General features: G+C 55.2%; 59 protein-coding genes and 1 riboswitch (1 of these 60 only partly in view). Of the genes, 30 read left to right on the top strand and 29 right to left on the bottom strand.

From position 1 onward, the window contains the following. From L2731_RS13255 to L2731_RS13245, 3 genes are all read left to right on the top strand, one after another. Positions 1-365: the 3' portion of a PfkB family carbohydrate kinase gene (locus L2731_RS13255; RefSeq protein WP_249253569.1), read on the top strand. The gene continues 493 nt to the left of window position 1, outside the view; 365 of the gene's 858 nt are visible here — the last part of the coding sequence; the start codon falls outside the window, past its left edge; its stop codon occupies positions 363-365. A gap of 666 nt (positions 366-1031) precedes the next feature. Further along, positions 1032-1724 carry an MOSC domain-containing protein gene (locus L2731_RS13250; RefSeq protein ID WP_249253567.1) on the top strand — a complete coding sequence of 231 codons (693 nt, stop codon included), beginning with the start codon at positions 1032-1034 and terminating at the stop codon, positions 1722-1724. A gap of 80 nt (positions 1725-1804) precedes the next feature. After that, on the top strand, positions 1805-2125 hold the full coding sequence (locus L2731_RS13245; protein WP_249253695.1) for a DUF4870 domain-containing protein: 321 nt from the start codon (positions 1805-1807) through the stop codon (positions 2123-2125). Positions 2126-2199: 74 nt separating this feature from the next. On the opposite strand, the gene L2731_RS13240 is transcribed toward L2731_RS13245, so the two are convergent. After that, on the bottom strand, positions 2200-4116 hold the full coding sequence (locus L2731_RS13240; RefSeq protein WP_239853904.1) for a methyl-accepting chemotaxis protein: 1917 nt from the start codon (positions 4114-4116) through the stop codon (positions 2200-2202). Positions 4117-4377: 261 nt separating this feature from the next. Next, a complete protein-coding gene (locus L2731_RS13235) occupies positions 4378-6027 on the bottom strand; it encodes an electron transfer flavoprotein-ubiquinone oxidoreductase (RefSeq protein WP_249253564.1) in 1650 nt (549 codons plus the stop codon). A 226-nt stretch (positions 6028-6253) separates the two neighbouring features. After that, positions 6254-6388: riboswitch (molybdenum cofactor riboswitch) on the top strand. Between L2731_RS13235 and moaA the strand changes: the two genes are divergently transcribed. From moaA to gltS, 17 genes are all read left to right on the top strand, one after another. Next, a complete protein-coding gene (moaA, locus tag L2731_RS13230) occupies positions 6376-7356 on the top strand; it encodes a GTP 3',8-cyclase MoaA (protein ID WP_249253562.1) in 981 nt (326 codons plus the stop codon). Its footprint overlaps the riboswitch before it by 13 nt. 112 nt (positions 7357-7468) lie before the next feature. Next, positions 7469-7999, top strand: a complete 531-nt coding sequence (gene moaB / locus L2731_RS13225; RefSeq protein WP_249253560.1) for a molybdenum cofactor biosynthesis protein B — start codon at positions 7469-7471, stop codon at positions 7997-7999. After that, positions 7992-8468 carry a cyclic pyranopterin monophosphate synthase MoaC gene (gene moaC / locus L2731_RS13220; protein WP_041509675.1) on the top strand — a complete coding sequence of 159 codons (477 nt, stop codon included), beginning with the start codon at positions 7992-7994 and terminating at the stop codon, positions 8466-8468. Before moaB ends, moaC begins: the two co-directional genes overlap by 8 nt. Positions 8469-8495: 27 nt before the next feature. After that, positions 8496-8747, top strand: coding sequence for a molybdopterin synthase sulfur carrier subunit (moaD, locus tag L2731_RS13215; protein WP_239853910.1), 252 nt, complete (start codon positions 8496-8498; stop codon positions 8745-8747). Between the two features lies 1 nt (position 8748). Next, positions 8749-9216, top strand: a complete 468-nt coding sequence (moaE, locus tag L2731_RS13210) for a molybdopterin synthase catalytic subunit MoaE (RefSeq protein ID WP_249253558.1) — start codon at positions 8749-8751, stop codon at positions 9214-9216. Positions 9217-9249: 33 nt separating this feature from the next. Next, on the top strand, positions 9250-10074 hold the full coding sequence (modA, locus tag L2731_RS13205) for a molybdate ABC transporter substrate-binding protein (protein WP_249253556.1): 825 nt from the start codon (positions 9250-9252) through the stop codon (positions 10072-10074). Continuing rightward, on the top strand, positions 10074-10754 hold the full coding sequence (gene modB, locus L2731_RS13200) for a molybdate ABC transporter permease subunit (protein WP_249253554.1): 681 nt from the start codon (positions 10074-10076) through the stop codon (positions 10752-10754). The genes modA and modB overlap by 1 nt, the downstream gene beginning before the upstream one ends. Beyond that, positions 10735-11844, top strand: a complete 1110-nt coding sequence (locus L2731_RS13195; RefSeq protein WP_249253552.1) for an ABC transporter ATP-binding protein — start codon at positions 10735-10737, stop codon at positions 11842-11844. Before modB ends, L2731_RS13195 begins: the two co-directional genes overlap by 20 nt. A gap of 124 nt (positions 11845-11968) precedes the next feature. After that, positions 11969-12325, top strand: coding sequence for a NirD/YgiW/YdeI family stress tolerance protein (locus L2731_RS13190; protein ID WP_249253550.1), 357 nt, complete (start codon positions 11969-11971; stop codon positions 12323-12325). 150 nt (positions 12326-12475) lie between these two features. Continuing rightward, positions 12476-13012: a PepSY domain-containing protein gene (locus tag L2731_RS13185; protein WP_041509682.1), complete on the top strand. Its 537-nt coding sequence runs from the start codon at positions 12476-12478 to the stop codon at positions 13010-13012. Between the two features lie 3 nt (positions 13013-13015). Then, positions 13016-13693 (top strand): response regulator transcription factor, encoded by a 678-nt coding sequence (locus L2731_RS13180; protein WP_249253548.1) that lies wholly within the window; start codon positions 13016-13018, stop codon positions 13691-13693. 49 nt (positions 13694-13742) lie between these two features. Further along, positions 13743-15002, top strand: a complete 1260-nt coding sequence (locus L2731_RS13175) for a sensor histidine kinase (protein WP_041509738.1) — start codon at positions 13743-13745, stop codon at positions 15000-15002. 12 nt (positions 15003-15014) lie between these two features. Continuing rightward, positions 15015-15689, top strand: a complete 675-nt coding sequence (locus L2731_RS13170; RefSeq protein WP_239882643.1) for a TIGR01621 family pseudouridine synthase — start codon at positions 15015-15017, stop codon at positions 15687-15689. Between the two features lie 21 nt (positions 15690-15710). Beyond that, the gene (locus L2731_RS13165) at positions 15711-15878 is read left to right on the top strand and encodes a YqaE/Pmp3 family membrane protein (protein WP_011863909.1); all 168 of its coding nucleotides are present in this window, start codon (positions 15711-15713) and stop codon (positions 15876-15878) included. A gap of 196 nt (positions 15879-16074) precedes the next feature. Further along, on the top strand, positions 16075-16476 hold the full coding sequence (locus L2731_RS13160; RefSeq protein ID WP_249253546.1) for a RidA family protein: 402 nt from the start codon (positions 16075-16077) through the stop codon (positions 16474-16476). A gap of 101 nt (positions 16477-16577) precedes the next feature. Next, positions 16578-16733 (top strand): DUF2986 domain-containing protein, encoded by a 156-nt coding sequence (locus tag L2731_RS13155; RefSeq protein WP_239853918.1) that lies wholly within the window; start codon positions 16578-16580, stop codon positions 16731-16733. A gap of 212 nt (positions 16734-16945) precedes the next feature. Next, entirely contained in the window at positions 16946-18169 is a 1224-nt protein-coding gene (gene gltS / locus L2731_RS13150; protein WP_249253544.1) for a sodium/glutamate symporter, read from the top strand. A 45-nt stretch (positions 18170-18214) separates the two neighbouring features. Here gltS and L2731_RS13145 read toward each other — a convergent pair whose 3' ends face one another. Beyond that, positions 18215-18466: a putative hemolysin gene (locus tag L2731_RS13145; protein WP_249253542.1), complete on the bottom strand. Its 252-nt coding sequence runs from the start codon at positions 18464-18466 to the stop codon at positions 18215-18217. Between the two features lie 75 nt (positions 18467-18541). Beyond that, complete coding sequence (locus L2731_RS13140; protein ID WP_249253540.1) at positions 18542-21079, bottom strand: M14 family zinc carboxypeptidase; 2538 nt, start codon at positions 21077-21079, stop codon at positions 18542-18544. A 206-nt stretch (positions 21080-21285) separates the two neighbouring features. On the opposite strand from L2731_RS13140, the gene nfuA reads away from it, so the two are divergent. After that, the gene (nfuA, locus tag L2731_RS13135) at positions 21286-21864 is read left to right on the top strand and encodes a Fe-S biogenesis protein NfuA (RefSeq protein ID WP_011863915.1); all 579 of its coding nucleotides are present in this window, start codon (positions 21286-21288) and stop codon (positions 21862-21864) included. A gap of 195 nt (positions 21865-22059) precedes the next feature. Here the strand turns inward: nfuA and L2731_RS13130 are convergent, their stop codons facing one another. Beyond that, complete coding sequence (locus L2731_RS13130) at positions 22060-23406, bottom strand: MATE family efflux transporter (RefSeq protein WP_249253538.1); 1347 nt, start codon at positions 23404-23406, stop codon at positions 22060-22062. Positions 23407-23428: 22 nt separating this feature from the next. On the opposite strand from L2731_RS13130, the gene L2731_RS13125 reads away from it, so the two are divergent. Continuing rightward, positions 23429-24475: a polysaccharide deacetylase family protein gene (locus tag L2731_RS13125; protein WP_249253536.1), complete on the top strand. Its 1047-nt coding sequence runs from the start codon at positions 23429-23431 to the stop codon at positions 24473-24475. Positions 24476-24481: 6 nt separating this feature from the next. On the opposite strand, the gene L2731_RS13120 is transcribed toward L2731_RS13125, so the two are convergent. The 12 genes from L2731_RS13120 to L2731_RS13065 form a co-directional block, all read right to left on the bottom strand. Continuing rightward, positions 24482-25528 (bottom strand): protein-glutamate methylesterase/protein-glutamine glutaminase, encoded by a 1047-nt coding sequence (locus L2731_RS13120; protein WP_249253534.1) that lies wholly within the window; start codon positions 25526-25528, stop codon positions 24482-24484. Positions 25529-25556: 28 nt separating this feature from the next. After that, positions 25557-26387, bottom strand: coding sequence for a CheR family methyltransferase (locus tag L2731_RS13115; protein WP_239853928.1), 831 nt, complete (start codon positions 26385-26387; stop codon positions 25557-25559). 158 nt (positions 26388-26545) lie between these two features. After that, the gene (locus L2731_RS13110; RefSeq protein ID WP_239853929.1) at positions 26546-29140 is read right to left on the bottom strand and encodes a methyl-accepting chemotaxis protein; all 2595 of its coding nucleotides are present in this window, start codon (positions 29138-29140) and stop codon (positions 26546-26548) included. A gap of 22 nt (positions 29141-29162) precedes the next feature. After that, on the bottom strand, positions 29163-29720 hold the full coding sequence (locus L2731_RS13105) for a chemotaxis protein CheW (protein WP_249253532.1): 558 nt from the start codon (positions 29718-29720) through the stop codon (positions 29163-29165). 28 nt (positions 29721-29748) lie between these two features. Then, positions 29749-31767 carry a chemotaxis protein CheA gene (locus L2731_RS13100; protein WP_249253530.1) on the bottom strand — a complete coding sequence of 673 codons (2019 nt, stop codon included), beginning with the start codon at positions 31765-31767 and terminating at the stop codon, positions 29749-29751. 19 nt (positions 31768-31786) lie between these two features. Beyond that, on the bottom strand, positions 31787-32149 hold the full coding sequence (locus L2731_RS13095) for a response regulator (protein ID WP_041509694.1): 363 nt from the start codon (positions 32147-32149) through the stop codon (positions 31787-31789). Then, positions 32146-32445, bottom strand: coding sequence for an STAS domain-containing protein (locus L2731_RS13090; RefSeq protein WP_041509695.1), 300 nt, complete (start codon positions 32443-32445; stop codon positions 32146-32148). Before L2731_RS13090 ends, L2731_RS13095 begins: the two co-directional genes overlap by 4 nt. 139 nt (positions 32446-32584) lie before the next feature. Beyond that, the gene (locus L2731_RS13085) at positions 32585-33220 is read right to left on the bottom strand and encodes an SCO family protein (protein WP_249253528.1); all 636 of its coding nucleotides are present in this window, start codon (positions 33218-33220) and stop codon (positions 32585-32587) included. A 2-nt stretch (positions 33221-33222) separates the two neighbouring features. After that, positions 33223-34125: a heme o synthase gene (gene cyoE / locus L2731_RS13080; protein ID WP_041509697.1), complete on the bottom strand. Its 903-nt coding sequence runs from the start codon at positions 34123-34125 to the stop codon at positions 33223-33225. A 12-nt stretch (positions 34126-34137) separates the two neighbouring features. Then, complete coding sequence (locus L2731_RS13075; RefSeq protein ID WP_249253526.1) at positions 34138-35121, bottom strand: COX15/CtaA family protein; 984 nt, start codon at positions 35119-35121, stop codon at positions 34138-34140. Beyond that, the gene (locus L2731_RS13070) at positions 35121-35672 is read right to left on the bottom strand and encodes a hypothetical protein (protein ID WP_239853935.1); all 552 of its coding nucleotides are present in this window, start codon (positions 35670-35672) and stop codon (positions 35121-35123) included. Before L2731_RS13070 ends, L2731_RS13075 begins: the two co-directional genes overlap by 1 nt. Positions 35673-35844: 172 nt before the next feature. Next, the gene (locus tag L2731_RS13065) at positions 35845-36588 is read right to left on the bottom strand and encodes an SURF1 family protein (RefSeq protein WP_249253524.1); all 744 of its coding nucleotides are present in this window, start codon (positions 36586-36588) and stop codon (positions 35845-35847) included. Between L2731_RS13065 and L2731_RS13060 the strand changes: the two genes are divergently transcribed. Then, complete coding sequence (locus tag L2731_RS13060; RefSeq protein ID WP_249253522.1) at positions 36587-36805, top strand: DUF2909 domain-containing protein; 219 nt, start codon at positions 36587-36589, stop codon at positions 36803-36805. The genes L2731_RS13065 and L2731_RS13060 overlap by 2 nt on opposite strands. A gap of 19 nt (positions 36806-36824) precedes the next feature. Here the strand turns inward: L2731_RS13060 and L2731_RS13055 are convergent, their stop codons facing one another. The 7 genes from L2731_RS13055 to yrfG form a co-directional block, all read right to left on the bottom strand. Beyond that, positions 36825-37700: a cytochrome c oxidase subunit 3 gene (locus L2731_RS13055; RefSeq protein WP_239882625.1), complete on the bottom strand. Its 876-nt coding sequence runs from the start codon at positions 37698-37700 to the stop codon at positions 36825-36827. Beyond that, positions 37697-38266, bottom strand: coding sequence for a cytochrome c oxidase assembly protein (locus L2731_RS13050; RefSeq protein WP_249253520.1), 570 nt, complete (start codon positions 38264-38266; stop codon positions 37697-37699). The genes L2731_RS13055 and L2731_RS13050 overlap by 4 nt, the downstream gene beginning before the upstream one ends. Position 38267: 1 nt before the next feature. Further along, positions 38268-39878 (bottom strand): cytochrome c oxidase subunit I, encoded by a 1611-nt coding sequence (ctaD, locus tag L2731_RS13045; RefSeq protein ID WP_415837033.1) that lies wholly within the window; start codon positions 39876-39878, stop codon positions 38268-38270. A 9-nt stretch (positions 39879-39887) separates the two neighbouring features. Further along, positions 39888-41453, bottom strand: coding sequence for a cytochrome c oxidase subunit II (coxB, locus tag L2731_RS13040; RefSeq protein WP_249253518.1), 1566 nt, complete (start codon positions 41451-41453; stop codon positions 39888-39890). A 398-nt stretch (positions 41454-41851) separates the two neighbouring features. Beyond that, positions 41852-42361, bottom strand: coding sequence for a cell division inhibitor SulA (locus L2731_RS13035; protein ID WP_239853943.1), 510 nt, complete (start codon positions 42359-42361; stop codon positions 41852-41854). Further along, the gene (gene lexA, locus L2731_RS13030; protein WP_041509707.1) at positions 42358-42975 is read right to left on the bottom strand and encodes a transcriptional repressor LexA; all 618 of its coding nucleotides are present in this window, start codon (positions 42973-42975) and stop codon (positions 42358-42360) included. Before lexA ends, L2731_RS13035 begins: the two co-directional genes overlap by 4 nt. A gap of 118 nt (positions 42976-43093) precedes the next feature. Further along, positions 43094-43768, bottom strand: a complete 675-nt coding sequence (yrfG, locus tag L2731_RS13025; protein ID WP_239853945.1) for a GMP/IMP nucleotidase — start codon at positions 43766-43768, stop codon at positions 43094-43096. 95 nt (positions 43769-43863) lie between these two features. Here yrfG and nudE point away from each other — a divergent pair, with 95 nt between their 5' ends. The 5 genes from nudE (at position 43864) to L2731_RS13000 (ending at position 48304) form a co-directional block, all read left to right on the top strand. Then, positions 43864-44409: an ADP compounds hydrolase NudE gene (nudE, locus tag L2731_RS13020; protein WP_239853947.1), complete on the top strand. Its 546-nt coding sequence runs from the start codon at positions 43864-43866 to the stop codon at positions 44407-44409. Positions 44410-44462: 53 nt separating this feature from the next. Next, entirely contained in the window at positions 44463-45275 is an 813-nt protein-coding gene (gene cysQ, locus L2731_RS13015; RefSeq protein ID WP_041509710.1) for a 3'(2'),5'-bisphosphate nucleotidase CysQ, read from the top strand. Continuing rightward, a complete protein-coding gene (locus tag L2731_RS13010; RefSeq protein WP_160795784.1) occupies positions 45268-45723 on the top strand; it encodes a GNAT family N-acetyltransferase in 456 nt (151 codons plus the stop codon). The genes cysQ and L2731_RS13010 overlap by 8 nt, the downstream gene beginning before the upstream one ends. 107 nt (positions 45724-45830) lie before the next feature. Continuing rightward, positions 45831-46451: a TetR/AcrR family transcriptional regulator gene (locus tag L2731_RS13005; RefSeq protein ID WP_160795786.1), complete on the top strand. Its 621-nt coding sequence runs from the start codon at positions 45831-45833 to the stop codon at positions 46449-46451. After that, the gene (locus L2731_RS13000) at positions 46442-48304 is read left to right on the top strand and encodes an MFS transporter (protein WP_160795788.1); all 1863 of its coding nucleotides are present in this window, start codon (positions 46442-46444) and stop codon (positions 48302-48304) included. Before L2731_RS13005 ends, L2731_RS13000 begins: the two co-directional genes overlap by 10 nt. Positions 48305-48397: 93 nt before the next feature. Here L2731_RS13000 and mnmH read toward each other — a convergent pair whose 3' ends face one another. The 3 genes from mnmH to L2731_RS12985 form a co-directional block, all read right to left on the bottom strand. Then, positions 48398-49513 (bottom strand): tRNA 2-selenouridine(34) synthase MnmH, encoded by a 1116-nt coding sequence (gene mnmH / locus L2731_RS12995; RefSeq protein ID WP_160795790.1) that lies wholly within the window; start codon positions 49511-49513, stop codon positions 48398-48400. Further along, positions 49513-50556, bottom strand: coding sequence for a selenide, water dikinase SelD (selD, locus tag L2731_RS12990; protein ID WP_249253515.1), 1044 nt, complete (start codon positions 50554-50556; stop codon positions 49513-49515). The genes mnmH and selD overlap by 1 nt, the downstream gene beginning before the upstream one ends. A 332-nt stretch (positions 50557-50888) precedes the next feature. Continuing rightward, positions 50889-51995, bottom strand: a complete 1107-nt coding sequence (locus tag L2731_RS12985) for a fatty acid desaturase (RefSeq protein WP_249253513.1) — start codon at positions 51993-51995, stop codon at positions 50889-50891. Between the two features lie 144 nt (positions 51996-52139). Between L2731_RS12985 and fabR the strand changes: the two genes are divergently transcribed. Beyond that, positions 52140-52754 carry an HTH-type transcriptional repressor FabR gene (fabR, locus tag L2731_RS12980; protein WP_041509741.1) on the top strand — a complete coding sequence of 205 codons (615 nt, stop codon included), beginning with the start codon at positions 52140-52142 and terminating at the stop codon, positions 52752-52754. Positions 52755-52810: 56 nt separating this feature from the next. Here fabR and trmA read toward each other — a convergent pair whose 3' ends face one another. Beyond that, the gene (gene trmA, locus L2731_RS12975; RefSeq protein ID WP_249253511.1) at positions 52811-53908 is read right to left on the bottom strand and encodes a tRNA (uridine(54)-C5)-methyltransferase TrmA; all 1098 of its coding nucleotides are present in this window, start codon (positions 53906-53908) and stop codon (positions 52811-52813) included. Between the two features lie 207 nt (positions 53909-54115). Between trmA and murI the strand changes: the two genes are divergently transcribed. Next, entirely contained in the window at positions 54116-54916 is an 801-nt protein-coding gene (gene murI, locus L2731_RS12970) for a glutamate racemase (RefSeq protein WP_249253509.1), read from the top strand. Between the two features lie 49 nt (positions 54917-54965). On the opposite strand, the gene L2731_RS12965 is transcribed toward murI, so the two are convergent. Next, positions 54966-55424, bottom strand: a complete 459-nt coding sequence (locus L2731_RS12965) for an RNA recognition motif domain-containing protein (protein WP_239853954.1) — start codon at positions 55422-55424, stop codon at positions 54966-54968. Positions 55425-56049: the final 625 nt, after the last annotated feature.

Here is a 56049-nt window from a genome sequence, read left to right as displayed (position 1 = left end):
TGTTAATAGCCTCGCGCGCCGATATGCAGGGACGTAGCGAGCTGTCGCCCTGGCAGTTCGGTCTCTCCATCGCCGGCGAGAGTCTAAGGGCGTTTATCGTGACAGATGGTGCCGACGGCGCCATGCTCTATCAGCCAGAAGGCGAGACGCGAGTCGCCGCCGAGGCCGCCACTGTGGTGGATACCACTGGGGCTGGAGATGCCTATGCGGCGGGCTTGATCCATGGATTAGTGCGTGGTGATGGCTATTGTCAGGCCATGGCCGAGGGGGCGCGCTGGGCGGCCTTTGCGGTGGCGACAGAGAGTTCGATACCCGGAGAACAGTTAAAGGCATACCTGGAGCAGGCGGTCACACAAAAGGCCTAGATTTGTCATCATAGTGTCATTTATCCAGATTAGAGTAACGCCATTGGTCGTAAGCGGTTCCCTGACCTTGTTTTGTGTAGCTTCTTTTCAAACATAGTGTGTTTTTCTGTTCTCTCGCCCCATCTTCTGGGGCTTTTTTTTGCCTGCAGTTTCTTGCCTCTTGTTCTTTGTTCCTTGTCTAGCGCCTGTTGCTATGGCCTAGGCCTAACAGGGCCTGCAAGAGTATGAAATTAAGCGGTAAGACGGCTAATAGGTGTTGTTTCATGATATCTTCTTGAGGGAGAATTAGGGCCTGTTGACCTTTTGAGAACAATTTTTGTTCTAATTGAGCACGTTCAAATCGCGGCATGAGGCTTGAAGTATAGTTATTCTATATAAAAGCCGAGTAACAAAGAGTTGTACGTGCTCAAGACGAACCCTGCGGGCAGCGTCTGTATCATTTTTCTACTGCGTTATTGCTCATTGATGTAGCACACCACATTACAATCGCTCTGCCTTGTATAAAAGCGATACAGAATGATGCAAAAATGAACGCGAAAGATAAACAGGCCCTAGGCCGCTATTTTTCAGGGGCAGTGCCTGAGGCGACAGAGGGAGTTTGTATCGAATCGTCTCGCCTTTGTCTGAGGGCGAGAGGCGTAAGCAGTAGTCAGGGGAGTGAAGGATATGACGCGGTTGGTAGATAAGATTTCGGGCCTGTATCGTGGCGACAAGGCCGAGGCATTCGAGGGAATACCCAGCATGATCGACGCCAAGCGGGCGTGCACTCGTTTGGTGGTGGGTGAGCTGGGCGTCGAGGGTGACGGCCAGGCGGATCCCAAGCATCACGGCGGCGCCGACCGTGTGCTGCACCATTTTCCTCGCGAGCATTATGGTCAGTATCGTCGCTGGGACATGATGCAGGGATTCAAGGATGTGCCCGCCATGGGCGAGAACATCAGTACCGTTGGGCTGGACGAGACCCAAGTAAATATCGGCGACATCATCGCCATCGGCGAGGTGCGCCTGAAGGTGACTCAGCCACGCTCCCCCTGCTTCAAGCTCAATCATCAGTTTGGTTATCCCGAGTTTGCCCTCGCCATGCAGACCAGCGGCCTGTGTGGCTGGTTCTATCGGGTGGTGACGCCTGGGGTGATCCACCTGGAGGATGATATTCGCCTCGTCGAGCGTCGCAGCGACATCAGCCTGCGCGAGGCGATGGGGATCTATTTCTCGCCTACCTTTGATGCCGGCGCCTATGATCGCCTGGTGAGTTGTGAGGGGCTGGCGAAGTCTTGGGTAAATAGCTTGCAGCGCCGCCTGGAAAGTCGCAAGATTGAGCCTTGGGAAATGCGCTTATTTGGGCCTAACCGCCTGTAACAATAAATAAAAAGAGAATGAATCATCAAGGAGTGTAATTCGTGTCTGATATTGAACAACTGTCCCGTGACGATAGAAACATGGGGGTGGCGGTGCATCTGGCCAGCTTTTCCGGCTATCTGATTCCCTTCGGTTCTATACTAGGGCCCCTGATTGTCTGGTTGATGAAGCGTGAGGAGATCCCCTTCGTCGACAGCTGTGGTCGCAACTGCCTCAACTTCAAGATAAGCGTGATGGTATACGCCATCATCAGCATGATCCTCATGTTCGTCGTTGTAGGTTTTATCCTGCTGGGTGTATTGGCGATCTTCGATATCGTGGTCACCATCATCGCCGCCATGAAGGCTAGCGAAGGCATTAGTTACCAGTATCCGCTGACGATTAAGTTTCTTAAGGCCTGATACCTATTAGCCAAAATAAAAAGCCCGCGATTGCGGGCTTTTGTGTGGCTGAAGCACTTTAAGCAGTGAACCGCCTAGACCTTGAAGCCGGCGACCAGGCTGTCTAGCCTGTGGGCCAGCTGGTTGAGCGACTGGCTGGCCTGGGCCACCGCCTGGGAGGTCTCGCTGGTACGCTGGGTGATCTCGCTGATCTCCGTGACGTTGCGGTTGATATCTTCCACCACGGTAGATTGCTCCTCGGTGGCCGCCGCGACCTGAATATTCATGTCTGTGATGGCGCCGATCTGCTGGCTGATCTCGGTCAGGGTGTGGCTGGCCTCATCGACCGCCTGCACCCCTTCCTGGCTGCGGCTCTTGCTCTGGGTCATCGCCTCGACGGCGCGGGCCGCCTCGCTCTGCAGGTTGTCGATCATCTTCTGCACCTCGTCGGTCGACGCGGCGGTGCGTGAGGCCAGGTTACGGACCTCCTCGGCGACCACGGCGAAGCCTCGGCCTGCCTCACCGGCACGGGCGGCCTCGATGGCGGCGTTGAGGGCCAGCAGGTTGGTCTGATCCGACACGGCGCGGATCACATCCAGGATGCTGCCGATAGAGGTGGTGTGGGTGGCCAGGGACTCGATCACATTGCCTACCTGCTCCACATCCTCTGAGAGTTGATTGATGGTGTCACGGGCGCGGGTGACCACTATCTGGCCGTTGCTTGAGGCGTTGTCGGCGTCCTTGGCGTTGTCGGCCGCCTGGGCGGCATTACCGGCAATCTCATGTACGGTCGCGCCCATTTCGTTGATGGCGGTGACCACCATCATGGTCTGATCTTTCTGTAGCTGGCTGTCGTCCTGGGTCTGCTGAGCCTGATTGGCCACATCCTTGGCGGCATGACTCAGCTGCACGCTGGTGTCCGTCACCTCTATGATGGAGTGCTGGATCTTCTCGATGAAGCTGTTGAAGCCCTTAGCGAGCTGCGCCAACTCGTCGTTGCCTTCGACGGGCAGGCGCTGGCGCAGGTCGCCCTCACCCTGACCTATGTCCTGCAGCATGTCGGCTACCTTGGCGATGGGCTGGCTCACCGAGGCGGAGACGAAGGTAGAGAAGCCGATGAAGGCGGCGGCGATCAGCAGAGTCCAGATGAGGATCTGATAGGCCGACTCTTCCAGTAGGGCAAACACCTCGGCTCTCGGCACCTGGGCAATGAGATACCAGTCCATCGAGGGAATATAGCTGCTGGCGACCAGCAGGGTTTCACCATCCAGCTCTGTCTGTGTCAGGCCGAAGTCGGCTTTGCTCAGCAGTTGCCTGGTCACATCGCCGCCATAGAGGGAGGCCAGGCTGGCCTTGCCTATCTGGCTGGTGTCCGAGTGCAGCTTAACGTCGCCCTTGGCATCTACCAGGTAGACGAAGCCGGTATCTTCGATCTTGAAGGACTTCAGCAGGCGCACCATGTCATCCAGTGACTTGGCCAGCCCGACCAAACCGCGGTCGTTAGGCTGTTGATAGTTGATGAAGAGTTTTACATCACCATTGGCCTCGGTGAACACGTTGAGCATGCGCTCTGTGCCGCTGTTTTTATAGTTAAAGAACCAGCCATCCTGATCCGGAGTGAGGATCCGCAAAAAGCCGTCCTGGGTGTAGTAGGCGGCGGTCTGTCTGTCGGCATAGGAGGCCTGCACCAGCTTATATTGCTGCTGCACATCCTTGAGCTGGGCGATCACCAGGGGCTCTGTCTCGGCAGGACGCCCCTCGACCAGCCACTGCTTGAGCATCTTGCTGCTGGCCAGCTGCTCGGCGGCGTTCATCAGGGTGGCTATGTCCATCTCTACCTTGTTGCGGATCGCCTGCAAGGTGTTGGGCAGCTCGGAGGTGAGCATGCGCTGCTCGACGACTTCCTTGGCGCTGCGTTGACTCAAGACACCCACTAGCACGGTAGACAACAATACCGCGACCGTAACCGTGAGTAATATTTTCTGCTTGATGGTGAGCATGTTTAGTTTCATCTTTTATGACTCGCATCTACTCTGTCCGAGCATCCCTCGGAGTGTGACAACTTGATTATTAAGGTTAGTCGCTGTTTTCTAAACACGCTAAACCATTGAACTTTTTTTGAGGGTAGGGCGATCCACTCTGGATCATAGAGTGCGTCTTGGTGACGCTTGTAGGTATGGGGCCATTATGGTGGCCAGGGATGTTAAGCGCAAGTAAAAACGCGCCCTAAGGCGCGTTTGAATTAGTCTGTTTGCCGAGCAACAAGGCCTGGCTTACATGTTCGGGTAGTTAGGTCCGCCGCCACCCTCTGGGGTGACCCAGGTGATGTTCTGGCTTGGATCTTTGATGTCACAGGTCTTACAGTGGATGCAGTTCTGACCGTTGATGACAAACTTCTTCTCGCCGGCTTCTTCCACCACCTCATACACACCCGCCGGGCAGTAACGCTGGGCCGGTTCGTCGAACTTGACCAGGTTCACCTCGATAGGGATCCGCTCGTCTTTGAGACGCAGGTGACACAGCTGATCTTCCTCGTGGAAGGTGTTCGACAGGTAGACAGAAGAAAGCTTGTCGAAGCTGAGCTTACCGTCGGGCTTGGGGTACTCTATCTTGCTATAGGCACTCACCTCGGCCATCTGGGCATAGTCGGCCTTCTCGTCTCTGAGCGTGATAGGGAACTTGCCGCCAAACCAGTTCTGATCGATATAGTTGAAGGCGCCGCCCAGGTAGGCACCGAACTTGTGCATCGCGGGGCCGAAGTTACGTGAGCAGTAGAGCTCATCCTGCAGCCAGCTCTGTTCGAACTTCTCCTGGTAGCAGTCGAGATCTTTACCGCCCTCTACGCCAGCATGCAGGGCGTGGCAGATGGTCTCGGCCGCGATCATGCCGCTCTTCATCGCCGTGTGGGTGCCCTTGATCTTGGCGAAGTTCAGGGTACCTGCGTCACAACCTATGATCAGGCCGCCTGGGAAGCTCATCTTAGGCAGCGAGTTGAGACCACCCTTGGTGATGGCGCGGGCGCCATAGCAGAGTCGTTCGCCGCCCTGTAGGTACTGGCTGATCACTGGATGTGTCTTGTAACGCTGGAACTCATCGAATGGGCTCAGGTGTGGGTTCTGATAGTTGAGATCGATAATAAGACCCACGGCGATCTGGTTGTCTTCCATATGATAGAGGAAGCCACCGCCCGAGGCGCCGTCGGTGAGCGGCCAGCCACCCGTATGAACCACTTTACCCTGCTCGTGCTGCTCGGCGGGGACCTTCCAGATCTCCTTGAAGCCCAGGCCGTAGTGTTGCGGTGTCTTGCCGTTATCCAGGTGGAACTTCTCGATCAACTGCTTGCCCAGGTGGCCGCGGCAGCCTTCGCTAAATACAGTGTACTTGGCGTGCAGTTCCATGCCCGGTTCATAGCTGTCTTTGGGCTCGCCATCGGCGCCGACACCCATGTCACCTATGATGATCCCTTTTACGCTGCCATCTTCGTTAAAAAGCAGCTCGCTGGCGGGGAAGCCTGGGAAGATCTCGACGCCCAAGGCCTCGGCACGCTCGGCGAGCCAACGGGCCAGGTTGCCGACGCTGATGATATAGTTGCCATCGTTATGCATCGTCTTAGGGATAAGGGCGTTGGGCATGGCGCGTGAGGCCGTGTCTGAACTGAGCATGTGCAGCTCGTCGTGGGTGACGGCCGTGTGTAGCGGTGCACCTTGCTCTTTCCAGTCACCAAATAGCTCTTCGAGCACCTTAGGCTCGAACACGGCGCCTGAAAGTATGTGCGCGCCCACTTCCGAACCTTTCTCGACCACACAGACGCTGAGCTCCTGGCCAGAGTCTTGTGAGATTTGCATTAGTCGACATGCGGTAGCCAGGCCGGCAGGGCCTGCGCCAACGATAACGACGTCGAACTCCATCGATTCGCGTTCCATCACTTCACCTCTTTTAGCTTTCCCCCGATTGAAACGGGTGTTTTATTCTTTGCATCCACCTTACCCTAAAATGGCGAAATGGCACAGAGTTTAAGCAGTCAGGATAGACTAATTGATGGTATTTATCTTCGTGAGCGGTGTCACATTATGTTAACGCCCGATTGATCTCAGACAAGAAACGGGAAGTTTCTGCTATAAAAGCCGGTCTATATCGGCCTATAATTGGGAAACGACGGTTCTCCGAGCTTTCTCTCCTACGTCCACAGATAGGGAGATTAAGCCGTGGCAATAGTGCCACCGGGGTGAGGAAAGAAATTGACTCACCTCCCCTTACTTGGAAAGGTGATCATGTCTCAACTACAAGACAATTTTGGTCGAAGATTTCACTATTTGCGGATGTCGGTTACCGATGTCTGTAATTTCAAATGCACCTACTGCCTCCCGGATGGTTATCGCCCCGACGGTAAGCCTAAGTTTTTAGATCTCAATGAGATCGAGAATCTTGTGGGCGCCTTTGCCGAGGTCGGCACCCAGAAGATCCGCATCACAGGTGGCGAGCCCACCCTGCGTAAAGACTTTACCGATATCGTGCGTATCGTCGCCGATAACGACAAGATCAAGACGCTGGCAACCACCACCAACGGTTATCGTTTGGAGAAGCATGCCAAAGAGTGGTTCGATGCCGGCCTGAGACGCATCAATGTCTCGGTAGATAGCCTGGACCCACGCATGTTCTATCAGATCACCGGCGAGAATAAGTTCGACGAGGTGATGCGCGGCGTTGACGCGGCCCTGGAGGCGGGCTTCGAGCGGGTGAAGATCAATGCCGTGCTGCTCAAGGGCTTAAACGACAAAGACTTGCCACGCTTCCTGCACTGGATCAAGCACACCCCAATCGATCTGCGTTTCATCGAGCTGATGGAAACCGGCCTGGGACGCGAGTACTTCAAGGCTCATCATCTGGCGGGTGCCGACATCAAGTCGCAGCTTGTTCAGGATGGCTGGCAGTTGGATCAGTCGGCGGTCGACGATGGCCCGGCGCAAAACTTCAGCCATGACGACTTCAAGGGACGCATCGGCTTGATCATGCCCTATGAGAAGAACTTCTGCGCCAGCTGTAACCGTCTGCGGGTCTCCGCCAAGGGGAAACTGCACCTGTGCCTCTTCACCGAACACGGTGTCGATTTGCGGGATCTGCTGCAATCCCACGAGCAGCGTGGTGAGTTGATCGAACGACTCCACGGCCAGTTGAGGGCGAAGAAGGAAACCCACTTCCTCCACGATGGCATCACAGGCGTGACCCAGCATCTGGCCTCTATCGGAGGCTAGGCTGGCTTGCGCCAGCGCAAGAACTTGCTTTCGTTGTCTGGGTATACTCTGCCCATATTCCTGTAGACGCGCCAGTTAACCGCAAACAACACCAAGAGTGAAGAGAGACGTTATGGGTCATTGCACGAGAACTCAATTTGAACCGCTCAATATCGCGGTATTAACCCTTTCCGATAGCCGAGATCTGAGCCAAGATACCTCGGGACAGTTTTTACAAGAGGCTCTGTTAGCGGCCGGACACAAGCTTGCCGAGCGCCGCCTGATTAAAGATGACAAGTATCAGATACGTTCGGTATTGTCTCAGTGGATAGCCTCGAGTGATGTGCAGGTGATCATCACCACCGGCGGTACAGGCTTTACCGAGCGCGACAATACGCCCCAGGCGGTCAGGCCATTATTCGATCGCGAGATTGAAGGCTTTGGTGAGCTGTTCCGTCATATCACCTATACCGAGCTCGGTACCTCGACGGTGCAGTCCCGCGCCCTGGGCGGCTTCGCCAACAAGACAGCCATCTTCTGTCTGCCGGGCTCTACCGGTGCCTGCAAGACGGGCTGGAACAAGATCTTAAAAGAACAACTGGATGCCACTCACAGACCCTGTAACTTTGTGATGCACGTGAAGAAGGTAGCAATCGATGAGTAGTGAATTTACCCATATTAATGCCGATGGCAATGCCCACATGGTGGATGTCACCGAGAAGGCGGTTACCGAGCGCGAGGCCCGCGCCGAGGCCTTCATCGAGATGGCGCCCGAGACGCTTGAGATGATCATGAGCGGCAGCCATCACAAGGGCGACGTGTTCGCTACGGCCCGCATCGCGGGGATCCAGGCGGCGAAGAAGACCTCAGATCTCATCCCGCTGTGTCACCCCCTGATGCTGACCAAGGTCGAGGTGGATCTCGAGGCGCAGCCGGCACATAACAGAGTGCGTATCACCAGCCTGTGTAAGCTGTCCGGCAAGACTGGGGTCGAGATGGAGGCGCTGACCGCGGCCTCGGTGGCGGCACTGACCATCTACGACATGTGCAAGGCGGTGCAGAAAGATATGGTGATCTCTCAGACACGCCTGCTGGAGAAGCGGGGTGGCAAGTCTGGGCACTTTAAGGTTTAAGCGACACGAGTATTTAGGGGAAAGTTTATGATTCATGTGCTGTTTTTCGCCCAGGTGCGCGAACTATTAGGCGAGAGCAAGCTCGAAGTAGAAGCGAGCGAACAGACCACTACCGCCGAAGGCCTGCGTGCGCTGCTGGCGGCCAAAGACGATAAATGGGGCAAGGTATTGGCCTCCGACAAGCTGTTGGTGGCGGTCAATCAGACCATCAGCAGCTGGGATACCCAGGTCGAAGATGGCGACGAGGTGGCCTTCTTCCCCCCAGTTACCGGAGGTTAGTATGAGCCAGGCGATCGATCGAGTATTGGTGCAGACGCAAGATTTTAGCGTGCCCGAGGAATATGCCCGTATCGCGTCCGATGACAGCGACGGCGCCGTGGTCACCTTCGTGGGCAAGGTGCGCGACTTTAACGATGGCAGCGCGGTGACCGATCTGACCCTGGAGCACTATCCTGGCATGACAGAGGCGGTGCTCAACCAGATTGCTGTCGAGGCCAGAGAGCGCTGGCCGCTTACCCATGTGACCATCATTCACCGGGTCGGCACCATGGCCCTGGGCGAGCAGATCGTCTTTATCGGTGTCACCAGTGCCCACCGCAAGGCAGCGTTCGCGGCCTGTGAATTTTTGATCGATTTCCTTAAGACCAAGGCGCCATTCTGGAAGTTAGAGGCGGGCGATCAGGGCAAGAACTGGGTCGAGGCTAAAGATGCCGACGAACAGGCGGCCAAGATGTGGGACAAGCAGTAAGCCGGGACGAGTGCCCGGTTGATGAGGGTTGAAATGGATTTACTCAGAGGTTTTGTTTTAGGCTGCCTGCTGCTGTTGGGAGTTACCCCAAGCTGGGCGGCCGAGGTGCCGGCCATCGCCGCCGCCTCCAACATCAAGTTTGCCCTGGATAAGATCGCCGCCGACTTTACCAAGGATACGGGCAAGCGGGTGCGCATCTCCTATGGCTCCTCGGGCAACTTCGTGGCGCAGCTGCGTCACGGAGCACCGTTCGAACTTTTTCTGTCGGCAGACGATAAATATATCTATCAATTACATAAGGTTGGTGTAACTCAAAGCGACGGTGAGATCTACGCCATAGGTCGTCTGGCGCTGGCCGCGCCCAAGCGTTCGCCTTTGAGCCTAGATGCCGAGCTGGTCGGCGTTAAGACACTGTTGGAGCAGGGCGGATTAAAGCGTTTTGCCATCGCCAACCCAGATCACGCACCCTATGGCGAGCGCGCCCGGGAGGCGCTGCAACATCTGGGACTCTGGCAACCTCTGCAGCCTTATCTCATCTACGGCGAGAACGTGTCTCAGGCGGCGCAGTTTGCCCTGAGCGGTTCGACCGATGGCGGCATCGTCGCCCTGTCGCTGGCGATGGCGCCTCAGTTTCGCGCCGCCAGCCACTATGTGGCGCTGCCGAGCGAGTGGCATTCGCCCATGAATCAGCGCATGGTGCTGACGCCTAAGGCGGGGGAGACCGCCAAGGCCTTCTATGCCTACCTGTCGCAGGCGAAGGCGAGGGCGGTGTTCCTCGAGTTTGGCTTCGGCCTGCCCGATAACAGCCTGGGCAATGAAGTCGCTGATGCTGCTAACAAGCCGGCCGGAGACCACTGATGGATTGGCAGGCGCTGCTGCTTTCGATCAAGTTAAGCTGTGTCACTGTGCTGGTGTTGATCCCTTGTGCCATCTGGGCAGGCCGCTTCCTGGCCTATCGTCAGTTTAGGGGCAAGTCCTGGCTGGAGGCGCTGATCATGGTGCCCCTTGTGCTGCCCCCGACCGTGATCGGCTACTACCTGCTGGTGGGGCTGGGTAGCCAATCCTGGCTGGGTCAGACGCTCGAAGCCCTGCTGGGGCAACAGCTGGTGTTCCATTTCTCGGGCCTAGTGGTGGCCTCTGTGCTGGTCAATATTCCCTTTGCCATACAGCCGATTCAGCGCGCCTTCGAGGCGGTGCCCGAAGAGGTGCGCGACGCCGGTGCCTGCTGCGGCATGAGTCCGGCCAAGGTGTTGTTTAAGATAGAGTTGCCTCTGGTGTGGCCGGGCGTATTGACCGCGCTGGTGCTCTGTTTCTCCCATGTGCTGGGTGAGTTTGGTGTGGTGCTAATGATGGGTGGCAATATCGCCGGCGAGACCAAGACCATCGCCATATCCATCTATGACAGCGTGCAGGCGTTCGATTTCGCCGCCGCGGGGCAGATGTCTCTGCTGCTCCTGCTGTTTGCCATCACAGCGCTGGCGCTCACCACCAGCCTGTCCCGTCGATTAGGAGGCGTGAGTGTCTCAAGACGTCGCTGATCTCAGTTGTAAGATCTATCAGCAAGAGGGCATCGCCCTGGATGCCGAGTTTGTCTGCCGCGCCGGCGAGGTATTGGCCGTGGTCGGCCCCTCGGGGGGCGGTAAGTCGACCCTGATGCGAATGATCGCCGGCTTGACCAAGCCAGAGTCGGGTGAGATTCGCTATGGCGACAGCGTCTGGTTTAGCAGCGAGAGTGGGCGCTACCTGACGCCTCAGCAGCGTCATCTCGGCTATGTGCCGCAACACTTTGGCCTATTTCCCAACATGACGGCGCTGGCCAACGTGGTGGCGGCGCTGGATCATATCCCCAAGGCGGAGCGGGTCGCGCGGGCCAAAGACTGGCTCGAGCGGGTGAACCTGCACGGCCTGCCGGACAGACTGCCGGCCAATCTGTCCGGTGGTCAGCGTCAGCGGGTGGCCCTGGCTCGAGCCCTTGCCCGGGAGCCCAGAGTCCTGCTGCTGGACGAGCCCTTCTCGGCGGTCGATAGGGAGACCCGCGAGCGTCTCTATCTGGAGCTGGCTCGGCTCAAGGAGCAGCTGGCGATCCCTGTGATCATGGTGACCCACGATCTTAACGAGGCGTTGCTGCTGGCGGATCGCATGATCCTTATCAGCCAGGGCACCCTGCTGCAGCAAGGCAGTCCGCGGGAGGTGTTGAGCCGTCCGCGCAACGAGGCGGTCGCCAAACAGATGGGGCTGAGAAACCTGTTCGACGCCCATGTGGTGGCTCAGGAGGCGGAGCGACAGATCACCTGGCTTAAGTTTGGTGAGCACCTGATTGCCGGTAATTACCGTGAAGAGTTAGATATAGGCGCCAAGGTGCGCTGGGTGATCCCTAATCAGGGGGTGAGGTTTAACTCCATCACCAAGGGGCGTCTGTGCCGCAGCTTCAACAAGCTCAGTATCACCATAGAGTCCTGCCTCAGCATGGGGGAGACCATGCGCATCCTCGCTAGCATCAAGGGGGTGAAGCATCATCTCAATGCCGAGGTGCCGCTGCATTTCGCCCAGAAGATGGGCCTGGCGCCCGGCGTCGAGACCGAGGTGGCGCTCAAGTCTGAGCTGATCCATATCCTGGAGAATGACTGACTCTCGAGAATGAGTCAGCTTTTCTGGCCGCCGAATAGAATATGATCAATCCTTAATACGGCTTCCATCTCCCCGATATTTGCCATCGCTTATCCTAGGGCACTATGACTCGAGGAGACACATGATGCAGAAGAAACTAACCGGCACCCTAATCCTTTCTTGCGTACTCACCCTACCTGCCTTCGCCGCCTACAATGGCCCCAAGGCGGGCGGCGTGATCCAGCAGGCTAGCGATGCGCATGTGGCCAAAGATGGCACACAGGTGGAGCTGACAGGAAAGCTTATCAAGAGCCTGGGGGATGAAAAGTACCTGTTTCGCGACAGCAGCGGCGAAGTCGAGGTGGAGATAGACAACGCCCTGTGGCGCAACATAGAGGTCTCCAGCGATACCACTGTGACCCTGAGGGGCGAGGTGGATGACGAATGGCGCGGCATTGAGATAGAGATAGATAGCATCGAATTGGTCGATCAAGCGGAATAAGTCCAGGCGCTGGTGCCCAGATGAGTGAAATCGGCCAAATGAGTTTAAACTAAATTTAATCTTGAAAGCCCAAAGCCCCTCGTCTATCCCATTGGTACAGGGATTTTTTGCGTGTAAGATACCGATATTGAAGAATTTAATGGAGGAGCTATGGCTCGTTGGTTTATCAGTTTAATGCTGTTGTCTGGACTGGCGGGGGCGAATTTGGCCCAGGCCAACCCGGCAGTGCTTGAGTTGCTATCGGATAGCCAAAGCCTGACTCCACAGAAGATGATCCAGCAGGCAGAGAAGAGCTACCCTGGGGTGATATCCGAGTTTCAGATCGATGTGGAAAATGGTCAGTTGATCTATGAGATCAGCATGATCAACACCAAGGAAGATACCATCAGCGAGTTTGAGTTCTGGGCCAAAGATGGCCGACTCATTCGTCAGAAGGTGGAAGCCCTGGAGGCGGACGATAAGGATGAGCTCAAGGCGGTGAGGATGCTCAGGGATATGGAGCAGACCTTCTCGCAACTGCTCAAGTTGGCCATGGGTGACAGCAACGCCCATATTCTGGAGGCGCAGCTGGATCACGACCTGGGCATCAGCTATCTGGAACTCAAGCTTATCGATGCCAACGGTAAACATAGGATAGCCTTCGATATCGAAAATCAGCGGCCTTTGCCCCTGTTGAAGTGGGATTAACAGATGAAAATATTACTGGTAGAAGATGATGCGACCACCACAGAGTATGTGGTCAAGGGATTTGCCGAACAGGGGCACAATATCGAGACGGCTAGCGATGGTCATCAAGGACTCTTGCTGGCCACCAGTATGCAGTATGACCTGGTGATACTGGACCGCATGTTGCCACAGCTCGATGGCCTTAAGTTGCTGGCGGCGCTGCGTGCGACTGGCAATCAGACCCCGGTGCTTATCCTGTCGGCGCTGAGCCATGTGGATGAGCGCGTCAAGGGGCTCAGGGCCGGTGGTGACGACTATATGACTAAGCCATTTGCCTTCTCCGAACTCTTAGTGCGCGCCGAGAAACTGATGCAGCGCGGTAATTCGACGCCGGCACAAACCGAGCTTAAGGTGGGCGAACTGGTGATGGAACTGCTGACCCGTAAGGTCACCCTGGCGGGCAGCGAGATCATGCTGCAGCCCAAAGAGTTTCAACTGCTGAAGTACTTGATGGAACACCCGAATCAGGTGATCAGCCGCACCCTGTTGTTCGAGGCGGTGTGGGATTACCATTTCGATCCTCGCACCAATGTGATCGACGTGCATATCGCCAAGCTGAGACGCAAGTTTGAAGAGCTGGGCTTTGGCGAGCTGATCGAAACGGTTCGAGGGGCTGGCTATCGCCTCCGTCAAGGGCATTAGACCCTATCAGAGTAGTGCCTGGCGCATTACCATCATCTTCTCGGCCCTGGTGACCCTGATTATTGGCACCCTGCTGTTTGGCATGTATCGCCAATTGATCAACGAGCAGGAGCTGCAGACCAACCAACACCTGGCGGCGGAGAAGGTACGTTATCAGCAGATGGCGCTGACCCTGGACAGACGCAGCTTTGCCACTCAGATCCGCACCGCCGACCCCAAGACGGCCCTGGTGGTGTGGCGCAGCTCGTTGGATCTGGTGGGGGCCCTGAGCCTGATGCCTGATGATATGCCGCTGCTGCCGGAGACGCGAGATTTCCCCATTCTCACCAGCGGGCCGGACAAGTTGCACATTCTCACCGGTGGCCTGGTGATCACCCGTTATGGTCCCGTGCTTATCGCCACCCGAACCGATCAGCTGGCGACGTTGATCGAGCGCTTCGTCAACGCGGCCATCACGGCGCTGATGTTGACTATCGTGCTGACCCTAGCCCTGGGCTATTTGTTTTCCAAGGCGATCCTGCGCCGCCTGGTACAGTACAACCGCCTGAGTCGCCGCATCGAGCGTGGCGAGTATTCCACCCGACTGCCAATCAGCTGGCGACAGGATGAGTTCGATATGCTGGCGGGCAACTTCAACCAGGTGCTGGATACCCTGGAGGCTAACCTGCATGCGGTGCGTGGCGCCACAGACAATATCGCCCACGATCTCAGGACGCCACTGTCTCACCTGAGGATCGGCCTGGAACAGCTACCGCAAAAGCCGGTCGAGGAGCTGGATGAGGCCAGTGCCATCCTGATAGAGGAGCTGGATCACTGCCTGGCGACCTTCGATGCCATGTTATCCCTCACCCGTATCGAGGAGGGGCAGCAAGATCTCGAACTACAACCCTTGAGTCTGAACGATTTGTGTCAGGATCTGTTTGAGATGGCCGAGGCGATGGCCGAATCCAACGGCCAGACATTGACCCTGTCGCTGGACGAAGACCACAGCGTGATGGGGGATAAGTATCTCTTGTTCCAGGCGTTGTTTAACCTGGTGGACAACGCGATTAAGTACTCCGGCGAGGGAGCCAAGATAGAGATAGCGCAGCAGGGGAACCGCATATTGATCCGCGATAATGGCCCCGGGATCCCTGATGATGCCACCGAGAAGGTATTTGACCGTCTGGTGCGCCTGGATCCCAGCCGTCACAACAAGGGCACGGGGCTCGGACTTTCGCTGGTCAAGGCGATTTTGCAGCGTCATAATGCCCGCATCGAACTCTCCGATAACCAGCCTGGGCTGCAGGTGAGCATACGTTTTTCATAAGGGCGACAATCCATGTATCAGATCATTGCCGATGAGGCAGACTTCCTGGTGATCGACAAGGCACCCGGGGTGCACTTTCATAGCCAGGACGGCAGCGCAGGCGTGATGGCACAGCTCGAACGGGATCTCGACATCAAGCTCTACTCGGTACATCGCCTGGATACCATGACCTCTGGTTTGCTGCTGTTCGCCAAGTCGAGCGAGGCGGCGGCCGGGTTTACCCGTCTCTTCAGTGAGCACAAGGTGCAGAAGTACTATGTGGCGCTGGCTAAGGGCAAGCCTAAGAAGAAGCAGGGCAGCATAGTGGGCGACATGGCCAAATCTCGTCGCAGCATGTATAAGCTGCTGCGCAGCAAGGAGAACCCGGCGATCACTCAGTTTTTTTCGCAATCCGTGGCCGAGGGTCTGCGTCTCTATCTGCTCAAGCCGCTCAGTGGTAAGACACATCAGCTTAGGGTGGCGCTGGCCAGCCTTGGGGTGCCGATCCTCGGCGATAGCCTCTATGGTGGTGAGGAGGCCGATCGTGGCTACCTGCACGCCTTCGCCCTGGGGTTCGAATGGCAGGGGCAGGCGTATGCCTATCGGCACGCGCCTGAGCAGGGCGAGGCATTTGGCCTAAACGGGGTAAAAAACCAGTTGCAAACATGGGGTAAGCCTGAGAAGTTAGATTGGCCAAAACGAAATTGAGTCAATTAAGGAAGCCTGTCTATGGATACCAACAAACTGCTGCTCGTCATCATTGCCATTCTGCTACCACCGGTTGCCGTCTTCTTGAAGAGTGGTGTCGGTAAGGATCTGCTGATCAACATCATTCTCTGCCTGCTGTTCTTCATTCCAGGCCTGTTACACGCCCTGTGGGTGGTGACCAAATCTTAAGTCTTGTTCGAGGCTAAATCTTGCTCGAGATTAAGTCTTGTTCGATATTAAGTAATGGAGCGCGGCATAGGCTGCGCTTTTTTATGGCAGATTGTTAACCCTGGCCTGAACAGTGAGTTCAAGCCACCTCCCTTTTTCTCCGTATCCCGACTTGCCAGACTCGCTGGGTCTAATTCAAGTGAGTAAAGGAGAGAAGATGAATAAGATCTGGAGCCCGGATACCCTGGCGGCCCCTGCGGCCAACTACCATCAATGTGCGCTAATCCCTGGGCCCTCGCGCTGGCTGAATATTGCCGGACAGCTGGGCATAGACAGGCAGGGCAAGCTTGCGCCCGACACAGAGGGGCAGATAGTGCAGGCGTGGGAGAACTTACGCGCCGTGTTACGGGCCAACGAGATGGATCTGAAAGACTTGGTGTTGGTGCGTATCTACCTTGTCGACAGAGATGATCTGCCAGCCTACCAAGCCGCCAAGGCGCGTCTGGGGTTCGATGTGGGCGAATTGCCAACCACCTTGCTCTTCGTCCAGGGGCTGTTTGACCCACGCTGGCGGGTAGAGATCGAGGCGCAGGCGGCTAAGGCTTTCGAGGGGGATTAGGCCGTTGGCGCCCAATTTAAGCCGAACTGACTTGCATTAAATTTGTACTGTTAACTTTCTGATAACCCAATGGGGCGGCGTTTTAGGCTATAATCGCCGCCATGAACAGAAAGAAGAAAATCAATCAAACACTTAAGGCCAAGGCGAAGAAGGCGAATGCTAAACTTCATCGCACAGGTAAGCCTAAGTATATCGCCAAGGCCGAACGCGAACGACTCGCCGAGGCGGCCGAACCACCCGCTGAACTCGTCTCTTAGGTTAGAGACCTTCCTCAATTTATTTTCATTCGTCCCGTTGGGGCGCTTTATTGCCGACACCTTCCTATCTTGAGTCTCCTGATGAGATACACATTGGAGTTGTGCTCGGCGTGAGCGACCCAAGAAAGGGCAATGCTTGGGCGGCTTGATGTAGCGCGTCCGATGACAAGGCAAGATAGGCCGATATGGCTTTCGCCTAAATAAGGAGAACCATGAATACTGTTTATACCGTTGGAGAGCTGGAGTCGTTTCTGGTGGCAATTTTAGTGCTCTTTATTGGCCATTCGGTTAATCGTCACGTGGCAGCGTTTCGTAAATATAATATTCCCGAACCCATAGTGGGTGGTCTGCTGGTGGCGGCGGTGATCACCGTGCTGCATTCCTACAACATTTCGTTGGAGTTTTCCCTGTCGATGCAGAATACCCTGATGCTGATGTTCTTCAGTAGCGTGGGACTGGCGGCCAGTTATAAATTATTGATGAAGGGTGGCACCAAGGTGTTCCTGTTTCTGGCCATCGCCTCGCTCTACATCATTATTCAGAATGCCGTGGGGGTCAGTATCGCCACCGCCCTGGGGCTGGAACCGCTGATGGGACTGATCGCCGGTTCGATCACCCTGTCGGGTGGCCACGGCACAGGTGCGGCCTGGGCGCAGACCTTCTCCGAGCAGTATGGTATCAACACCCTGGAGCTGGCGATGGCGGCGGCAACCTTCGGCCTGGTGATGGGCGGTATCATAGGTGGCCCAGTAGCGCAGCGCCTGATCAACAAGAATGGTCTCGTCTCCGCTTACGGTGTCGGTGGCAATCACCACAAGGACCATCCGGATCTGGTGACCTATGACCAGCTCGAAGAAGACAGGGTGACGGCCAAGAGTATCCTTGAGGTGCTCTTTATTCTCTTGTTGTGTGTGGCCGGTGCCAAGTGGTTTGGCTCCCTGGTGGGCTATCTGGATATCGGCTGGTTGAAGATGCCTGAGTTCGTCTATGCGCTCTTCTTCGGTGTGGTGATCACCAACATCACAGAGGTGTCGCGTGGTTTTAAGATCAACCGCGAGAGTGTCGACGTCTTGGGGACGGTTTCCCTGGCGCTCTTCCTGGCCATGGCGCTGATGAATCTTAAGTTGTGGGAGATCTTCGATTTGGCGGTGCCGCTGCTCATTATTTTGTTGGTGCAGACCGCCGTGCTGGCGCTGTTTGCCTATTGGATCACCTTCAAGCTGATGGGCGCCAACTATGATGCCGCCGTCATGGCCGGTGGTCACTGTGGATTTGGCTTGGGTGCCACGCCGACGGCTGTGATGAACATGGGGGCCCTAGTGTCACGCACGGGGCCATCGCCACAGGCCTTCATGGTGGTGCCCATCGTCGGTGCCTTCTTCATCGACATAGTCAACGCCATCATATTGCAGGGCTATCTCAGCTTTATCGGCTAGCCTTACTCGCTTAGTATTAAAAAAGCACCCTAGGGTGCTTTTTTGCTATTGGCCCTCAGCCTGAGGATGATCCCGGCGATATAGGGTCCAATGCTCCATCTGCTCGCCACTGGGCAGGGTGCAGATGCCGCTCTCGAGGTCGAGTGTGCCGTCTAAGGATTCGCAGTAGACGGCGGCTGGGTTCGCCATAGACAGTGGTTTGGACTCTGCGGCGTCTTGCTCCTTGTCCACCTGCGTCTGACAAGCCCCTAAGCCTAGGGTGAAAAGCAGTGCCGCTATGGTGTGGGATATCTTCATGTCATTTTCCTATTCTCTGATTAGCGATTAACCCTTTATAACGTTGCCGCGTCGAAAAAGGGTTAAGCGCGAAGATCAATGTAGAGCCGGAATAAAGTAGAGGCTGTTGGCATACACCTTCTGCGAGCCAAGCCAGATATTTCTAAATAAGAGATTGTCCGCCAGGGCCACCAGGGCGCCCTTGCCGTGTCGTTCGACGAGAATGGCGGGGGTCTGACTTAGGCTGCGCTGATACTCCTCGGCCAGGAAGCCGTCCAGCAGGGGCTCGTCGGCGTAGGTGGCGGCCGTGACGAAAGGCGGCTGGTTCTTGCTTAGGCCAAACGCCTTGTTCTTCAGCACAGGCAGGCGATTGCCACCCAAGCCGAAGGTGATGGGGTGGCTGGTGTCCAGGTTCAGTGCCAGTACGGCGCCGCCGATAGCCTGGCGTGCATCCAGCTTGCCCTTGTCGCCGAAAGCGAGGCCATCGGTGGCGAACAGCTGACTGAAATAACGTTTCTCTCTGATATCGCTCTTGAGCAGGTTGCCCTTGGATAGCCACTGCAGCGCGCCTTTCTGGGCGACGATGACGCCTCCCTCTATGGCGAATTGTCCCAGCTTGCGGGCGTATTTATCTTCCAGGTTGGCGTAGCTGCCGTCCATGAGGAACACATGGGTGTATGGCGTCAGATCTATGCTGGGCAGACGGCTGACATCCACCTGGGTCAGGGGGGCACCGATAAGGTTGTCCATGAAATACCAGAGTTCACCCACTTCGGTCGACGAGGTGCCGTAGCCGGTCACCACTAGCGCCTTGATGGGGGCTATATCGTGAAAATCCGGGCTGCCGAGGTCTATTCCTGAGCTGGCAAGTCCAGTATCCACGCCCACTAGCTGCACCCGATGTTGCTTAGCCAGCGCGGCGAGCCTTTCGAGCAGGGCGTCCGGCGCTAAGGTGGCCTGGGCCACTGGGATCTGTAGGGTGCCGGCCTCCATATTCAGGGGCTGGCCGTCGAGATTAAGGCTGAAGGGCTTGGCGGCAAATTTGACCCTAATCCCCTCGCCGAGCAGGGCCTGTAGCAGGGGGGGGGCGTTCTGCTGTCGCCAATCGATCAACACCGCGACGTTATTGCTGCTCAGCATGCCGGGCGTTCTGGCTTGCGGCTCGGTGAGCAGGTCGTCGACATTCAGGTTAACGTTGCGGGCCATCTGCAGGTTATAGGAGAAGGCGAGGTTCCAGCTGGAGACGTCGTAGAAGGTAGCGTCTTCAAATTCGGTGCGCAGATCGAACATGGCCAGCAGCAGTGTCTTCTGCGGCTGATTGATGGGGACAAACAGGCTGTCGTCCTGGCTGTATTGGTGTCTGCCCTGCTGCATCCTTTCTTTGAGATAGAAGAAGGCGATTCCATGACGGCGCAGCAGCTGGGCGAGATCGTCGCGTCTGCCGGGATCCCCCGGCGCGCCGAGCAGGAAGCCGGCTTCGCGCCCCGATGGTGGGTGTTTGTCTTTGCGCTGATAGAAGCGGCTCTGATACTGCTTCAGCTCATCTGCCAGTGCCAGGGCCCCCTTGAGGCTGGAGAAGGAGGTGGCTATCTGGTTGTCTATGGCCTGGCTGAAACGCAGCAGGCCATTCTTTGAATCCTGCAGCTGTCCGCGCACGCTGGCCTGTTCAAACAGTATGCCTACCGCGCCGTTAATGTCCGGGTAAGTCGAGCCTTTGCCATAGTAGAAATCGTCAAACATCTGCTTGGTAAAATAGCGCTGCTTGCCCTCGTCCAGTGCCTTGGCATGGAAGCTGGCGAATTTTTGGGTGATCGCCTGATTCTCCTTGGGGGTCAGCGGATGGGTGCGTGTCGGTACCCCAGGCTGGAAGAAGAAGGTCTGATCGTGGCCCATCTCGTGGAAGTCGCCCAGGTAGTGAGGCTGCCACTTGTGGAACAGGGCGATGCGGCCCTGAGACTCAGGGTGGCGCAGGAACAGCCAGTCACGATTAAGGTCGGCAAAATAGTGGTTACGTCTGCCGGCGGGCCAGTTTTGTCTGTGCTCGTTATGATTCTCGTCGCTCACTTTTACCTTACCGGTATAGTTGTTGGTCCAGGTTGAGAAACGATCTAGGCCATCTGGATTCTGAGACGGGGTGATCAACACCACTGCCTTATCCAGTAACTCCTGCACCCAGGGTTCCTGGCTCTGGCTGAGGCGATAGCTGACCTCAAGCGCCGCATGGGCGCCGCTGGCTTCGTCACCATGGATCGAATAGGCCAGCCAGATGATCAGCGGGCCATCTGGGGCCTTGCCCGCTTTCACTTGCTGACGCCCTTGGATGATCTGTGCCAACTTGGCCTGGTTGGAGGATGAGGTGATCACCGCCGTGAGCTGCTGTCTGGCTTCGTGGCTCTGCCCAGTGGATTCCAGGCTGACTCTGGGACTGTTTTGGGCGAGCTGCTTGAGATAATAGTTGATCTGATCATGGCGCAGATGCCATTGACCGAGGGGGTAACCGAGGAACTCGCTGGGTGATGCCAGGCTGCTGTTTGTCTGGTAGGCGGACGAGACTGAGATCACGCTTTGAGCATTTGTCGCAAAGCTCGCGAGCAGGGGAACGATAGAAAGCAGCAAAAGGCAGAGTCGCAGCATGGTAATGCTCTTTATTATTGTATATAAAGGCTAAATTAACAGTTAGACCAGTGAGTTTCCAGCTTACGGTCTGACTTTAGCCATACTGCCAAGGCAAAAATCTCACGACTATTAGACAAAGGGGCTACAAAGCTGGTGATAGTCGGAGTATCATAGTCTTAATTCTTACTAAAACACTCGGGTTTATCCTGACGGAGCATGTCTTAATGATCACCATTTCCGATGCAGCTCAGGCGCATTTTGTTAAGCTACTCGCTGACCAGCCTGAAGGAACTCATATTCGCGTTTTTGTTATCAGCCCAGGTACCCCTTCGGCTGAGTGTGGCGTGTCTTACTGTCCGCCGGATGCCGTAGAGGCAGACGACATCGAACTCGAATTTAATGGTTTTCATGCCATGGTGGATGAGAAGAGTGCTCCCTTCCTCGAAGACGCTTCTATTGACTTCGTTACCGATCAACTCGGTTCGCAGCTAACTCTGAAGGCGCCTAATGCCAAGATGCGTAAGGTCGATGCCGATGCGCCACTGAAAGAGCGTATCGAGTATGTGATCCAGTCTGAAATCAACCCTCAGCTGGCCAGCCACGGCGGTAACATCATGCTGGTGGATATCGACGAAGCCGGTATTGCTATCCTGCAATTTGGCGGTGGCTGTAACGGTTGCTCCATGGTTGACGTGACCCTGAAAGATGGCATCGAGAAGCAGCTATTGGATATGTTCCCTGGCGAGCTGACCGGGGTGCGTGATGTCACCGAACACCAACACGGTGAACACTCTTACCAATAATACCAATCGTAGTAAATAATTGGTCATGCTAGCTTGTTAAAACGTCCGATAACAGCGTTAGTATTTTAGATTGTAGAATAACTACTTATCGAAAATACTGCCTTGTTCTAGAATGTTTTTCCTACGCTATTTCTGATCACTTACTTACCGTGATTGGTATAAAGAGTAAGCAAGCAGACAGCGGGATGACTTAGGTCATCCCGTTTTCGTTATGGCCTTGCTCAATCGATAGTGGTAATCCAATGCCAGGCTGAGGCTACGGGTGAGCATAAACAGACTCATGGCGGCCCACAGGGCATGGTTGCCATGGTCCTGCAGCAGTAGCCATGTGGGGAAGAAGACCCCGAAGGTGGCGAGTATCATGGTGTTGCGCATGGCCTTGCCTTGGGCTGCGCCGATATAGACGCCGTCAAACAGGTAGGAGCCGAAGGCGAGTAGCGGCAGGGCAACGACCCAGGCAAGATAGGCCTGAGCCTCCTGGCGCACCTTAGGTATGTTGGTCAGAAGATGGATTATCTGCTCGCCCCACAGGGAAAAAAATAGGGTGAACAGCAGGGCAAAGATGGCCGACCATAGCCCGGCGAGGTTGACGCTTTGGGTTAGGCGCTCATGGCTCTTTTCGCCCACGGCCCGCCCTACCTCGGCCTCAGCGTAATAGGCTATGCCATCCAAGGCGTAGGAGATGAGCAGCAGGAGGTTGAGCAGCACGGCATTGGCGGCCACCGTATTGTCGCCCAGGTTGGCTCCCTGAAAGGTCATGAAGGCGAAGGCGAGTTGCAGGCAGAGGCTGCGCACAAAGATATCCAGGTTGAGGCGCACCAATCTCTGATAGCAGTTGAGCGACAGACTGCGGCACAGTGGCATAAAGGCGAAGTCACCTTCCTGTTTGATGGTGCGCAGTACCATGCTGGCAGCCACGGCAAAACCAGTCATGTCGGCCAGTACAGAGGCCAGGGCAGCCCCTTCGACGCCCCAGCCTAGCCCCATCACAAACAGGAGGTCCAGCAGTATGTTGATGATGTTGGCGGCGATGAGCTGCCACATGGCGGCCTTAGGTTGCTGGCGACCCAGTAGCCAACCTAGCAGTGCCAGGTTGACCAGAGCGAATGGGGTAGACCAGATGCGGATGTTGAAATAGGCCTGGCTGTAATACTGTACCTGCTCGCTGGCATCGGAGAGTGCCATGGCCGTGTCTATGATGGGTTGCTGCAGAAGCAGGACTAATAGCGCGAGTAGAAGTGCCAGGCTGGTCGACTGTATCAGCAGACGGTATTGGGTTTGCATCTCTTTGGCGCCGAAGGCCTGCGCTACCAAGCCCGTAGTCGACATGCGCAGGAAGCCCAGAATCCACAAAATCAGGGTGATCACCGTTGACCCGACGGCGACTCCCCCTAAATAATAGGCGTTACTCAGATGTCCCACGACGGCAGTATCGACCAGCCCCAGCAGGGGAACCGTAATGTTAGACAGAATCATGGGGACGGCGAGCGCGAACAGCTGGCTATTTTTCTGTTTATTTAACAATAAGTTTAGTGGCGACATAGACTCTCAGAGGTTACTCAATATGTTTAGAAGCGTGATAGCAGCGCTATTGGCCTGTCTCAGTTATTCGGCTCAGGCGGTGGTGATTCTACAATATCATCATGTATCCGAGGATACCCCTAAGGTGACCAGCGTGACACCCGCTCAGTTCAGAGAGCAGATGAGCTACCTGAGGGAGAATGGCTTCAAGGTCAAGCCCTTGACCCAAGTGGTCGAGGCGCTAAAGCAGGGACGGGAACTGCCCGACAAGACGGTGGCCATCACCTTCGATGATGGCTATCAGAACATTGCCGATACCGCCCATCCTATCTTGAAGGAGTTCGGCTACCCCTACACCATCTTTATCTCCATCGATCCCATAGTGCGCAAGCATAAGAATGTGATGAACTGGGCGACCCTGAAACGCCTCAGCGATGAAGGGGTGACGCTGGCCAATCACAGCTGGGGCCATGAGCATCTGATCCGACGCCTGCACGGTGAGGATGAGCAGGCCTGGTTGGCCCGGATTAAGGACAATCTACTCGCCACCGAGGCAGAGATACAGGCAAAAACCGGCCAGAGTGTGAAAATGTTAGCCTATCCCTATGGCGAATATAATACGGCCATAGAGACCTTAATGGAAAGCTTAGGTTTCGTGGGTTTTGGGCAGCAGTCTGGCGCCGCTGGAGGCTACTCGTCGCTTACCGCCTTACCGCGCTTTCCGGTGGCGGGGGCCTATGCGGATCTTACCTCACTCAAGGCCAAGCTCTATAGCCTGAACATGCCAGTGCTGGCGATCACGCCGCGCAATACGCAGCTAGAGCAGGGACAGTGGCGACCCGAGATGCAGGTGACCCTGGATATGACAGATATCCTTGCCGGGCAGGTGATGTGCTTCGTACAGGGGCAAGGCGCCATGAAGCCGACCTGGTCGAGTGAGGATACCTTTAGTATTCGCGCGCTGATGGATCTACCGCCGGGTCGTTCACGTTATAACTGTACCGCGCCAAGTAAGGTGAGTGGTCGTTACTACTGGTTCTCCCAGGCCTGGGTTAGACCGAAAAATGATGGTACCTGGATACAGGAGTAACGTGTGTTAGGAGATCTCCGCCGTCTTGTTGCTGTTGAGTAGCTGCATCAGCCGGGTGGGGATCTTATCCAGATGTAATATTTCCTTGTGGGCATTGAGCTCGGCAGCTGCGCCCGGCATGCCCCAGACCACAGAGCTGGCCTCATCTTGTATTATGGTGTGACTGCCGGCGGCCTTGAGTCGTTCCAGCCCCTGGGCGCCATCTCTTCCCATGCCAGTCAGCAGTATGCCTATGGTATCGACGCCATAGCACTCGGCGATACTGTTGAACAACACATCCACGGCGGGTTTATGGCGATTGACCGGATCTGAATCCAGCAGCTTGGTATAGAGCCTGGTGCCACGCTTCTCCACCGCTAGGTGTGCATCCCCAGGCGCCAGATAGGCGGTACCGCTCTCTATAAGCTCTCCCCCTTTGGCCTCGATCACCTTCATCGCCGAGTGGGTATCCAGTCGCTTGGCGAAAGAGAGGCTAAAGGCGGCGGGAATATGCTGGGTAATGACTATGGGAGGCGTATTTGCCGGCAGCGGAGTGATCACCCGTTGGATCGCCTCGGTACCGCCGGTGGAGGCGCCGATGGCGATCAACTTGTCCCCTGTGTTTTCAAACTTACTACTTGTGGTTACCCGGGCCACCGGACGGGTGAGCGGCTTAACATGGCTGACGGCGGCGGTGCGCACCTTGTCGATCAGCTCATCGGTATAATCCAGCAATGTATTGGTGAGGTCCGACTTAGGTTTAGAGATGAAGTCTACCGCCCCTAAGGCCAAGGCCTCCAGGGTGACCTCGGCGCCCTTGTGGGTCAGGGTTGAGACCATGACGACCGGCATAGGCCTGAGTTTCATCAGGTTGCGCAAGAAGGCGATGCCATCCATCTTGGGCATCTCGATATCTAGGGTCAGCACATCTGGGTTGAACTGCTTGATCAGGCTCCTGGCCTCGTAGGGATCTTCGGCAGAGGCGACCACCTTGATATCCGGCGCCTGTGAGAGCATATGGGTAAGCAGCTGCCTGACCAGAGGTGAGTCATCTATGATCAATGCTTTTATCATCTGGCGCCATCCTCTCGTGTCATCTGTCTCATGCTCTGGCACCGAGTCGTTGCCGCACCAGGGCGGCATGTTGAGGTTGATAGATGGTTTGACCGATCAGTTTGAAATCGCTGGAGATATTATGCAGCGTCTCCGAATGGCCGATAAATAGGTGGCCATCTTCGGCGAGCAGTTGTCGAAACTGGCGGATGATCTTCACCTTGGTCTGGATATCGAAGTAGATGAGCACATTGCGACAGAAGATGAGATCGAAGGGGCCGTGCATGGGCCACTCGCCCAGTAGGTTTAACTGTTTAAAGTGGATCAGTCGCTTGAGCGAGTCGCAAAGCCTGACCTCATCGGCATTAGGTCCTGGCTCGACATACTGGTTCAGCAGTGACTTGGGCAGGTTGGCCATAGCCTCCTGGCTGTAGATACCGGCCTTGGCCCTGTCCAGCACGTTGGTGTCGAGATCCGTGGCGAGTATCTTCAGATCCCAGCTGGCCGGTGGAAAGTGTTTCGCCAGAGTCATGGCGATGCTGTAAGCCTCTTCGCCGCTAGAGCAGGCCGATGACCAGATGCGCAGGCGACGGTTGCGTCTCTGTTGCCACTGAGGCACCAAGTGCTGCTCGAGATAGTCGAAGTGGTGCGCCTCGCGAAAGAAGGAGGTGAGGTTAGTGGTTAGGGCGTTGATGAAGTTGATCAGCTCACCGCCATCGTCCTCGAGTCTTTGGCAATACTGATTGAAGTTATTCAACTTGAGCGCACGCAGGCGTCTGCTGAGGCGCGAGTAGACCATGTGCTGCTTCCTGTCTGGCAACACTATGCCCGACTCGCGATAGGCAAGCTGTCGAATAAATTCGAAGTCTTGCTGCGCCATCGGAAATTCCTTTTCGTTGCTCTGTTCCAATTGTTTCCCCTAGCCTGATCTTGGCTCCTGGCAATCGATTCGACTCAATGGGGGCGCCTTCCCTTGGCGCCCATAGACTTTATACCAATCGTAATCAATAACTGATCGCTTACTTACAATGGTTAGTATTAAAACTCATTCCACTCCTCGTTGCTGATATTCAGGGGGCCATGGCTGTCGCCGGATACCAGCGAGAGCGGCGCCGAGGTCATGCCCGAATGCACCGGGGTCTGGGACTGGAAGAAGCCGAGCTGGGCCTTCATGTTGCGTGCCTGCTCCGCCATGGCATCGCCGGCGGCCGATACCTGTTCGACCAGGGCGGCATTTTGCTGCGTCATCTCATCCATCTGGGAGATCGCCTTGTTGACCTCCTGGATGCCCGCCGATTGTTGATCTGAGGCTATGCTGATCTGGCTTATCATGTCGGCTACCTTAGTGACAGCCTGCACTATATCTTCCAGAGTCTCGCCAGACTGGTTAACCAGCTGGGTGCCGTCGGTTACCTTGGTCACGCTGTCGCGGATCAGCTCCTTGATCTCCTTGGCGGCGCCGGCGCTGCGTTGGGCCAGATTACGCACCTCGCCAGCCACCACGGCAAAGCCGCGACCTTGTTCGCCCGCTCTGGCGGCCTCGACGGCGGCATTGAGGGCCAGCAGATTGGTCTGGAAGGCGATCTCATCGATCACCCCTATGATGTCGGCGATGCGCTTGCTCGATTCGTTGATCGCCTCCATGGCGGTCACGGCCTGGTCGACCACCTTGCCACCATGGGCGGCCTTAGTGTTGGCCTCCTGGGCCAGTTGGTTGGCGACCGTCGCGTTTTGCGCGCTCTGGGTGACCGTCGCCGTCATCTCCTCCATGCTGGAGGCGGTCTCTTCGAGGGAGGCGGCCTGCTCCTCGGTACGCTGACTCAAATCGGCATTACCTTGGGCTATCTCTTCCGCCCCCGAGGTGACGGTATTGGCAGACTGGTTGATGCCGTCAAGCACCTCGGTCAACTTGGAGGCGGTGGCATTGGCATCGGCCTGTAGCTTACCAAACTGGCCTTGATATTCGCCCTGGATCTGACGATTGAGATCCCCCTTGGCTAGGCCATCAAACATGTTCACCACATCGCCGATCACCTGATCGGCGATACCGACCAGACGGTTGAGACCGTTAGAGAGGTTGAGGAAGAAGCCTTCTTTATCCTGGGTGCCGACCCTCAGGGAGAGATCGCCCTTGCTGGCGGCGCTGATGATGGAGTCTATCTCATGCTCTATGGCTACCTCGGCGGTTCTGTCGGACCACTCCACAACCGTGCCTATGCTGGTGCCGTTAGGGTCGCGGATGGGATTGGCAACCACCTGGAAGGTGCGTCCGCCCACCTTGAGTTGGCTGGTATAGGTGTTGGTCAGCGTCTTGAGCAGGTTGCGCTGGTGGCTGGGATTCTTGTGGAAGTTGTCTATGTTGACGCCGATGAGGTTGCTGGCATCGAAGTTCGGCAGATCCTTGGCGATATCGTTCTGCGCCTGCTTGAACATCTGGCTGACGGCTTTGTTCATGTAGATGATATTCAGATCGGCGTCGGCCACCATGGTATTGGAGGAGACATTGTCCAGCGCCTGCTTGATGCGGGCGTTTTCGGCGGCCAGCTGACGCTCTGTAGCCTCCTTGGCCAGCTTCTCGGTCACATCCTGCCATTCGACCACAGTCCCCGTGCGCACGCCATTCTCAAATACCGGGGTGGCGATCAGGGTGAAGTCCAGCCCCGCGACCTGGATGCTGGTGTCATAGCTGCCGGTGAGCCTGTCGAGCATCTTACGTTGATGGGCAGGGTTCTGGTGGAAGAGATCGATATTGCTGCCGATCAGGCTATCTGTGTTGAACTTGGTCAGCGTCTGTTGCAGTGTCTGCTCATTGTCCTTAAGCATCTGGGTAACAGAGTCGTTGAGGTAGATGATGTTGTAATCGGCATCCGCCACCATGACGTTGGCACGGCAGACATCTAATGCCTGCTTGATGCGGCTGTTCTCCTGAGCCAGCTTGTTCTCTGCGTCGGCCTTGGCCAGGGCTTCCGTCTTATCCTGCCATTCGACCACGGTTGCGATGCGCTGATGCTCATCGTCAAACACGGGGGAGGCGATCAGCGAGAAGATGCGACTGCCTACTTTGATCTGAGCGGAATGAGGTCGCTTCAGGCTGGCTATGATGTTCTGCTGATGGCTGGGTTGCTGGTGGAAGGTGTCCATGTTGGTGCCAATCAGCGTATCGACGCTGAAGCTGGTAATGACCTGCTGTATGTCTGATTCGGCCTGCTCCAGGGTGTGGCGTAGCGACTGGTTAAGGAAGTTAATATTGCCTTGTGGGTCGGCTAACATCACGTTGGCCTGACAGATCTCCAACGCCCTCAGCTGCGCCTGGCTGGCTTGATTGGCATGCCATTGCTGGGTCAGGCTGTGGCTGATCTCTGGCCAATGAGGATAGTCGAAGGTGGAAAAGCTGGGGGGATTCTTGCCATTGATCGCCTGGCGGATCTCGTCGAAGGCCTGTCGCAGATTGTGTTGCACCTGTCCCTGCTGTTGAATACCCAGGGCGATGATGGCGATGGCAATCACCTGAGCTATGCCAACCCAGAGCGAGGGCTGCTGGGTGAAGGCTAATAGGGCTGCGACGGCGGCGATAAGCAGTCCAATGATTGGCAGATTGTTTGCGTTGCCAGTCTTGCTGTTCATTGCATCCATTCTCTGTTCCTCTCTTGCCGGTTTAGGCGCTGACAGCCTGTGTCGATGCAGCGTCGATATTATTGATGATGTTTGACAGTTGGGCGGCCTCAGGCAACACCTCGCTGCTTAGTAGGGTGTCGATATCCAAAAGGATGACCATCTTGTCCGCCAGATTGGCGAGTCCCTTGATGAAGGTGAGATCTGTCTCTTCGCCAAAGTCAGGAGCATCGCGAAGATCCTTGTGATTGACGCTGAAGACATCGGAGACGGCATCGACCACTATGCCGATCACCTTGTGTTCGTCGCCGACGCAGACCTTGATGACGATCACCACAGTCGTGGGGCCATAGTCCAGGCTGGCGATACCGAATCTCTGCCGCAGATCTATGATGGGCACTATGGTGCCGCGCAGGTTGATCACCCCTTTGACATGGCCCGGGGAGTTGGGAATGACGGTCGTGGGCTCCCAGCCTCGTATCTCCTGTACCGAGAGAATGTCGACGCCATACTCCTCATCGGCCATGATGAAAGTTAGATACTGGTCGCTGGCATCGTCTTTGGCGGTGAGTGTGATGCCTGCTTCATCTGCCTGTGTCATGGATGAATCTCCCTTTTCATTTGGTTCCCTAGGCGGCGTGCTCTTGGGTGCTGTTGATGCCCGCGAGGCCGACTAATCCGGCAATATCTATGATCAAGGCAACCGTGCCGTCGCCGAGTATGGTGGCCCCCGAGATGCCGGGCACCTTGCTGTAGTTGTCTTCCAGGCTCTTGATCACGACTTGCTGCTGAGACAGAAGCTCGTCGACCAAGAGTCCGACCTTGTCGTTGTTGGCATCGACCACCATCACCAGGCCATCTTTAATCTGTTTGGCGTCGGCCTCATGATTGAAGGCCTCGTAGACCTTGAGCACTGGCAGATATTCGTCCCGTAGACGAACCACCTCATGCTCTTCACTCAGGCGATTGATGTGGGCCGTGGGCACCTCGAGTGACTCATGGATCGCGACTAGAGGCACGACATAGGTGTGTCTGCCTATGCGGACTAACTGGCCGTCGAGGATCGCCAGGGTGAGCGGCAGGCGTATGGTAAAGCGGCTGCCCTTATCCTGGGTGGATTTCAGTTCTATGGTTCCGTTGAGTTCGTGGATGTTTCTCAGCACCACATCCATGCCGACGCCTCGTCCCGAGAGGTCGGAGACTGTCTCTGCGGTAGAGAAGCCGGGTTTAAAGATAAGCTGGTGAATGGCCTCTTCGCTGAGCTCTTCATCGCTGCCTATCAGCCCCTTGGCGCGTGCCTTGTCGAGGATCTTTTGGGTGTTGAGGCCGGCGCCGTCATCGATGATCTCTATGATGATGTTGCCGCCTTGATGGAAGGCATTCAGTGTGAGGGTGCCTGTCTCGGGTTTACCCTTCTGGCGACGCACCTCAGGAGTCTCCAGACCGTGATCGAGGGAGTTTCGCACCAGGTGCACCATAGGGTCGACAATCTTCTCCATTACCGTCTTGTCCAGCTCGGTATCTTCCCCCTTGAGGATCAGTTCCACCTGCTTGCCCAGTTGCTGACCTATATCTCGCACCAGCCGGGGGAAGCGGTTAAAGGCAAAGCTGATGGGCAGCATGCGGATCTGCATGACGCTCTCCTGCAGATCCCTGGTGTGGCTGGCCAGCTGCTCCAGTCCCTGCTTCATGGTGATGAAGGATTCAGGTGTCATCTCCTCCTGCTGACCAATCTGGCCGAGCATGGCCTGGGTGATCACCAGTTCGCCCACCATGTTGATCAGCAGATCGATCTTCTCGATGCTGACACGAATCGAACCCGCATCTTGGTTCTTATTGCTCACCACGCTGGGTTTTACCGGGCTGGCAGCCTTGTTTGGTGTATCGGTTTGGCTAACCGGCTCTGATGGGGCTTCAGCCTCGGTTGGCGGTGTTGCGCTCTCTTGCGTATGCGCCTGATAATCGATTTCACATTCATCCTCGACCCACTCGAAGGCTTCCTTGAGACGGGACAGGGGCTGGTCAGTGGTGAGGGTGAGCGACCAGGTGAGATAGCAGGCCTCGGGGTCATACTGAGTGAAGTCGGGGATCTCCTGAGGCAGCAGCTCGACCCCAAGCTCACCACACAGGTTGAGCTCGTTGAACATCAACAGGGGATCGTTACCGTACCTGAGTATGTCCGTTCCCGCCTTGAAGGTGATCTGCCAGGTGGTTAGCTCTGGCGTCTCTGGTTCGTTTGGTGTTTGCTCTGGCGAGTGAACCTGATTCAGCTCGGCGGCAAATTTCTGCTCAAGTTCGCTGAGCATGGGATCATCGAAGGTCTGCTGGTGCATCACGGCATCGAGCATGTTGCGCAGCAGATCGACCGACAGCAGCAAGATGTCCTGGTGATGACTGGTCATCTCGCGGCGACCGTCACGGATCTCGTCGAGTAATGTCTCCAGCAGGTGGGTGTAGTTAGCAACCTGGGTAAAGCTGAAGGTCGCGCTGCCGCCCTTGATGGAGTGCGCGGCGCGAAAGATGGTGTTGATCGCCTCTGGATCCGGCGCGGCGATATCTAATTTCAGCAGCTCTGATTCCATGCTTTCCAAGCCTTCGAGACTTTCTTCGAAGAAGACTTGGCTGAATTGACTCAGATCGATTTCCATATCTCACCATCCAATCAAATTAACGTAACACTTTGTTGACCGTGGCAAGCAACTGGTCGGGATTAAAGGGTTTGACTATCCAGCCGGTGGCACCGGCCGATCGTCCCTCCTGCTTCTTGTCGCTGCCCGATTCGGTGGTGAGCATCAGCAGAGGGGTAAACTTGTAGTTGGGTAGGGTGCGCAGGTTACGGATTAGTGTGATACCGTCCATCACTGGCATGTTGACGTCTGAGATCACTAAGTCATAGTCCTGGCTCTTGGCCTGGGTCAGCGCCTCGTCACCGTTGCAGGCCTCGGTAACCTCGAATCCAGCCGTCTTAAGGGTAAAGCCCACCATCTGGCGCATGGAGGCAGAATCATCCACTGCGAGTATTTTCTTCATTCTTGAATTGTCTCCTGAGCAAGCGCAAAGATCTGTGCCGCGTCGAGCCCCAACTCGGCCAAGGTATGCCCGACCTCTTCGGTGGGAGGTGTCCATTCGATGGCGTGGTGGTGCGTTTGGCAATAGTGATGCAAAAAGTAGAGCAGCTGGGCACCTGAGGTATCGACCCGGGTCAACTGGCTGGCGTCGATACTCAAGGTATCAGACGCGGTGAGCTGTTCGGCAATATCATGGTGGACCTGCTGGATGTTACGAATCGTCAGCTCAGACGCCAAGCGAATCGGACTCTGGGTCATCGGGGGGCTCCTCTACAATCCCTGTCATTAAGACTCCACTAGGATCAAAAGATAGACGGTAAATAAGAGGCTTGCCTGAAAAATAACAGTTTTTTAACTAAGTCGGCTCCCGTGTGGGAGCCGACAGTGAAGGATTTTGTTACTCACCATAGTGGGTCGCTAGGGCGATCACATCGTGAATGAGGTGCTTGTTGCGGATTTGAGGTAGCTGACGAGGATCTAGGCTGGTGGGCTTAATCGTTGCCATTCGGGTGCCGTCGGGAGAGATGAGCACCATGGAGGCGCTATGATCCACCTGATAATTTTCGCCTTCGCCCACCATGGTATAGACGAAGCCAAGTTCCCGGGTCAGCGGGAGCAACTGGCTATGGGGCGCCGTGACTGCAACGAAGTTGGGATTAAAGAAGTTGATGTAATCTTTGAGCCTTGCCTGGGTATCCCGTGCAGGGTCGACCGACAGAAACACCACCTGCAGATCCACCACACCTTCCAGCTGTTGATAGGCCGCCGCCAGTTTGCCAAGCGTGGTGGGGCACACATCCGGGCAGGAGGTATAGCCCACAAAGAACAGGCTCCACTTGTGCTTAAGCTGGTCGTTGGTAAAGGCCTTGCCATTCTGATCGGTTAGCTCGAAGGGGGACAAGGGTCGCTGCTGGGGATAGCGATAGCTGGTGAGCAACTCGGGCGGCGTGGGCTTAGCTGTGTAGTTAACCGCCGCGATCGCCCCCAGGCCGCTGAAGATGAGTAAGGTAATGATGACCAGTATTGGCTTCATCGTTAGCTCCAGAGATAGTGGTCGACCAAGAGCAGCAAGAAGAGCAGCATCAGGTGGTAGATGGAGAAGCGAAACACCTGCATCGCCAGTCCCGGCTGGTCTCTATACTTGAGCTGCCAGGCCTTATAGATAAAGCCACAACTTAACAGGGTAGACCCCACCAGATAGAGGGGACCACACATGCCAACGAGCACAGGGTAGAGACAGGCCAGGGCCAGTAAAACCGTGTAGAGCAGGATGCAGGTCTTGGTAAATTCGACGCCGTGAGTTACTGGCAGCATGGGCACATCGACCTTGGCATACTCGGCGCGTCTGTGGATCGCCAGCGCCCAGAAATGGGGCGGCGTCCAGGCGAAGATGATGATCACTAACAGCAGCGCATGGCCGTGAAACTCGCCGGTTATCGCCGTCCAACCCAGCAGCGGTGGCATGGCTCCGGCCAGGCCGCCGACGACGATATTCTGTGGCGTGGCACGCTTGAGATAGGCGGTATAGATCACCGCGTAGCCTATGAGGCTGGCGAAGGTGAGCCAGGCGGTGAGCGGGTTGACGGCCCAGTAGAGCAGCATAAAGCCGAGAATCGCCATACCGGTCGCAAAGGTCAGTGCCTTGGTGATGGAGACTCGCCCCTTAGGTAATGGTCGATTATAGGTTCGGGCCATCAGGCCATCGATGCGGCGGTCGATCAGATGGTTATAGGCCGCGGCCGCCCCCGCCATCATGCCTATGCCAATTAGACCGGCGATTAAGGGTTGAACCGGTACGGCGCCGGGTACCGCCAGGCACATGCCGACCAATACGGTCAACAGCATCAGGGCGACTACCCTTGGCTTGGTCATCTCCAGATAGGCGCGCCAGGGGAGAGGGGTAACGGCATGCTTGGTGATAGTCATAGGTTTGGCCATGGCGATGCCTCCTTATGCCTTACGCCACAGGGCGTAGTTGATGAAAACCAGGGTGAGTAATAAGAGTGCGGCGCCCGCGTTATGGGATACGGCAACTCCCAAGGGGAGGTGCAGCACAACATTGCTGATGCCAAGCGCTATCTGTAGGCACAACAAGCCTAGTAGCACCCAGGCACTGCGTCTGAGCAGCTGAGAGTGAGACAGTTTGATCATGCGGTAGACCAGCCAAAGCAGGGCTGTCGCCGTAATGATGGCACCGAATCTGTGTGCCACATGGATAGTCATGCGGGAGGAGTAGTCGAGTATGCCAAATTCATAGCTGCCTTCCGTCTTATGTAGGGGGTAGAAGGCATGCAGTGGGTCGAGATTGCTTACCCAGTCCCCTTCGCAGATGGGCAGTGTGGTGCAGGCCATTGCCGCATAGTTAGATGAGGTCCAGCCGCCCAGGATGATCTGCAGCACGAGTAAGCCGAGGCAGAAGAGTGCGTAGGGGGCGAGTTTTCTCAGTCTGGGCTCGCCGCCGGGTAGTCGCAGTGGCTTGGTTCTAAGGTAGAGCAGCCATAGCAGGGAGATCAGGGTGAAACCGCCGATCAGGTGGGACATCACCACCACGGGCATGAGTTTCATGGTGACCGTCCACATCCCCAGCGCCGCCTGGAACAGGATTAATAGGGCGATAAAGCTGGGAAGCTTCTTAGGGGCATCGGGCTGCCTGAAGCTGATGAAGAGGATGAAAGCGACCAGTAGGCCTAAGGTGCCGGCAATATACCTGTGGATCATCTCCAGCCAGGCTTTCTCTGGTTCTACCGTATGTTCGGGAAAGCTGTCCTGTGCCTTGGCCAGTTCGTGGCTCTGGGTGGGCACCTTGATCATGCCGTAGCAGCCCGGCCAGTCGGGACAGCCTAGGCCGGCGTCCGAGAGTCGGGTGTAGGCTCCCATCAAGATCACGCACAGGGTAAAGACTAAGGTGAGTTTCAGTACCGATGTCATCTGCATTAGCCGACCCTCGACAGTTTAAGCATCTTTCTTAAGTCGGCGATCAATGCCTTGCCGAGCATCAGCTGGGCCTGTTCATCTTCAACCTGGGGGTAGCGCATCACCAGCGAACCCAGCGGATCCACTATGATGATCTCCTCCCGGGTCAGCATCTGGCTGACCGCCTCGGTGGCCTGGGCCGTGGCGAAGTCGAACTCACTCTCCTGCAGCGCCATGAGATCGCTGTCAGCTTGCAATAATATAATGGGATTGACCCTGTGCTGGTCTCGCCCCAGGGCGATCTGGCTCTGATGCAGTATGTAGAGTCGGTTCATACAGGCCTGATCGCATTGTGCCGGAAGCAGGTAGATCATCTGCCAGTGTTTGGGCATGGGATTGGTCATGGCCAGGCGGGCATAGTTTGTGTCGGGCGGCAGAAGCTCCCCCTTATTGGTGGCGCCGCCATGATAGAGGTTCAGACTCAGCACTAGTTTTGCTACCGCCACGGGCAAGACAAAGACCAGCAGTAAGATAATTAGGGGTTTTGCGCCTTGGCTCTTTGGGGATCTCATCTTAATCCTCTGGTTGATTATTTTATGGGTTAGCGCGCGCCAGACACCGAAAAATATCAACTCCCCGAGACGGCTAGGAAGTGACCATTTACCTGGGTAGGCACCCTATTTATCAAGGTGCCTATTGATTAACCTACAGGGTCAGATGTCTTTACGCAACAAGTTACGACACTCATTTGTTTTCACTGGATTCCTTATTTTTCCTCTTAAATATCAGCAGGTAAGTCATGAGCATTAGAAAGACGGTCGCCATGGAGAACCACTGCAGGGCATAGCCCTGGTGTTTCTGTGCACTCATGGGGATCGGCAGCCAGGGATGTGGCAGTGCGCCGCCCGGTATCGCCTCGGGTTGCAGTATGGCGGGGGCCAACGGCATGCCTAGCTGCTGAGATAGCTCGGTCAGGTTAAGGTTTTGAATTCGCATGGGATCGCCCACTTCGGGCAGTAGGTGTTGGCTCAAGGGGTTACTAGCCCTCTGATAGACACGCCCGCTTAATGTCACCGTCTGAGTCATTCGTGTTATTTGGGGTAACTTTTGTCTGTCTAGGCCACTGTCGACGAAGCCGAGTTCGACCATTAGCAAAGGCGCATCGGCTTCGACACGCATCACCTGATAGGCCAGATAGCCGACATGGCCCTCATATACCTGGTTATCCAGCAGTATGATGGGGGCATCCACAGGTGTCGCCTGGACCTCCAGACGATAGCCGGTGAGGGAGCCGCGCTTGGCTAAGACGAGCAGACTCTGATAATCCAGCGGCGCGGCGGCCTGCTTGAGGGTTAGCGCCTGTTGCAGCGCCTGTTTCTCGGCGGCCCTGTCTAACTGCCACAGTCCCAGCTTGACCAGAATGGTGAATACCAGCAAAGTAACTAAAACGAGAAAAATCGTGCCACCGCGAACCGTGGGAGCCTTCATGAGCGAAATACTGCTATTTAAGATCGTCTTAGTACTGCTATTGGTGTTCATTATCTTTAATCTTGGCCGGGCCTTATTTGTCTTGGTGAAGGGAGAGGGCAAGGCGCCCATGAGTCAGTATCTGGGGCGGCGTGTGCTCTTCTCTGTGCTGGTGGTGCTCTTGCTGTTGATTGCCCTGGGACTTGGGGTGATCACCCCAAATCCCAGACCCTATTAATAGGTGGTCATAAGCCTCCTTAGAGGACATAGACGAATACGAACAGGCATAGCCAGACCACATCCACGAAGTGCCAATACCAACTGCCCGCCTGGAAGGCGAAATGCTTATCAGGCGTGAAATGCCCCTTTAATACCCGCAAGAAGAGCACGAATAGGAAGATGGTTCCCAGGGTCACGTGCATGCCGTGAAATCCAGTGAGCAGGAAGAAGGTATTGCCATAGACGCCGGAGGAGAGGGTCAGCCCCATCTCCTGATAGGCGTGGGCATACTCTTTCGCCTGGAGGAAGAGGAAGGCGAGACCTAAGAGTATGGTGATGCCTAACCAGAGGGTGAGCGCGGTGCGTTTGCTCTTCTCCAGGCTCACATGGGCGAAATGCAGGGTGACCGACGAGGTTAGCAGTATGATGGTGTTGTACAGAGGCAGACCCGTCCAGCCCATGGCCTCCGTCTTGGTGCCATCGGGTGTGGTGACCAGGGGCCAGACCGCCTGGAAATTGGGCCAAAGTACTTCGTGGGTCATGGCATTGTTCGAGGCGCCGCCGAGCCAGGGCACTGCTATGGTGCGGGCGTAGAGCAGGGCGCCGAAGAAGGCGGCAAAGAACATCACCTCGGAGAAGATAAACCAGCTCATTCCCTGGCGGAAGGAGCGATCCATCTGCTTAGAGTAGAGGCCGGACATGGACTCGCCTATCACTGTCCTGAACCAGCCGAAGACCATGTAGAGGATGACGGCGATTCCCGCCGTAAGGATATAACCGCCGCTGGTCTGCTCCGTCTGTAACTGCTGTACATAACTGCCGGCGCCATAGGCGATGAGGAAGAGGCCGAAGGCACCAATGATGGGCCAGGCACTCTGGGCGGGGACATAGTAGTGTTCATGTTTGCTTGTCATTTCGCAGCTCCTTGCTCAACATCATCTACGTACCCCTTGTCGGTGATGTTGTATAGCGTATAAGAGAGAGTCAGTGTCGAGATCTGCTCGGGCAGCTCGGTATCGACATAGAAGATCAAAGGTAATTGCGCATTGGCATTGGCATCGAGTTTTTGCTGGTTAAAGCAGAAGCACTCTGTCTTGTGGAAGTAGGCCGCGCCCTGTCCCGGAGAGACAGAGGGAATAGCCTGCCCGACAATCTGCTGCGCCGAGAGGTTTTTGGCGTGAAACTGAGTACGAATCACCTCACCCGGATGCACCTGAATGCGTTTCATCTCGGGGGCGAAGACCCAGGGCATATCTTTCTGGGTCTGTGCCATAAATTCGACCGTTACCGTGCGGCTGGTGTCTATGGTCACCGCCTTATATTCGGCGGCGGTCGATTGCGTCTTACCATTGATGCCTAATTTTTCACATAGCACATCGTATAGAGGCACCAAGGCGAATCCGAAGCCGAACATGCCCACGCAACCTAACAGCAATAGGCCGATCAGCTTACGGTTGGAGTACGCCTTAGCGTCCGTCATGCTATTTCACCTCAGGTGGTGTCGAGAATGAGTGGTAGGGCGCCGGACTCGGCAATGTCCACTCCAGTCCCTCGGCGCCATCCCATGGCTTGTTGGGTGCCGGCTCGCCGCCGCGGATGCACTTGATCACCACCACCAGGAAGATCAGCTGTGACAGGCCGAAGGCGAAGCCGCCGATAGAGACTATCTGGTTGACGTCGGCAAACTGAATCGAGTAGTCCGGAATGCGTCGCGGCATGCCCGCCAGCCCCAGGAAGTGCATGGGGAAGAAGAGCACGTTCACCGAGATCACCGAGCACCAGAAATGCAGCTTGCCTAGCTTCTCGCTGTACATATGCCCAGTCCACTTAGGTAGCCAGTAGTAGGCCGCCGCCATGATGGAGAAGATAGCCCCCGAGACCAATACATAGTGGAAGTGGGCCACGACGAAGTAGGTGTCGTGGTACTGGAAATCCACCGGCGTGATGGCCAGCATCAGCCCAGAGAAGCCACCTATGGTGAAGAGGATGATAAAGGCCAGCGCAAACAGCATGGGCGTCTCGAAGGTGAGCGAGCCGCGCCAGAGGGTGGCGACCCAGTTAAATACCTTCACCCCTGTCGGCACGGCGATCAACATGGTGCAGTACATGAAGAAGAGCTCAGCGAACACAGGCATACCTGTGGTAAACATGTGGTGTGCCCAGACCAGGAAGGAGAGGATCGCGATACTGGCGGTGGCGTATACCATGGAGGAGTAGCCAAACAGCTTCTTGCGGCTGAAGGCCGGTACTATGGCAGAGATGATGCCGAAGGACGGCAAGATCATGATGTAGACCTCGGGATGGCCGAAGAACCAGAAGATATGCTGGAACATCACAGGGTCACCACCACCGGCGGCGTCGAAGAAGCTGGTGCCGAAGAACTTGTCGGTCAGTACCATGGTCACTGTACCGGCGAGTACCGGCATCACGGCGATCAGCAGGAAGGCGGTGATCAGCCAGGTCCAGACGAACAGTGGCAACTTCATCCAGCTCATACCCGGAGCGCGCATGTTGACTATGGTCACGATCACGTTGATGGCGCCCATGATGGAGCTGATACCCATGATGTGTACCGAGAAGACAAACAGCGCCGTGCTATCCGGGCTATAGGCCGTCGACAGCGGGGCGTAGAAGGTCCAGCCAAAGTTAGGCCCGCCGCCCTCCATGAACAGCGAGCTAATCAGGATCGCAAAGGCGAAGGGCAAGATCCAGAAGCTCCAGTTGTTCATGCGGGGTAGGGCCATGTCTGGCGCCCCTATCATCATAGGGATCAGCCAGTTGGCGAGGCCGGTAAAGGCCGGCATCACGGCGCCAAACACCATGATGAGGCCGTGAACCGTGGTCATCTGGTTGAAGAAGTTGGGCTCCACCAGTTGCAGACCCGGCTGGAACAGCTCGGCGCGGATCACCATGGCCATGGCGCCGCCGGTTAAGAACATGATGAAACTGAACCAGAGATACAGGGTGCCTATGTCTTTATGGTTGGTGGTAAACAGCCAACGCTTTATGCCCGTCGGGTGCTCCTCGTGGTGGGTCGAATGTTCGCCAATATGAGTGGCATCCATATCTGCTTCACGCGTTATTGCATTCATAATGCCTCCCTATTGACCCTGTTGATTGACGTCTGTTGCCTGAACCATGTCGCCAGTGTTGTTACCCCAGGCGTTGCGCTCATAGGTGATCACCGAGGCGAGCTCCTGTGGCGTTAACTGACTGGAGAAGGCCTGCATGGCGGTGCCAGGCTTACCGTGAAGCACTATGTCTAGGTGATTCTCAACTGGCCCTGTGGCGATGGCGCTGCCTTTGAGTGCCGGGAAGGCGCCGGGTAATCCCATGCCTGTGGCCTGATGACAGGCGGCGCAGTGGCCGAGATAAACCTGCTCTCCCTTGGCCATCAGCTCATCCATGGTCAGATCGTCTAACACAGGTGCTTGAGATTCCTCGGCGACGGAGTTTGCTGCCGCACTGGATTCGGCCGTCGGGGTAGGCATAGATTGAACCGCTTCGGCAGCTGCATCTGCTCCTGTATCAGCCTCGCTCGATGTGCCTGAGTTTGCCTGATTGACATCGGCTGCCTGCACCGTATCGCCGGTGTCGTTACCCCAGGCATTACGCTCGAAGGTGACCACGGCGGCAATCTCTGTAGCGGTGAGCTGCTGGGCGAAGGCCTGCATCGCTGTGCCGGAGCGGCCATGTAGCACCACATCTAGGTGATCGGCGACAGGGCCCTTGATGATTGGGCTGCCTATGAGTGACGGGAAGACGCCAGGTAAGCCGGCACCATTTGGCTGGTGGCAGGCGGCGCAGCGCGCCATATAGACCTGTTCGCCCTGAGTCATCAGCTCTTCTTTCGACAGGGTTTTCGACAAGGCTGCCTGCGCCTCGGCGGCGGCCGCGCTGGCCTGTGCCTCCTGCTCGACAATCCAGTTGTCGAAATCGGCTTCGGAAAGTACTTGTACCACGATTGGCATGAAGCCGTGATCCTTGCCGCAAAGTTCGGCGCACTGGCCACGGTAGATGCCTGGCTTGTCGATGCGGGTCCAGGCCTCGTTGATGAAGCCTGGGTTAGCGTCTTTCTTCACCGCGAAGGCCGGTACCCACCAGGAGTGGATCACATCCTCCGAGGTCATCAGGAAGCGGATCTTACGATTGACCGGCAGCACCAGTGGCTTGTCGACCTCCAGCAGATAGTGTTCGCCTTTGGTCTCCTTACCTTCTATCTGTTCTCTGGGGGTCGCCAGTAGGCTGTAGTAGCTGATGTCTTGGTCAAAATAGCTGTAGTGCCATTTCCATTGGGAACCTGTGATCTTGATGGTGAGATCGGCATTGCTGGGATCTTCCATGGCGATGAGGGTCTTGGTGGCCGGGATGGCCATGAGGATCAAGATGACAAAAGGAACGAGCGTCCAAGCAATCTCTACCTTAGTGCTCTCATGAAAGTTTGCCGCGACGGCACCCTTGGAGCGCCTATGGTTGATGATGGCGTAGATCATCACCCCAAAGACGACTAGGCCTATGGCACAGCAGATATAGAGAATCGTCATATGAAGGCTAAACACCTTATTGCTGATCTCTGTGACCCCTGATGTCATATTCAGGGGCATATCTGCTGCGAGTATGGTGGGCGTAAATAGCAACGCCAGCAAACAACACAACACTTGCTTCACTAGACTTCTCCTCTGTCAATTGCGAAGGCAACTACAAAGAAGAGCCACACAGTATGTCTCGGCTCTATGCAAACTCTTCAGTTCCCAAAAAAGCAACGATGACTTCAAAGTGCGTCGGTGGTGAAACTCTTGTTCTGTTGGTGGTGACCACGCTTGCACTTACGGCTGAATATATCAGACCAATTTCAGCTTCCGTGGGCGAGGTGTTACAAGATTATTTTCGCCGCTCAAGCCGACAACCAAATTGTGCGATATAACAAATAATCGTTGATATCTATTACTAACTTAATGGCTGTTTAAATATTGATCAAGATCACTTTTATTTTATTTTGCTAAACAAAACAGACACAAAAATGCCCCTTGCGGGGCGTCTGTATGGAAAGGTAGTGCGAGGATGATTAGTGTAGCGAGCTAAACAGATTCGAGGGCTGACCGCTGAGATCCTCTTGGGAAAACGGGCTGGCAGGTAAGTGACCGTTCGCATCTTCGATCACTACCCCTAATGCGCGGGTATTCTTGGCGACTATCTGTAGGCGACGACTGTCACGGGCATCCAGGGTTTGTGCCCAGCAGATCACCGCACTGGATGTACCACTTGTGAGGGCTTTTTCCATCGCCCACAGGGTTTCGACCTCATCCTTGGTGTGCACAAGTAATATACGGTCCATGCGAACACCGCCGTCGGCCAGCATCTGTTTGTAGCCTATGTTTGGCGGGCTGATCAGCACCACCCATTGCCCCTGCTGACTGAGTCTGGCTAGCTCAGGGGTGAGGGCCTGGAGCTCCTGCTTGCCCTGAGTCGAACTTGCCGTGGTAGAGATAGTGTTGCCATCGCCGCGCTTAAGCGAGCTGTCGAGATCGACCCACAGTCCTGGATGACGTGGCGCCATGCCCATTAGGTTGTTCATTGCCAGTCTCCATTTCGAATCACGCCAACGGCCAGGCCTTCGATACTCAGGCTCTGAGTGGTGAGATCGACGACGATAGGGGAATATTCTTCGTTTTCTGCATGAAGGAACACGGTGCTGCCGCGCTTCTCGAAGCGTTTAACCGTGACATCGTCTTCCACGCGGGCAACGATGATCTGACCGTTTCTGGCCTGTTCGACCTTATGTACTGCCAGCAGATCGCCTTCGAGAATGCCGATATCTTTCATACTGTCACCCTTGACCCTCAGCAGGAAGTCTGCGCTGGGGCGGAACATGCTTGGATCAACCTGATAGTGCTGCTCCACATGCTCCTGGGCCAGAATGGGCTCACCGGCGGCAACCTGGCCGATTAGAGGCAGACCGAGATCTTCAGGCTCTTCCTCTTGGGTCAGCTTAATGCCGCGTGAGGTGCCGGGCATGATTTCGATGCAACCTTTCTTGGCCAGCGCCTTGAGGTGTTCCTCGGCAGCATTGGCACTCTTAAAGCCTAAGCGACGCGCAATTTCCGCACGGGTAGGCGGCATGCCAGTGTCGGCAATATTGCGTTTAATCAGATCTAAAATCTCGGCTTGTCTCGGGGTTAAGGGTCTCATGATTAATCCTGTCTTTCCATACAGTACCTGTCAGTATATACAGTATTTTATGCAGTGCAAGTATTAACCAGATTTTCTGTCAGTCACATCAAGCGATTAGCGCGTAAAGCGCAGGCGGCTAGTCTCGTTGAGCCTGTTCTAGGGAGACGAGTAGATGATGGTAATCGTCGATGGCAGGGAAGTCGGCAAACTGCTTGTGCGGCTTTTGGCTGTCGGGATTCTTGATCCCTAGCTGATAGCCTACGCCGGCTTTTTGGGCCGCCAGTAGAATGGGCTCACTGTCGTCGATAAACAGGCAGCGGCTGGGATCCAGGGAAAACTCATTAAACAGGTGACGCCAGAACTTGGGATGCTCCTTGGGATAGCCTGTCGTGTGGCTGGAGAGCATCTCGTCTAACCCGCTAGCCAGTTCGGTATGTTTGAGCTTCAACGCCAGACTGTGGGGATGGGCGTTGGTGACTAAGATGCGCCGCTTGCCGTATTTGGCGAGCGTGCCGAGAAAGGGCATGCTGTCTTGACGCAGCTGGATCCTGTCGACCAGGGTGTGATGCAGCGCCAGAATGTCCAGACCCAACTCCTGTTGCCAATATTCGAGGCAATACCACTCCAGGGTGCCGAAGACCTTGGCATAGGCACTCTCTACCAGTTGCTGGGCCTCGGCCGGTGGGATCTGCCGCTGCTGACACAAGGCCTGAGGCACCAGGCTGAGCCAGAAGTGGTTGTCGAAATGCAGATCCAGCAGGGTACCGTCCATGTCTAACAATACGGTATCTATCTTATTCCAGGGAAACATAAAGGTAGTAAAAAAATTCCTTGGTTTGAGTTGTGGATTAGGCCCATCATAGTAAGATTGAGTGGTTAAGCAAACGCCATTTTTCAGGAAGTTCAATGTCGGACAAAAAGCCGCAGATCCTACATGCCGAAGTTGTTGCCCAGAGCCGTCTGTTCCAGATAGAGCAGGTGCATTTAAAATTTTCGAATCAGGTTGAGCGCCAATATGAGCGCATGAAGGGTAATACCCGCGGCGCCGTGATGGTGGTGCCTGTGCATGGCGAGGAACTCCTGCTGGGACGCGAATATGCGGCAGGCACCCATAGTTACGAGCTGGGCTTCCCCAAAGGCCTGGTGGATCCCGGCGAGACCCATGCCCAGGCGGCCAACCGTGAGCTGCAGGAGGAGATCGGCTTTGGTGCCCGTAAGTTGACCCATCTGATGGAGTTAAGCCTGGCGCCTGGCTACTTTGCCAGCAAGATGCAGATCTTCGTCGCCGAAGATCTGTATGAGAGTCGATTGCAGGGTGACGAGCCCGAACCCATAGAGGTGGTACGCTGGCCATTGAGCCAGTGGTCTGAGTTGTTATTAGAAGATGACTTTTCCGAATCTCGAAGCGTTAGCGCCTTGTTTTTGGCACAGAAACATCTAAAACTAAAGTAGTTAATCCGAATTATCATATTAGGCATTGCCAGATGTAGGCTGTTGGAGTTGTGATGAAGCCAGAAGAGTATGTTGAGCAGGCGATTTCGATTGCCATCGAGGCGGGAGAAGCCATTAAAGGGATCTACCTCGAGGGCAGTTTTGACAAAGAGGTGAAATCCGACAATACCCCGGTGACCTCTGCCGATATCGCGGCCCATAAGATCATCGCTTCCCAGCTTAACAGTCTCACCCCTGAGATCCCGGTTTTATCCGAAGAAGATGCCGATATCCCCTACGTCGAGCGCGCCGACTGGCAGCGCTACTGGTTAGTCGATCCCCTAGATGGCACGGGCGAGTTTATTGCCGGTAGCGGTGACTTCTCGGTGATCATCGCCCTGGTCGAGCACAACCGCCCTATCATGGGCGTGGTTTATGTGCCTATGACTGGCGTGGTCTATTACGCCATTGCGGGACTGGGCGCCTATAAGCGCAGCAGCAAGGGGGAGGTGCGTATCGCCAGCAAACAGCTCACCACAGACGATGAGCCTTGTTTGCGCCTGGCGGTGAGTCGTCGTCAGGATCCGCAGTCTGTATTGAAGCTTTTCAATCATCCCAAACACTGCGAGCTAGTGGTGCTGGGCGGTGCGGCGCTTAAGAGCTGTCTGGTGGCAGAAGGCCGAGCCGACTGTTATGTGCGTATCGGTCCTACGGGTGAGTGGGACACGGGCGCGGCGCAGATCATCATCGAAGAGGCGGGCGGCCAGGTGATGGATCTCGAGCTACAGCCACTGAGTTATAACGAGCGTGAATCACTAGAGAATCCCAACTTTATCGTCGTGGGATCGACCCACCTGCCATGGGACGAGCTGTTAACCCGTGAATAATCTCCCTCATATTTCTATCAAGGCGGCTGGTAAGCACCAGCTGCAGGCGCTCTATCGTCTGGAGCAGGGACTATTTGGTGCTCATGCCTATCCAGACTTCTTCTTTCGCCAGAGTTTCGACTGCTGGCCAAGCGGACTGCGAGTCGCTTGTGACGAAAACGAATGTCTACTGGGCTACATACTGCTGGCCAGGAGCGAACGGGTAGATAGTGCCTGGATCCTCTCGGTCGCAGTCGATAGTGCCGCTCAGGGGCGAGGCATAGGCAGGCGTTTGATTGTAGAGTCCTTGAGCGCGCTACCCGCTAGCGTGACACAGGTGAAGCTCACCGTGGCGCCGGATAATCCTGCCAGGCACCTCTATGCCAGGTTAGGCTTTGTCGAGCAAGGGCTGGAGGCCGACTACTTCGGTCCAGACGAAGACAGAGTTCTCATGACACTCAGCCGATAAATTTCCCTCTTTATTCTGGTCGCCGAAAAATAATCTTATTATGAACATTGTTTTTTATTTTGCTTGCTGGTAACTTGAACGCAAATTGACAGAGGGATGGAGCCGAGATGGCAAGACGTAAGGAACATACTCATGATGAGATTCGGGCGATGGCAACCGCCGCCGTGCTGCAGCATTTGGCGGTCGAGTCACTCGATAGCCTGAGCCTGCGCAAGGTGGCTCAAGTTGTCGGCTATGTGCCCAGCACCCTGGTGAATCTCTTCGGGAGCTATCAGGGTCTGCTACTAGCCGTCGCCGAGTTGACGCTGGATCAGCTTTACCAGTGCCTGGTTTCTAATGCACAAGTCTCTCAAGCCTATGACTCGAATCCACTCGAGGCGATGGCCAACGCCTACCAGCAATTTGCCTTCGAGCAGCCTAGAGCCTTTCAGCTGATCTTCGAGCTTAAGGCAACCGATGAGCAGGGGCTGAGCGAGCATCATGCCCGGCTTATTGCGCAGCTGTTTGCCTTGATAGAGTCTTGCCTGGGCGAGCTGTTGCCCGAGCTATCCGGTGAGCAACGATTACTGGCGAGCCGAGCCCTGTGGGGGGGCGTGCATGGCTTGGTGTGTCTGGCGCTGGACGATAAGCTCTTTGCTCCCGGGATAAGTATCGAGGAGGCCATTCGCCACCATATCGCGGTTCAACTTAAAGGATTGGGTTATCACAAGGAGGCGTTATGCTGTTAACCAAGCGGTTTTTTCCCTATTTTGCCACTCAGTGCCTGGGGGCACTCAACGACAATATCTACAAGAATGTGCTGCTTCTGATGGTGACCTATAGCCAGATAGAGGAACTGCCCATCAGCGTAAACCTGTTCGTTAACCTCGCCGCCGGCGTGTTTATCCTGCCTTTCTTCTTGTTTTCCGCCCACGCGGGAGTGGTGGCCGACAACATGGATAAGGCCAAATTGATCAGACGCTTAAAGCAGCTGGAGCTGGTGATCATGTCCTGCGCGGCCATGGCGATTCTGAGCCAGAGTTATATGGTGATGTTAGTGTTGCTCTTCTTAACCGGCAGCCAGTCGGCCTATTTCGGGCCGGTAAAATATTCGCTCCTGCCTCAGGCCTTAGCGGAAGATGAGCTGGTGACGGGTAATGCCTGGGTAGAGATGGGCACCTTCTTGTCGATCCTGATAGGCACACTCAGCGCCGGGCTTCTGGTGGCCAGCGACAAGGGCATTATCGCTACCGCGGCGACCGTGTTTGTGCTGGCCGTTGCCGGTTACCTGGCCAGCCGGGCGATTCCAGCCATGCCGCCTCAAGGAGCGATCACTAAGATTCGTTTCGCGCCCTTGTCGGGCACCTGGCGCGGCATAGCTAAAGTCAGAAAGACCCCGAGTATCTGGATGGCGATCCTGGCGATCAGCTGGTTCTGGTTTCTCGGGGCGACCTATCTGACTCAGTTCCCCAACTTTGCCAAGCTGCACCTGCATGCGGATGCGACAGTGGTGTCGCTCTTGTTGGCCCTATTCTCTATCGGTATCGCGGTGGGCTCCTTCCTGTGTGAGCGTTTCTCTTTTGGACACGTGGAATTGGGTCTCTTGCCCTTCGGTGTGGCCGGGCTGACCCTGTTTGGCGTGGATCTGCTGTGGTCACTCCCCGAGTTGCCGGCCCAGGCCGAGACCGTCTATAGCTTTAGTAGCTTCATCGCCGAGTCGCAGCATTACCGGGTGATGTTTGCCCTGTTTATGGTGGGGGTGAGCGGTGGTCTGTTTATCGTGCCTCTGTATGCCTTCATTCAGTCGCGCGCCGATAGGGGTGAGTGTGCTCAGGCAATCGCCGCAAACAACATAATGAATGCCCTGTTCATGGTGGTCTCGGCTGCGCTGTCTATTCTGCTGTTGGAGGGCCTAGGTTGGAGCATTACAGATCTCTTCTTATTGTTGGCGCTGCTCAATGCCGTGGTTGCCCTGTATGTCTATAGTCAGGTGCCTGAGTTTACCCAGAGATTTGTCAGCTATCTGCTGAGCCATATTTTGTATCGCGTCACCGTGACAGGCCGCGACAAACTCCCCTGCGAGGGCGCCGGCATCATAGTGTGCAATCACGTCAGCTATGTGGACGCGCTGATCATCATGGGCGCCTCGACCCGTCCGATCCGTTTCGTGATGGATAAGTCTATCAGCGAGATGCCGCTGCTCAAGTATCTGTTTCGCCACGCGGGAGTGATCCCCATCTGTTCCCCGCGCCAGTGTGAGGCAACCTATAATCAGGCGTTCGAGGCTATTCATCAGGCGCTGGCCAATGGAGACTTGGTGTGTATCTTTCCCGAGGGACGCCTTACCCCTAACGGTGAGCTGGGCGAATTCCGCCCCGGCATCGACAAGATCCTCGCCCGCGATCCTGTCCCAGTGATCCCCATGGCGCTCAGTGGCCTCTGGGGCTCCTACTTCAGTCATAAGGATGGTCATGCCTTGAGCACCAGACCCAAACGCTTCTGGTCTAAGATATCGGTTGATCTCGATGATGTGGTGTCGGGTACCGAGGCTAACCGCCATCTGCTGCGCGAGCGGGTCGAGGCCATGTTACCCGCATCCTAGCGGCTTACCGTTTTTGCAAGGGTTAAACATAAAGCCAGGCATCATGCCTGGCTTTATGTTTTCGGTGGTTTCACTTTATAAGGTTTTAGTGTGCTAGCGAACGGCGTATTCATCCAACCATTGATGCATAGCCTTATGGTCGCCCTGGAAGATCACCCGCTCGGCTTTCTTGGCTATCTGATACTGATACATGGGATCGTAATATTTGCTCAGTAGCAATTCGATCCACTCAAGGTGCGCCTGGGTATTGCCACTCTGCAGCTGCACCGCTAATGCGTCTCTTATCAGCTGTTGCAGCTCGTCGTGTTGCTTACCGCCGAGGCGTTTCTTGATGCCTGAGATGCTGTTTGCCAGATACTCACTAAATGCGTCGAATCCGGCCTCTTCGCCCAGACGCTCTACATAGCCTTGATGCATCTTATGGACATATTCGTCCAGCAGACGTGTCAGCCTGGCCTCCAGCGGTTCCTCAAGGATGACGACGCTGGCGGTCTGCATCCCCATGTAGAAAGCCTTGGGTAGCGCAGAGCGTCCGATGAGATAGCTCTCATCTTCTAGCAGCAGATCCCGCGCGGCGCTCTGTTGGTGTTTCAACAGGGCGACCCCTAAGCCATTTTCGAAGTTGATCTGCGTCGGCTGCGCCTCATGGTAGCGACCGAAACTCGAGCCCCTATGATGGGCGAGCCCTTCGAGATCGACTGCCTCTTGCCGCTGCAACAGAAAGTCTGTCTTACCGCTGCCGGTTATGCCGCTGAGGATCAACATAGGTTTCACCTCCGGCGCCCTGTCTATGGTGTCGATAAGGAACTGACGCATCGCCTTATAGCCGCCTTGAATGTAGGGCACGGCTCTACCGGCCTCGGCTAGCCATTGCTGAGTCAGCTGAGAGCGCAGTCCGCCACGAAAGCAATAGAGATAGGCTTCGGGATGGGCGTCGAGATAGGCGAGCCAGGCATTGACCCGCTGCTGTTTGACCTCGCCGCATACCAGGGAATGACCGAGGGCGATGGCGGCGTCCTGGCCTCGCTCCTTATAACAGGTCCCCACTTGTTGTCGCTCATCGTCACGCATCAGGGGACAGTTGCTACTGGCGGGAAAGGCGCCCTTGGTAAATTCTATGGGGGCGCGAACATCCATGATGGGATGGTCAGATGCCAGGATTCGAGCATATTCACTCGCGGGGATAATCTTGTCGTTTAGATGGCCCATTAGATCAGTTCCACCAGTGGCTGCGACTCGGATTGAGGCACTAGCTCACCAATACATTGTGTGGGCAGCCCCTCTTTTTCTAGCAGAGTAAGCAGCTCGGCCTCATGGCTGTTTGATACGGCAATCAGCAAGCCGCCACTGGTTTGCGGGTCGCACAATAGGGCTTTCTGCTCGTCGTTTACCTGGGGAAGATGCTCGCCGTAGCTGTCGTAGTTGCGATGGGTGCCACCTGGAATGCAGCCAAGCTTGAGGTAGTCCATTGCCTTAGGCAGCATGGGTAGGGCGCTTAGATCGACCCTGGCCGCCAGCGTTGCGCCTTGGCACATCTCGATGAGGTGGCCTGCCAAGCCAAAGCCTGTCACATCTGTCATGGCATTAACGCCTGGGATCTTGGCGATGGTGGCGCCTATCTTGTTCAGCTGACACATGGCGTCAGGGGCAATATTGATATCTTGCTCGGCAAGCTTCTTCTGCTTCTGCGCCGTTGTGAGTATGCCGATACCTAGCGGCTTGGTCAGATAGAGTCTGTCACCTGCCTTGGCCGTGTCGTTCTGTTTGAGTTCGTTTAAGGGGATCTGGCCTGTTACCGCGAGGCCGAAGATAGGCTCTGGCGCATCGATACTGTGGCCGCCAGCCAACATGATCCCGGCATCTTTACAGGCCTGGCGTCCGCCATCGACCACCTGCTGGGCAATTTCCGCTGGCAAGACATTGACCGGCCAGCCCAGAATGGCGATGGCCATCATGGGCGTGCCACCCATGGCGTAGATATCGCTGATGGCATTAGTCGCCGCGATGCGGCCGAAGGTAAAGGGATCATCCACTATCGGCATGAAGAAGTCTGTGGTGCTGATGATGCCAGTCTCGTCGTTTAGGCGATAAACGGCGGCGTCGTCACGAGTCTGATTGCCTACCAGAATGTTTGGATCGTCAAAGCTGGGTAGCTGAGAGGCCAGTATGGTGCCTAGTACCTTAGGTGAAATCTTGCAACCACAGCCAGCACCGTGGCTGTATTCGGTGAGTTTAATCTTTTCTACTGACATAACCTCAAACTATCTCTGGATAAAATGGAGAGCCGCTCATGATAGACCCATAGGTGCGGCACTTCAATCGCCTGACGTGTTATACCAATCGTAATAAATAACTGATCATGCTAGCTTGTTAAAACGCTCGATAACGGCATTAGTATTTTTAATTGTAGAATAACTACTTATCTAAAAATCCTGCTTTGTTCTCAAGCGTTTTTCCTGCGCTATCTCTGCTCACTTACTTACTGTGATTGGTATTAGATATGAAGGGCGGGAGGCCGTTATCATTCCTGTTTATTTCAGGGTGTAAAAAAGCCACCCCGGGGGATGGCTTTTTCGAGATCGGATTAGGCAAAGCCGGTGGTGAGGGACTTCCACTGCTTCTGGCGTGCCAGCAATTCCTGCTTCAGGTGCTCTACCTGCTGCATCAGCTGATGTGTGGTCAGCTGTTTGCGCTTGGCTTCAAGCAGCTCCTTATGGGCCTGATAGTAATCGGCAATATGGGTCTTGAGCAGCTCATATTCCGCATGGATCTTCTCGAGGATCTCTTCGTGGTTGGCCAGCTGTGTGACCTTATGCTGCGCCTTCTTCAGTTGCATCTGCAACTTGGCACTCTCGATCCGCTCCTGTGGCGTGACCCTGAGGTTGTTGGCCAGTCCGGTCCAGGCCATGGTGTTGATCAACCATTTGGTAGGATCGTAATGCCACCATTGGATGCCGTTGCGATAATCGTTTTCGAAGATATGGTGGAAGTTGTGATAGCCCTCGCCATAGGTGAACAGCGCCAGCACCCCGTTATCACGCGCCGTGTTCTTATCTGTGTAGGGCTGGCTGCCCCAGATATGCGCGAGAGAGTTGATGAAGAAGGTGCAGTGATGCACGACGACCAGGCGTAGCAGACCCGCCATGAGCAACATGGCCCACACATCGCCGTTGAGCCAGCCCAATAGTGCCGGCAGGCCAATATTCATGATGAGGAGTAGCGGCAGGTAATATTTGTGCTGCCACATCACAATTTTCTCATTTTGCAGATCACGGACGTTCTTATAATCGTGATAACGCTGCGCCTGATACTCTCTAAGCATCCAGCCGATATGGCTGTACCAGAAACCCATGTTAGCCGAATAGGGGTCCTTGTCGTTGTCATCCACATGCTTGTGGTGGATACGGTGATCCGACGACCAATGCAGGGCGCTATTTTGCAGTGCTAAGGCACCGCCCAAGGCAAAAAGAAAACGTACCGACCAGTGCGCCTTATAGGTGCGATGGGACCAGAGCCTGTGGTATCCCGCGGTTATCGACAAACCGCTGGCGAAGGCGAGCCCGACAAAGGCAACCCATTCTGCCATGCCATAGCCATAGGTGATGCCGTACCAAGGTACGAGAATGACAGCACCTAAGAAGGTGATGGCAAATAGGAGAATATTGGTCCAGATGAGGGGAGGTTTTTTCATTATAGTGTCCAGATTCTTTTTTACTTGAGCGTACAGCTGTACGCCAATTCTACCGACTTAATAGGGCAGGTCAAGGCGGGCTGCGTTTTTGCCTTAAAGAAGGTATGATTGCCAGATTGAGTTTTATCTAGTGGATTCATCATGATGGGTATCAGAGCACAGCAGAAAGAAAAAACGCGTCGCGCCTTGGTCGATGCGGCATTTAATCAATTAAGTGCCGAACGCAGCTTTTCTAGCCTGAGTCTGCGGGAAGTGGCACGCGAGGCCAACATAGCGCCAACCTCCTTCTATCGTCATTTTAAAGATATGAATGAGCTGGGGCTCACCATGGTGGATGAGGGGGGGCTGACCCTGAGACAGATGATGCGCAAGGGGCGCCAGCGTGCCGAGGCCGGTGGTAGCGTGATTCGCATCTCAGTCGATACCTTTATGGAGGTACTGGAGTCTAATCCCAACGTTTTTCGTATCCTGCTGCATGAACGCTCGGGCACCTCGGCACCGTTTCGTGCGGCGGTGGCCAGAGAGATAGAACATTTCATCTCAGAGTTAGCTCACTACACAGAGGCGACTACTAAGCGAACCCCCGAGTTGGCCAGGGCTCAGGCGGAGGCCTTAGTGACCTTAGTGTTTAACGCCGGGGCGGCAGCGCTGGACATGAAGCGGGTCGATCGTAAGATCTTGGCCGATCGCCTGGTGATTCAGCTGCGCATGGTGGCTAAAGGCGCCGAATGCCTGCAGCAGAAGATGGAACATCGCTAGAGTTATCTGTATGAAAAAAGGGGCCTGTTGGCCCCTTTTTTGATGCTTGTTTTATATCAGCGTCGTTCTAGCAACACGCCTGATTCCATATGATCTGTGTAGGGGAACTGATCGAATAGCGCGAAGCGGGTGATCTTGTGGGTCTTGTCCAGCACCTTGAGGTTGTCCAGCAGGGTGTTGGGGTTACAAGAGATATAGAGGATCCGCTCATAGCCCTGCACCATAGACAGGGTATTGTCATCTAGGCCGGCTCGCGGCGGGTCGACAAATATGGTGTTGCAATCATAGCTGTCCAGATCCACGCCCTCTAAACGTCTGAAGCTGCGCTTCTTGGCCAGCGCATCGGTAAAGTCTTCCGCCGACATGCGGATGATCTGTAGGTTGTCAATCTGGTTCGCCTCGATATTGTACTGAGCCGAGTCGACTGATGGCTTGGCCAGCTCGGTAGCCAATACCCGGTTGAAGTTCTGCGCCAGGGCAATAGAGAAGTTACCGTTGCCGCAGTAGAGCTCCAATAGGTCACCACTGCTATTACGTGTGATATCTATGGCCCACTCCAACATCTTGATCGCTACCTCACCATTGGGCTGGGTAAAGCTGTTCTCAACTTGCTTATAGATAAGCTCCTTGCCATTGACCGGCAGGGATTCGATGACGAAGTCGCGATCCATCACCAGCTTCTGCTTACGGGCGCGGCCTATGATGTTCACCTTGAACTTAGCCGATAATGCTTGCTTAAGCGCCTCGGCTTCCTGCTGCCATTGGGCATCGAGCTGCTTGTGGTAAAGCAGTGACACTAAGATCTCACCGCTGAGGGTTGAGAGAAAGTCCACCTGGAACAGCTTGTGACGCAGGACCTGATTGGGGCGCAAGGCCGCCATCAGCTCGGGCATCATGTCGTTGATCAGTTGGCTCGCCGGTAAGAATTGGTCGCAACGAACCTTCTGGTTCAGCGCCTTATCAAACATGTAATAGTAGAGATCTTCACCCTCATGCCAGACACGGAACTCGGCGCGCATGCGGTAATGGGCCTTCTGTGAGGCAAACACTTCCAGCTTGGGTGTCTCGAAGTCGGCAAATAGCTGCGCTAGTTTCTGACGTTTCACATCGAGCTGCGCGTCGTATTGCTGAGGATCCATTGCTTCTAGATTCATTTCTTAACACCGTTGCTGTCTATGGGGGCGCAAATAGTATACTACTTGTCGTTGATGTCTAGGGGTTGGCTAACATTGTAGCGGACTTTCCCGGGCGATTAACCCGCCTGAAAAGCCAATTGTGAGCCCAATGGCTTTAGCTTTAATCGGGAATGTGAAAAAATCCCTGCTTCTATGTACCAGCCTTTTAGTGATAGGAGAGCCAATTTGTCAGCAAATATACTCGTGTTCGATTCTGGGGTAGGAGGTCTGTCGATATTGGCGGCAGTGCGAGAACAGCTTCCCAGTGCGAATTACTGTTATCTGTTTGACAATGCCAGGCTGCCCTATGGCGAACTCGATGAACAGGAACTGGTACAGGGTTGTGTCACCTTAATTAGTCAAGCGGTTGCCCAATGCCAGGCCGATATCGTGGTGGTGGCCTGTAATAGCGCCAGTACGCTTATCCTGCCTGCACTAAGAAGCTGCCTGACCATTCCCGTGGTAGGGGTGGTGCCGGCCATCAAACCCGCGGCGGCCCTATCGCACAAGAAACATCTGGGTTTGCTGGCGACTCCAGGGACAGTCAATCGCCAATATACCCAAGATCTGATCGATCAGTTTGCCAGTAATTGTCGTGTAGACAGATTTGGCTCCTCTGAGTTGGTCTATCTGGCAGAGGATAAGATGGCTCAGAAGCCGGTCGATCGCGAGGCGCTGCATCGTATCCTGGAGCCGATAAAGGCGTCTGGACTGGATACCTTAGTCTTGGGATGTACTCACTTTCCGATTTTGAGAGAAGAGCTGCAGCGTGAGTTGGGAGAGTCTGTGCATCTATTAGATTCATCCAATGCCATCGCGGCTAGGGTGGTGAGTTTGCTCGATGCTGATAATAGCGGAGAGAGAGGTAAGAGCCGGGCGCTGTTCACGACGAACACGATTTCCGAGGGGTTAAGTAAGACCTTAGCTGCCTGGGGATTCAGTTCGGCTACCGCCTTTAACGATAGCCTGATGAAAACCGGCAGCTAAGCTCTGGTGCCGCTAAAGATAAAGCTAATGTCAGATAAGCTGGATTAAATTAGCTGGCCTGTGCTGCTTCGTTTTTATCTGTGTCTTGAGACTTGGCTTCACGAACCTTGAGCGTACGCTCCTGGAATTCGAATTCGTTCAGCTTGGCCATCGCCTTCTTAGCGCCCGCTTCAGACATCTCAATAAAGCCAAAACCTTTACGACGTCCCGTCTTGCGATCGCGAACCAATCTCACCGAGCTAACAGGGCCATATTTGCCAAATAGCTCTTTCACTTCACCTTCATGTACACGGTAAGGCAGATTGCCTACATAGAGTGTCATAGTGGGGCCAGTGTAAGTATCACCACTGGTAGCGTTAGCGGCAGATGGCTGAAGTGTGAAAATAACACTCGCAATAATAGCACCAGTAAAAAATGCGATCGCTGAATAAAGCTCTGGTGTGAACTGAGATATTGCCAATGCGCCTAGGATGGCGACAATCAAAACAATAAGAAATGGCTTTTGCATATAATAGGTTCTCTGAGGAATTGATAATTAACTGTTAACAGCTCGTATATGGTAATGAATTATTAGCAATTACACTAGCATATTGATGAAAAAACGAACTTTAGCGGCCTTTGATATTGAATGATCCCGATTGGTTCTGTGTGATTTCCCCTCATTTTGTTTCTTAATTCAGCGAAGCGATTAAAAGATCGACTTGCGATCGCCGATCGTTGAAAAAGCCCTTGCGCCCAAGTCAGAACTGCCTATAATGCGCATCCACTGACACGGCAAAGCAGATAACGCGGCGTCGAAACACTTGGTAGCTAAGGCGATAGGGTGGTCAGTCACTGAAAAGTGAAGCCTCAAAAAGTTTGCAAAAACTGCTTGACGCGAACAAGGGATTGCGTAGAATACGCAGCCCTAGCCACTCGGAACTACCGAGATGTGCAAATGCTCTTTAACAATTTATCAAGTAATCTGTGTGGACACTCACAGGTATTGAGTTAATCGAAAACGATTTAAATCTCAATGCAATTGATGAGAGTCCATAGCAATATGTACAAGCATCCTTAGATTCTTCCGAGTCTAAGTGATGAATCAGAATTCATTGAGTCGGACTTAGGTCCACAAAAACTTTTAATTGAAG

It is taken from the genome of Shewanella aquimarina (assembly GCF_023349185.1).
Classification (GTDB): domain Bacteria; phylum Pseudomonadota; class Gammaproteobacteria; order Enterobacterales; family Shewanellaceae; genus Shewanella; species Shewanella aquimarina.
This window is presented reverse-complemented; position numbering and strand designations above follow the sequence as displayed.

Excerpts from the sequence above, each read along its gene's own strand:
- L2731_RS13250 (WP_249253567.1), top strand. The coding sequence starts at position 1,032 with ATGACGCGGTTGGTAGATAAGATTTCGGGCCTGTATCGTGGCGACAAG.
- L2731_RS13245 (WP_249253695.1), top strand. The coding sequence starts at position 1,805 with ATGGGGGTGGCGGTGCATCTGGCCAGCTTTTCCGGCTATCTGATTCCC.
- L2731_RS13240 (WP_239853904.1), bottom strand. The coding sequence starts at position 4,116 with ATGAAACTAAACATGCTCACCATCAAGCAGAAAATATTACTCACGGTT.
- L2731_RS13235 (WP_249253564.1), bottom strand. The coding sequence starts at position 6,027 with ATGGAACGCGAATCGATGGAGTTCGACGTCGTTATCGTTGGCGCAGGC.
- moaA (WP_249253562.1), top strand. The coding sequence starts at position 6,376 with ATGTCTCAACTACAAGACAATTTTGGTCGAAGATTTCACTATTTGCGG.
- moaB (WP_249253560.1), top strand. The coding sequence starts at position 7,469 with ATGGGTCATTGCACGAGAACTCAATTTGAACCGCTCAATATCGCGGTA.
- moaC (WP_041509675.1), top strand. The coding sequence starts at position 7,992 with ATGAGTAGTGAATTTACCCATATTAATGCCGATGGCAATGCCCACATG.
- moaD (WP_239853910.1), top strand. The coding sequence starts at position 8,496 with ATGATTCATGTGCTGTTTTTCGCCCAGGTGCGCGAACTATTAGGCGAG.
- moaE (WP_249253558.1), top strand. The coding sequence starts at position 8,749 with ATGAGCCAGGCGATCGATCGAGTATTGGTGCAGACGCAAGATTTTAGC.
- modA (WP_249253556.1), top strand. The coding sequence starts at position 9,250 with ATGGATTTACTCAGAGGTTTTGTTTTAGGCTGCCTGCTGCTGTTGGGA.
- modB (WP_249253554.1), top strand. The coding sequence starts at position 10,074 with ATGGATTGGCAGGCGCTGCTGCTTTCGATCAAGTTAAGCTGTGTCACT.
- L2731_RS13190 (WP_249253550.1), top strand. The coding sequence starts at position 11,969 with ATGCAGAAGAAACTAACCGGCACCCTAATCCTTTCTTGCGTACTCACC.
- L2731_RS13185 (WP_041509682.1), top strand. The coding sequence starts at position 12,476 with ATGGCTCGTTGGTTTATCAGTTTAATGCTGTTGTCTGGACTGGCGGGG.
- L2731_RS13180 (WP_249253548.1), top strand. The coding sequence starts at position 13,016 with ATGAAAATATTACTGGTAGAAGATGATGCGACCACCACAGAGTATGTG.
- L2731_RS13170 (WP_239882643.1), top strand. The coding sequence starts at position 15,015 with ATGTATCAGATCATTGCCGATGAGGCAGACTTCCTGGTGATCGACAAG.
- L2731_RS13165 (WP_011863909.1), top strand. The coding sequence starts at position 15,711 with ATGGATACCAACAAACTGCTGCTCGTCATCATTGCCATTCTGCTACCA.
- L2731_RS13160 (WP_249253546.1), top strand. The coding sequence starts at position 16,075 with ATGAATAAGATCTGGAGCCCGGATACCCTGGCGGCCCCTGCGGCCAAC.
- L2731_RS13155 (WP_239853918.1), top strand. The coding sequence starts at position 16,578 with ATGAACAGAAAGAAGAAAATCAATCAAACACTTAAGGCCAAGGCGAAG.
- gltS (WP_249253544.1), top strand. The coding sequence starts at position 16,946 with ATGAATACTGTTTATACCGTTGGAGAGCTGGAGTCGTTTCTGGTGGCA.
- L2731_RS13145 (WP_249253542.1), bottom strand. The coding sequence starts at position 18,466 with ATGAAGATATCCCACACCATAGCGGCACTGCTTTTCACCCTAGGCTTA.
- L2731_RS13140 (WP_249253540.1), bottom strand. The coding sequence starts at position 21,079 with ATGCTGCGACTCTGCCTTTTGCTGCTTTCTATCGTTCCCCTGCTCGCG.
- nfuA (WP_011863915.1), top strand. The coding sequence starts at position 21,286 with ATGATCACCATTTCCGATGCAGCTCAGGCGCATTTTGTTAAGCTACTC.
- L2731_RS13130 (WP_249253538.1), bottom strand. The coding sequence starts at position 23,406 with ATGTCGCCACTAAACTTATTGTTAAATAAACAGAAAAATAGCCAGCTG.
- L2731_RS13125 (WP_249253536.1), top strand. The coding sequence starts at position 23,429 with ATGTTTAGAAGCGTGATAGCAGCGCTATTGGCCTGTCTCAGTTATTCG.
- L2731_RS13120 (WP_249253534.1), bottom strand. The coding sequence starts at position 25,528 with ATGATAAAAGCATTGATCATAGATGACTCACCTCTGGTCAGGCAGCTG.
- L2731_RS13115 (WP_239853928.1), bottom strand. The coding sequence starts at position 26,387 with ATGGCGCAGCAAGACTTCGAATTTATTCGACAGCTTGCCTATCGCGAG.
- L2731_RS13110 (WP_239853929.1), bottom strand. The coding sequence starts at position 29,140 with ATGGATGCAATGAACAGCAAGACTGGCAACGCAAACAATCTGCCAATC.
- L2731_RS13105 (WP_249253532.1), bottom strand. The coding sequence starts at position 29,720 with ATGACACAGGCAGATGAAGCAGGCATCACACTCACCGCCAAAGACGAT.
- L2731_RS13100 (WP_249253530.1), bottom strand. The coding sequence starts at position 31,767 with ATGGAAATCGATCTGAGTCAATTCAGCCAAGTCTTCTTCGAAGAAAGT.
- L2731_RS13095 (WP_041509694.1), bottom strand. The coding sequence starts at position 32,149 with ATGAAGAAAATACTCGCAGTGGATGATTCTGCCTCCATGCGCCAGATG.
- L2731_RS13090 (WP_041509695.1), bottom strand. The coding sequence starts at position 32,445 with ATGACCCAGAGTCCGATTCGCTTGGCGTCTGAGCTGACGATTCGTAAC.
- L2731_RS13085 (WP_249253528.1), bottom strand. The coding sequence starts at position 33,220 with ATGAAGCCAATACTGGTCATCATTACCTTACTCATCTTCAGCGGCCTG.
- cyoE (WP_041509697.1), bottom strand. The coding sequence starts at position 34,125 with ATGGCCAAACCTATGACTATCACCAAGCATGCCGTTACCCCTCTCCCC.
- L2731_RS13075 (WP_249253526.1), bottom strand. The coding sequence starts at position 35,121 with ATGCAGATGACATCGGTACTGAAACTCACCTTAGTCTTTACCCTGTGC.
- L2731_RS13070 (WP_239853935.1), bottom strand. The coding sequence starts at position 35,672 with ATGAGATCCCCAAAGAGCCAAGGCGCAAAACCCCTAATTATCTTACTG.
- L2731_RS13060 (WP_249253522.1), top strand. The coding sequence starts at position 36,587 with ATGAGCGAAATACTGCTATTTAAGATCGTCTTAGTACTGCTATTGGTG.
- L2731_RS13065 (WP_249253524.1), bottom strand. The coding sequence starts at position 36,588 with ATGAAGGCTCCCACGGTTCGCGGTGGCACGATTTTTCTCGTTTTAGTT.
- L2731_RS13055 (WP_239882625.1), bottom strand. The coding sequence starts at position 37,700 with ATGACAAGCAAACATGAACACTACTATGTCCCCGCCCAGAGTGCCTGG.
- L2731_RS13050 (WP_249253520.1), bottom strand. The coding sequence starts at position 38,266 with ATGACGGACGCTAAGGCGTACTCCAACCGTAAGCTGATCGGCCTATTG.
- ctaD (WP_415837033.1), bottom strand. The coding sequence starts at position 39,878 with ATGAATGCAATAACGCGTGAAGCAGATATGGATGCCACTCATATTGGC.
- L2731_RS13035 (WP_239853943.1), bottom strand. The coding sequence starts at position 42,361 with ATGAACAACCTAATGGGCATGGCGCCACGTCATCCAGGACTGTGGGTC.
- lexA (WP_041509707.1), bottom strand. The coding sequence starts at position 42,975 with ATGAGACCCTTAACCCCGAGACAAGCCGAGATTTTAGATCTGATTAAA.
- yrfG (WP_239853945.1), bottom strand. The coding sequence starts at position 43,768 with ATGTTTCCCTGGAATAAGATAGATACCGTATTGTTAGACATGGACGGT.
- nudE (WP_239853947.1), top strand. The coding sequence starts at position 43,864 with ATGTCGGACAAAAAGCCGCAGATCCTACATGCCGAAGTTGTTGCCCAG.
- cysQ (WP_041509710.1), top strand. The coding sequence starts at position 44,463 with ATGAAGCCAGAAGAGTATGTTGAGCAGGCGATTTCGATTGCCATCGAG.
- L2731_RS13005 (WP_160795786.1), top strand. The coding sequence starts at position 45,831 with ATGGCAAGACGTAAGGAACATACTCATGATGAGATTCGGGCGATGGCA.
- L2731_RS13000 (WP_160795788.1), top strand. The coding sequence starts at position 46,442 with ATGCTGTTAACCAAGCGGTTTTTTCCCTATTTTGCCACTCAGTGCCTG.
- mnmH (WP_160795790.1), bottom strand. The coding sequence starts at position 49,513 with ATGGGCCATCTAAACGACAAGATTATCCCCGCGAGTGAATATGCTCGA.
- selD (WP_249253515.1), bottom strand. The coding sequence starts at position 50,556 with ATGTCAGTAGAAAAGATTAAACTCACCGAATACAGCCACGGTGCTGGC.
- L2731_RS12985 (WP_249253513.1), bottom strand. The coding sequence starts at position 51,995 with ATGAAAAAACCTCCCCTCATCTGGACCAATATTCTCCTATTTGCCATC.
- fabR (WP_041509741.1), top strand. The coding sequence starts at position 52,140 with ATGGGTATCAGAGCACAGCAGAAAGAAAAAACGCGTCGCGCCTTGGTC.
- trmA (WP_249253511.1), bottom strand. The coding sequence starts at position 53,908 with ATGAATCTAGAAGCAATGGATCCTCAGCAATACGACGCGCAGCTCGAT.
- L2731_RS12965 (WP_239853954.1), bottom strand. The coding sequence starts at position 55,424 with ATGCAAAAGCCATTTCTTATTGTTTTGATTGTCGCCATCCTAGGCGCA.